The 54645-nt window shown below is 63.2% G+C and carries 60 protein-coding genes and 1 pseudogene (2 of these 61 cut by a window edge); 28 read left to right on the forward strand and 33 right to left on the reverse strand.

Annotated elements, in window-relative coordinates; genetic code table 11:
• The 14 genes and pseudogenes from madM to RHM60_RS14495 all read right to left on the reverse strand — a co-directional run.
• Positions 1-143, reverse strand: the start of a protein-coding gene (madM, locus tag RHM60_RS14430) for a malonate transporter subunit MadM (protein ID WP_057006546.1). Its footprint begins 622 nt before the window's first position; only the first 143 of its 765 coding nucleotides appear in the window; its start codon is at positions 141-143; its stop codon lies off the left edge, out of view.
• 1 nt (position 144) lies between these two features.
• The gene (madL, locus tag RHM60_RS14435) at positions 145-549 is read right to left on the reverse strand and encodes a malonate transporter subunit MadL (protein ID WP_124425307.1); all 405 of its coding nucleotides are present in this window, start codon (positions 547-549) and stop codon (positions 145-147) included.
• 68 nt (positions 550-617) lie between these two features.
• Positions 618-1517, reverse strand: coding sequence for a malonate decarboxylase subunit epsilon (gene mdcH / locus RHM60_RS14440; protein ID WP_231423477.1), 900 nt, complete (start codon positions 1515-1517; stop codon positions 618-620).
• A complete protein-coding gene (locus RHM60_RS14445) occupies positions 1514-2110 on the reverse strand; it encodes a malonate decarboxylase holo-ACP synthase (RefSeq protein WP_231423476.1) in 597 nt (198 codons plus the stop codon). Before RHM60_RS14445 ends, mdcH begins: the two co-directional genes overlap by 4 nt.
• The gene (gene mdcE / locus RHM60_RS14450; protein WP_209985879.1) at positions 2104-2874 is read right to left on the reverse strand and encodes a biotin-independent malonate decarboxylase subunit gamma; all 771 of its coding nucleotides are present in this window, start codon (positions 2872-2874) and stop codon (positions 2104-2106) included. The genes RHM60_RS14445 and mdcE overlap by 7 nt, the downstream gene beginning before the upstream one ends.
• A complete protein-coding gene (locus tag RHM60_RS14455; RefSeq protein WP_231423475.1) occupies positions 2871-3713 on the reverse strand; it encodes a biotin-independent malonate decarboxylase subunit beta in 843 nt (280 codons plus the stop codon). The genes mdcE and RHM60_RS14455 overlap by 4 nt, the downstream gene beginning before the upstream one ends.
• Complete coding sequence (locus RHM60_RS14460; protein WP_057006540.1) at positions 3706-4005, reverse strand: malonate decarboxylase subunit delta; 300 nt, start codon at positions 4003-4005, stop codon at positions 3706-3708. Before RHM60_RS14460 ends, RHM60_RS14455 begins: the two co-directional genes overlap by 8 nt.
• Complete coding sequence (locus RHM60_RS14465; protein ID WP_231423474.1) at positions 4005-4838, reverse strand: triphosphoribosyl-dephospho-CoA synthase; 834 nt, start codon at positions 4836-4838, stop codon at positions 4005-4007. The genes RHM60_RS14460 and RHM60_RS14465 overlap by 1 nt, the downstream gene beginning before the upstream one ends.
• A complete protein-coding gene (gene mdcA, locus RHM60_RS14470; protein WP_231423473.1) occupies positions 4839-6509 on the reverse strand; it encodes a malonate decarboxylase subunit alpha in 1671 nt (556 codons plus the stop codon).
• A 273-nt stretch (positions 6510-6782) separates the two neighbouring features.
• Positions 6783-7228: pseudogene (locus RHM60_RS14475) on the reverse strand (hypothetical protein).
• Positions 7191-7820, reverse strand: coding sequence for a nucleotidyltransferase domain-containing protein (locus RHM60_RS14480; RefSeq protein ID WP_057006536.1), 630 nt, complete (start codon positions 7818-7820; stop codon positions 7191-7193). Before RHM60_RS14480 ends, RHM60_RS14475 begins: the two are co-directional and overlap by 38 nt.
• 173 nt (positions 7821-7993) lie before the next feature.
• Positions 7994-8230: a DUF6124 family protein gene (locus RHM60_RS14485; protein WP_231423472.1), complete on the reverse strand. Its 237-nt coding sequence runs from the start codon at positions 8228-8230 to the stop codon at positions 7994-7996.
• 332 nt (positions 8231-8562) lie between these two features.
• Entirely contained in the window at positions 8563-8982 is a 420-nt protein-coding gene (locus RHM60_RS14490) for a hypothetical protein (protein WP_231422726.1), read from the reverse strand.
• Positions 8960-9343: a polymorphic toxin type 44 domain-containing protein gene (locus tag RHM60_RS14495; RefSeq protein ID WP_231422727.1), complete on the reverse strand. Its 384-nt coding sequence runs from the start codon at positions 9341-9343 to the stop codon at positions 8960-8962. Before RHM60_RS14495 ends, RHM60_RS14490 begins: the two co-directional genes overlap by 23 nt.
• A 211-nt stretch (positions 9344-9554) precedes the next feature.
• On the opposite strand from RHM60_RS14495, the gene RHM60_RS14500 reads away from it, so the two are divergent.
• The gene (locus tag RHM60_RS14500; RefSeq protein WP_231422798.1) at positions 9555-9842 is read left to right on the forward strand and encodes a HigA family addiction module antitoxin; all 288 of its coding nucleotides are present in this window, start codon (positions 9555-9557) and stop codon (positions 9840-9842) included.
• A 136-nt stretch (positions 9843-9978) separates the two neighbouring features.
• Here RHM60_RS14500 and RHM60_RS14505 read toward each other — a convergent pair whose 3' ends face one another.
• The 6 genes from RHM60_RS14505 to pilG all read right to left on the reverse strand — a co-directional run bounded on the left by RHM60_RS14505 (position 9979) and on the right by pilG (position 19819).
• Positions 9979-10434, reverse strand: coding sequence for a chemotaxis protein CheW (locus RHM60_RS14505; RefSeq protein WP_209985903.1), 456 nt, complete (start codon positions 10432-10434; stop codon positions 9979-9981).
• The gene (locus tag RHM60_RS14510; RefSeq protein WP_322212110.1) at positions 10427-16246 is read right to left on the reverse strand and encodes an Hpt domain-containing protein; all 5820 of its coding nucleotides are present in this window, start codon (positions 16244-16246) and stop codon (positions 10427-10429) included. The genes RHM60_RS14505 and RHM60_RS14510 overlap by 8 nt, the downstream gene beginning before the upstream one ends.
• 169 nt (positions 16247-16415) lie before the next feature.
• Positions 16416-18467: a methyl-accepting chemotaxis protein gene (locus RHM60_RS14515; RefSeq protein WP_322212111.1), complete on the reverse strand. Its 2052-nt coding sequence runs from the start codon at positions 18465-18467 to the stop codon at positions 16416-16418.
• Positions 18464-18988, reverse strand: a complete 525-nt coding sequence (locus RHM60_RS14520; RefSeq protein WP_209985911.1) for a chemotaxis protein CheW — start codon at positions 18986-18988, stop codon at positions 18464-18466. The genes RHM60_RS14515 and RHM60_RS14520 overlap by 4 nt, the downstream gene beginning before the upstream one ends.
• 12 nt (positions 18989-19000) lie before the next feature.
• Complete coding sequence (pilH, locus tag RHM60_RS14525; RefSeq protein WP_003234583.1) at positions 19001-19366, reverse strand: twitching motility response regulator PilH; 366 nt, start codon at positions 19364-19366, stop codon at positions 19001-19003.
• A gap of 45 nt (positions 19367-19411) precedes the next feature.
• Complete coding sequence (gene pilG, locus RHM60_RS14530) at positions 19412-19819, reverse strand: twitching motility response regulator PilG (protein WP_003234584.1); 408 nt, start codon at positions 19817-19819, stop codon at positions 19412-19414.
• A 237-nt stretch (positions 19820-20056) separates the two neighbouring features.
• On the opposite strand from pilG, the gene gshB reads away from it, so the two are divergent.
• From gshB to RHM60_RS14565, 7 genes are all read left to right on the forward strand, one after another.
• The gene (gshB, locus tag RHM60_RS14535) at positions 20057-21010 is read left to right on the forward strand and encodes a glutathione synthase (RefSeq protein ID WP_057006529.1); all 954 of its coding nucleotides are present in this window, start codon (positions 20057-20059) and stop codon (positions 21008-21010) included.
• Positions 21011-21086: 76 nt separating this feature from the next.
• Entirely contained in the window at positions 21087-21992 is a 906-nt protein-coding gene (locus tag RHM60_RS14540) for an energy transducer TonB (protein ID WP_209985913.1), read from the forward strand.
• Positions 21993-22059: 67 nt separating this feature from the next.
• A complete protein-coding gene (locus RHM60_RS14545) occupies positions 22060-22629 on the forward strand; it encodes a YqgE/AlgH family protein (RefSeq protein ID WP_231422799.1) in 570 nt (189 codons plus the stop codon).
• Positions 22629-23066: a Holliday junction resolvase RuvX gene (gene ruvX / locus RHM60_RS14550; protein WP_003234589.1), complete on the forward strand. Its 438-nt coding sequence runs from the start codon at positions 22629-22631 to the stop codon at positions 23064-23066. Before RHM60_RS14545 ends, ruvX begins: the two co-directional genes overlap by 1 nt.
• A gap of 73 nt (positions 23067-23139) precedes the next feature.
• Complete coding sequence (gene pyrR / locus RHM60_RS14555) at positions 23140-23646, forward strand: bifunctional pyr operon transcriptional regulator/uracil phosphoribosyltransferase PyrR (protein ID WP_209985916.1); 507 nt, start codon at positions 23140-23142, stop codon at positions 23644-23646.
• Between the two features lie 24 nt (positions 23647-23670).
• Entirely contained in the window at positions 23671-24675 is a 1005-nt protein-coding gene (locus tag RHM60_RS14560) for an aspartate carbamoyltransferase catalytic subunit (RefSeq protein WP_209985919.1), read from the forward strand.
• Positions 24672-25943 (forward strand): dihydroorotase, encoded by a 1272-nt coding sequence (locus RHM60_RS14565; RefSeq protein ID WP_209985920.1) that lies wholly within the window; start codon positions 24672-24674, stop codon positions 25941-25943. The genes RHM60_RS14560 and RHM60_RS14565 overlap by 4 nt, the downstream gene beginning before the upstream one ends.
• Positions 25944-26101: 158 nt before the next feature.
• On the opposite strand, the gene RHM60_RS14570 is transcribed toward RHM60_RS14565, so the two are convergent.
• Complete coding sequence (locus RHM60_RS14570) at positions 26102-26512, reverse strand: NINE protein (RefSeq protein WP_169793778.1); 411 nt, start codon at positions 26510-26512, stop codon at positions 26102-26104.
• 268 nt (positions 26513-26780) lie between these two features.
• Between RHM60_RS14570 and RHM60_RS14575 the strand changes: the two genes are divergently transcribed.
• The gene (locus RHM60_RS14575; protein ID WP_209990544.1) at positions 26781-27419 is read left to right on the forward strand and encodes a C40 family peptidase; all 639 of its coding nucleotides are present in this window, start codon (positions 26781-26783) and stop codon (positions 27417-27419) included.
• Between the two features lie 137 nt (positions 27420-27556).
• On the opposite strand, the gene RHM60_RS14580 is transcribed toward RHM60_RS14575, so the two are convergent.
• Entirely contained in the window at positions 27557-28591 is a 1035-nt protein-coding gene (locus RHM60_RS14580; RefSeq protein WP_231422731.1) for a type IV pilus twitching motility protein PilT, read from the reverse strand.
• Positions 28592-28648: 57 nt separating this feature from the next.
• Between RHM60_RS14580 and RHM60_RS14585 the strand changes: the two genes are divergently transcribed.
• The 9 genes from RHM60_RS14585 to RHM60_RS14625 all read left to right on the forward strand — a co-directional run bounded on the left by RHM60_RS14585 (position 28649) and on the right by RHM60_RS14625 (position 35350).
• Positions 28649-29344, forward strand: coding sequence for a YggS family pyridoxal phosphate-dependent enzyme (locus RHM60_RS14585; protein ID WP_231422732.1), 696 nt, complete (start codon positions 28649-28651; stop codon positions 29342-29344).
• 24 nt (positions 29345-29368) lie between these two features.
• Positions 29369-30187 (forward strand): pyrroline-5-carboxylate reductase, encoded by an 819-nt coding sequence (gene proC, locus RHM60_RS14590; RefSeq protein WP_322212112.1) that lies wholly within the window; start codon positions 29369-29371, stop codon positions 30185-30187.
• Positions 30188-30212: 25 nt separating this feature from the next.
• On the forward strand, positions 30213-30800 hold the full coding sequence (locus tag RHM60_RS14595) for a YggT family protein (RefSeq protein WP_057006518.1): 588 nt from the start codon (positions 30213-30215) through the stop codon (positions 30798-30800).
• A 191-nt stretch (positions 30801-30991) separates the two neighbouring features.
• Entirely contained in the window at positions 30992-32131 is a 1140-nt protein-coding gene (metX, locus tag RHM60_RS14600; RefSeq protein WP_322212113.1) for a homoserine O-succinyltransferase MetX, read from the forward strand.
• Between the two features lie 7 nt (positions 32132-32138).
• On the forward strand, positions 32139-32759 hold the full coding sequence (metW, locus tag RHM60_RS14605) for a methionine biosynthesis protein MetW (RefSeq protein WP_003234603.1): 621 nt from the start codon (positions 32139-32141) through the stop codon (positions 32757-32759).
• Between the two features lie 21 nt (positions 32760-32780).
• Complete coding sequence (locus RHM60_RS14610; protein ID WP_209985931.1) at positions 32781-33215, forward strand: DUF4426 domain-containing protein; 435 nt, start codon at positions 32781-32783, stop codon at positions 33213-33215.
• Positions 33212-33808: an RdgB/HAM1 family non-canonical purine NTP pyrophosphatase gene (gene rdgB, locus RHM60_RS14615; RefSeq protein ID WP_209985933.1), complete on the forward strand. Its 597-nt coding sequence runs from the start codon at positions 33212-33214 to the stop codon at positions 33806-33808. The genes RHM60_RS14610 and rdgB overlap by 4 nt, the downstream gene beginning before the upstream one ends.
• On the forward strand, positions 33805-35007 hold the full coding sequence (hemW, locus tag RHM60_RS14620) for a radical SAM family heme chaperone HemW (RefSeq protein WP_322212114.1): 1203 nt from the start codon (positions 33805-33807) through the stop codon (positions 35005-35007). Before rdgB ends, hemW begins: the two co-directional genes overlap by 4 nt.
• Before the next feature lie 19 nt (positions 35008-35026).
• Complete coding sequence (locus RHM60_RS14625) at positions 35027-35350, forward strand: DUF3392 domain-containing protein (RefSeq protein ID WP_057006512.1); 324 nt, start codon at positions 35027-35029, stop codon at positions 35348-35350.
• A 144-nt stretch (positions 35351-35494) separates the two neighbouring features.
• Here the strand turns inward: RHM60_RS14625 and trmB are convergent, their stop codons facing one another.
• The 4 genes from trmB to RHM60_RS14645 all read right to left on the reverse strand — a co-directional run bounded on the left by trmB (position 35495) and on the right by RHM60_RS14645 (position 37722).
• Complete coding sequence (gene trmB, locus RHM60_RS14630; RefSeq protein ID WP_209985936.1) at positions 35495-36220, reverse strand: tRNA (guanosine(46)-N7)-methyltransferase TrmB; 726 nt, start codon at positions 36218-36220, stop codon at positions 35495-35497.
• Positions 36221-36229: 9 nt separating this feature from the next.
• Positions 36230-37024, reverse strand: coding sequence for a thiazole synthase (locus RHM60_RS14635; protein WP_209985938.1), 795 nt, complete (start codon positions 37022-37024; stop codon positions 36230-36232).
• A gap of 48 nt (positions 37025-37072) precedes the next feature.
• Entirely contained in the window at positions 37073-37273 is a 201-nt protein-coding gene (thiS, locus tag RHM60_RS14640) for a sulfur carrier protein ThiS (RefSeq protein WP_057006510.1), read from the reverse strand.
• Positions 37274-37344: 71 nt separating this feature from the next.
• Complete coding sequence (locus tag RHM60_RS14645) at positions 37345-37722, reverse strand: DUF423 domain-containing protein (RefSeq protein WP_209985941.1); 378 nt, start codon at positions 37720-37722, stop codon at positions 37345-37347.
• A 74-nt stretch (positions 37723-37796) separates the two neighbouring features.
• On the opposite strand from RHM60_RS14645, the gene mtgA reads away from it, so the two are divergent.
• Complete coding sequence (mtgA, locus tag RHM60_RS14650; RefSeq protein WP_231422736.1) at positions 37797-38519, forward strand: monofunctional biosynthetic peptidoglycan transglycosylase; 723 nt, start codon at positions 37797-37799, stop codon at positions 38517-38519.
• Positions 38520-38628: 109 nt separating this feature from the next.
• Here mtgA and rpoH read toward each other — a convergent pair whose 3' ends face one another.
• From rpoH to ftsY, 4 genes are all read right to left on the reverse strand, one after another.
• Positions 38629-39483: an RNA polymerase sigma factor RpoH gene (rpoH, locus tag RHM60_RS14655; RefSeq protein WP_003234621.1), complete on the reverse strand. Its 855-nt coding sequence runs from the start codon at positions 39481-39483 to the stop codon at positions 38629-38631.
• Between the two features lie 130 nt (positions 39484-39613).
• Positions 39614-40636: a permease-like cell division protein FtsX gene (ftsX, locus tag RHM60_RS14660; protein WP_209985947.1), complete on the reverse strand. Its 1023-nt coding sequence runs from the start codon at positions 40634-40636 to the stop codon at positions 39614-39616.
• Complete coding sequence (gene ftsE / locus RHM60_RS14665; protein ID WP_003176700.1) at positions 40633-41304, reverse strand: cell division ATP-binding protein FtsE; 672 nt, start codon at positions 41302-41304, stop codon at positions 40633-40635. Before ftsE ends, ftsX begins: the two co-directional genes overlap by 4 nt.
• Positions 41301-42665: a signal recognition particle-docking protein FtsY gene (gene ftsY / locus RHM60_RS14670; protein WP_209985951.1), complete on the reverse strand. Its 1365-nt coding sequence runs from the start codon at positions 42663-42665 to the stop codon at positions 41301-41303. The genes ftsE and ftsY overlap by 4 nt, the downstream gene beginning before the upstream one ends.
• A 232-nt stretch (positions 42666-42897) precedes the next feature.
• Between ftsY and RHM60_RS14675 the strand changes: the two genes are divergently transcribed.
• The 4 genes from RHM60_RS14675 (at position 42898) to RHM60_RS14690 (ending at position 47574) form a co-directional block, all read left to right on the forward strand.
• Positions 42898-44253: a M16 family metallopeptidase gene (locus RHM60_RS14675; RefSeq protein ID WP_209985953.1), complete on the forward strand. Its 1356-nt coding sequence runs from the start codon at positions 42898-42900 to the stop codon at positions 44251-44253.
• Positions 44246-45730 carry a pitrilysin family protein gene (locus RHM60_RS14680; protein WP_322212115.1) on the forward strand — a complete coding sequence of 495 codons (1485 nt, stop codon included), beginning with the start codon at positions 44246-44248 and terminating at the stop codon, positions 45728-45730. Before RHM60_RS14675 ends, RHM60_RS14680 begins: the two co-directional genes overlap by 8 nt.
• Entirely contained in the window at positions 45730-46347 is a 618-nt protein-coding gene (rsmD, locus tag RHM60_RS14685; protein ID WP_322212116.1) for a 16S rRNA (guanine(966)-N(2))-methyltransferase RsmD, read from the forward strand. Before RHM60_RS14680 ends, rsmD begins: the two co-directional genes overlap by 1 nt.
• 231 nt (positions 46348-46578) lie before the next feature.
• The gene (locus RHM60_RS14690; RefSeq protein ID WP_322212117.1) at positions 46579-47574 is read left to right on the forward strand and encodes a hydrolase; all 996 of its coding nucleotides are present in this window, start codon (positions 46579-46581) and stop codon (positions 47572-47574) included.
• A 58-nt stretch (positions 47575-47632) separates the two neighbouring features.
• On the opposite strand, the gene RHM60_RS14695 is transcribed toward RHM60_RS14690, so the two are convergent.
• A complete protein-coding gene (locus tag RHM60_RS14695) occupies positions 47633-48487 on the reverse strand; it encodes a sulfurtransferase (protein WP_322212118.1) in 855 nt (284 codons plus the stop codon).
• 33 nt (positions 48488-48520) lie between these two features.
• A complete protein-coding gene (locus RHM60_RS14700) occupies positions 48521-49192 on the reverse strand; it encodes a TetR/AcrR family transcriptional regulator (RefSeq protein ID WP_322212119.1) in 672 nt (223 codons plus the stop codon).
• 145 nt (positions 49193-49337) lie between these two features.
• Here RHM60_RS14700 and RHM60_RS14705 point away from each other — a divergent pair, with 145 nt between their 5' ends.
• From RHM60_RS14705 to RHM60_RS14725, 5 genes are all read left to right on the forward strand, one after another.
• Positions 49338-50765, forward strand: coding sequence for a coniferyl aldehyde dehydrogenase (locus RHM60_RS14705; RefSeq protein ID WP_322212120.1), 1428 nt, complete (start codon positions 49338-49340; stop codon positions 50763-50765).
• 28 nt (positions 50766-50793) lie between these two features.
• Positions 50794-51339: a twin-arginine translocation pathway signal protein gene (locus RHM60_RS14710; RefSeq protein WP_209985977.1), complete on the forward strand. Its 546-nt coding sequence runs from the start codon at positions 50794-50796 to the stop codon at positions 51337-51339.
• A 43-nt stretch (positions 51340-51382) separates the two neighbouring features.
• A complete protein-coding gene (locus RHM60_RS14715) occupies positions 51383-52978 on the forward strand; it encodes a GMC family oxidoreductase (protein WP_322212121.1) in 1596 nt (531 codons plus the stop codon).
• A gap of 103 nt (positions 52979-53081) precedes the next feature.
• Complete coding sequence (gene coaD / locus RHM60_RS14720; RefSeq protein WP_003234650.1) at positions 53082-53561, forward strand: pantetheine-phosphate adenylyltransferase; 480 nt, start codon at positions 53082-53084, stop codon at positions 53559-53561.
• Between the two features lie 128 nt (positions 53562-53689).
• Positions 53690-53941 (forward strand): YfhL family 4Fe-4S dicluster ferredoxin, encoded by a 252-nt coding sequence (locus tag RHM60_RS14725; protein WP_003213796.1) that lies wholly within the window; start codon positions 53690-53692, stop codon positions 53939-53941.
• Positions 53942-54064: 123 nt separating this feature from the next.
• On the opposite strand, the gene mutM is transcribed toward RHM60_RS14725, so the two are convergent.
• Positions 54065-54645 carry the 3' portion of a bifunctional DNA-formamidopyrimidine glycosylase/DNA-(apurinic or apyrimidinic site) lyase gene (gene mutM, locus RHM60_RS14730; RefSeq protein ID WP_209985983.1) on the reverse strand. Its footprint extends 232 nt past the window's final position, so only the last 581 of its 813 coding nucleotides appear in the window; its start codon lies beyond the right edge, outside the window — the gene reads right to left on this strand; its stop codon occupies positions 54065-54067.

The raw sequence follows: 54645 nt of genomic DNA on the forward strand, positions 1-54645 counted from the left end.
ACGATAGCAATCGCCGAACCATGAATGCGCCCGAACGTGAGGCGTTTGGACAGCACCACGGAAATCCACATCACCACGCCGACAAAGGCAAACGCGGTAATCAGACCGTTGTGTTCCAGGCCTTTCTCGATGAGGTCCCACATGTCAGCGACCTCCCGCAGCGAGGATCAACGGCTCTTCGGGCGGCAACGGCTCGCCCTTGTGCGTGCGGCTGATCAGGGCGATGGTGCATCCGCACACCACCACGGAACCGATGGCCGCGAGCACCGCCACCGGCCCGCCATGCAGGGCGGTGACCACGTTCTGCTGCGCTGCCATCGCCACCACCACGGGGATGTACATGGCGCCCCAGAAACCCACGCCCATCTCGCAATCCTTGGTCATGCCGCCGCGCTTTTGCATCCACAAACGCGCGCAGATCAGCAGGATCATCGCGATCCCCACTCCGCCCACATTGGATTTGACGCCCAGCAACACGCCCAGCATGTCGCCCATGATCACGCCCGCCAGCGTGCAGATCGCCAGCAATGCCACACCGTAGATAATCATTGTTGTTGTCCTCAAAGTGCTCGTTCGAAAGTTTTTGTTGTTGTGCTTCGAAAGCCTTGGGTAGTGCTTTATCGGTGGCGGCGTTCCTCCTCTTGCAGCAGGGCCTGCAAGGTGTCCAGGCGCGCGCCTTCGCAGGCGATCACCGTGCCCTGGTCAAACAGGCGGCGTGACAGGCCGGTGAGCACGGCGCCGGGGGGCAGTTCGATCTGCAGGCGCACGCCGCGCTCGTAGGCGCTTTGCACGGTGCCGCGCCAGTCGACGATGCGGCACATGTTGAAAGCCAGGTCGTCGCGCAACTGCTCGGGGTTGTGGATCGGCCGCGCGCGGGTGCTGCTCAGGTAGGTAATGCGCGGTCTGTTCAGTGGCACGAACGCCTGCGCCAGCGCCTGGGCCGGTTGTTCAAGCAGCGCGCAGTGGGACGGCACGCTGACGGCCAGGCGCCTGGCCACGCCGTTGCCCCTGATGCGCTGGGCGACGCGCTGCATGGCCTCGTCACTGCCGGCGATGACGGTCTGGTTATCGGCATTGATATTGGCCAGGTACACCGGTGTTTCGGCGCTGTGAATCTCCGCCAGCAGGGTTTCGACGGTGGATAACTCGGGGCCGATCAGCGCGGTCATGCCGTAGCCCTGTGGATAAGCGTTCTGCATCAGTTCGCCGCGCAGGGCCACCAGCCTGAGCGCATCGGCAAAGTCCAGCGCCCCGGCGATCACCGCTGCCGGGTAGGCGCCAATGGACAGGCCCGCCACGTAATCCGGCGTGTGCTGCAACCGCCGTGCGTGGGCGACGCCAGCGATCAACAGGCACAGCTGAACGGCGCGGGTCGACGCCAGGGCCTGCGCAGAATCGAGTTGGCGCACCTCTTCACCCAGGGCGGCGCTGGCCTCGTCCAGCACAGCGGCGGGCAGTTGCTCAAGCATGCGTGGCCGTTGCGCGCCCTGCCCCGGAAACACCAGCAGGCTGCTCATGCCACGGCCTGCCAGGGGTCTGTAACCAGCTGCGCACCGCCACTGGTTTTGAGCAGCACGCGGCGCGATCCGCCGGCCCATTCGCGCAGGGCCACCGCGCCGAACGGGGTTTGCAGTTGCAGGTCCACGGCACATACCGCCGTGTCGAGGACGGCCAGCAGGCCCTGCGCATCGCCGCGCTCAAACCGCTCGGGGCTGCGCAGAATCAAATCCAGATCGCTGTGGGCATGCAGCGCTTCAATGCCGGTCGCCAATTCAAATCCGGCGCTGCCGGCGACGCCCCACGCGTGCTGACCCAACAGTGGGCGCAGGTGCTCGAGCGCACGCAGCGCGGGGAGATCCCGCGGCGAAACCACGGCGCCGAGCGCTTCCGGCACCACCCGCCGGGTCACCTGCGCAAGGGGCATCACCGTGGCAAAACGCTGCTCACGCAAACGCCCGCGCACCCCGACCGCCACATGGCCCGGCGCGACGAGCGCGCGGCGCACCACCACCGGATGGCCGGCGCTGATGGCTTCCACCGCCCAGGTCGGGGCGTCCGCGGGCAACTGCGCCGGGGTCATGCCCCAGAGCAGGTCGTGGGCGTTCACCATTGCTCCCGCAGCAACTGGCGCACATGGCTGGAAGCGGCGCGATTGCTGGCGCCCAGACGACCGCTCAAGTCACGGCCGTCTACATCCCGGATGGCCTTGAGCAGGCAGTCGCCGACCCGCGCCACATCGTCCGCCGTGGGCTGTTCGATCTGGCTGACCGACAGGGTCTCCCACAGCAAGCCAAGGCTGGCGAAGCTGTCGATGTCGTAAGCCATGGGCGGCACACTGGCGGCCAGGGCTTCGAGTTCTTCGACGCTGCGCAACGTCACTCGCGCGGCCGAGGCCTTGCCCATCGCATGCACCATCACGCCCGGATCGCGCAGGGCAATCAGCCGGTTGGCCTGGTAGCCGTGGGCGAGAAACGCGCCGGACATGGCGTTGCCCACCAGCAGCCCGATCACCGGGTGCCCGGCCAGGCGTGCGCGGGCATAACTGTCGGCGGCGGCGGCCAGGGCCTGGTGAATGCCGAGGGCTTCTTCGCGGCGGCCATAGGCCTGGCTCGGCACATCGACGATGGCGATGATCGGGCGCTGGTCACCACGGGCGATGGCATCGTCCACCGCCTTGGCCAGGCCCCAGCCTTCCAGCAGGCCGACCTCGCCATTGCGTGCACGGGGGAAGCGGTTATCCGGGTCGGTGACCACGGCAATAAAGCGCACCGGCTGTCCACCCAATACGCCGTCAGCGACTTTCAGCGAGGCCGGCAAGCCTTCGACCACTGTTGCGCCCGTGCTCAGTGCGTTAAACCATTGCAACCCTCTCATGAGCGCTCTCCCTGATACAGCGCGCGAACCGTCGCCGGCTCGATTTGCGGGGTGGCGTCCAGCGCGTCCAAGCGCGCCAGGTAATGCTCGGCCTGTCGGCTGCGTTGTTGCGCGGGCACGCCTTGCTGCAACAGCGCGGTGACGGTCTGCTGGATCTGCGCCACATCGTCGGCCACATAACGGTCGGCCAGGCCGCTGTTGAAACGCTGCTCGCCGCCGGTCAGGCTCCAGATAAACGGGCGGTCGCGGGAATCGTATTCCTCCAGGCCCGCTTCCTGTTCGATCACTTGCGGGCCATTCAGGCCCAGGCGTGCTTCGCGGGTGACTACCAGGTAGCTGCACAACCCGGCCGCGATGGACATGCCGCCGAAACAGCCGACACTGCCCGCCACCACGCCGATCACCGGCTGGTACTGGCGCAGGTCGACAATCGCCGCGTGAATATCGGCAATCGCGGCAAGGCCCAGGTTGGCTTCCTGCAGACGCACGCCGCCGGTTTCCAGCAGTAATACGGCACGGGTCTCGATGCCCATGCGGTTGTCTTCAGCCGCCAGCTCCAGCGCCCCGGCGATTTTGGCCCCGCCCACTTCACCGAGGCTGCCGCCCTGAAAATTGCCTTCAATGGCGGCGATCACCACCGGCAGACCGGCGATGCTGCCCTTGGCGATCACCACGCCGTCATCGGCCTGGGGCACCACGCCCTGCCGGCTGAGCCACGGGGACATGACGCGCTGAAACGGATCGATCAGTTCTCGGAACGTGCCGCTGTCGAGCAGCGCCCTGGCGCGCTGCCGGGCACCGAGTTCGACGAAGCTGTGCTTGTTGAGCAAGTCAGTCATGGCCGATCTCCTCGAAGCCCTGCTCCAGGCGCAGGCGCACCACGCCCGGGGTGGCGCCGAAATCGTGGATATCGATGTTCAACGCCGGCGGCGTGTGTTCCTGAAAGATGCGTTCGAACAGGTGCTGCCAACGCAGCTGCGCGCCGTTCACCGAGGTCTGCACCTGGATGTTCAGCGTGCCGGGCGTGCCCGGTTCCAGCAGCACTTCCAGATCGCCAGAGCCGACGCAGCCCACCAGTGCACGGCCTTTGGGCGGCTGCCCGGCGGGGAATTCAAAGGACAAGGTTTCCATCACAGTGCTCCGTCGAGGCGGTCGATAAACAGGCAGGCGGCCAGCAGGTCGGCGGCGCCGCCGGGGGAGGCGTTCAGCGCCAGCAGTTGCTGGTCGAGTGCGTGCAACTGGCGGCGCCCGGCGAGGCTGGCGCTGCCGCCGGCGTCGAGCACGGCCTGGGCGCCCTGCTGCATCGCCTGCAGGCCTTCAAGGCCGGCGCGGTAGAGCACGCAGGTGTCGCCAAGGTCCGTCATGATCGCGAGCAAGGCATCCAGGCGCGCGTTCTGTTCGCCGGTGTTCTGCTGGCGGCTTTTGCGCAGTTGCGGCAGGCCGCGTTGCATCACCGAGGGGAAGCCGAGCTGGGCTTCTTCACGGGCGCCGCGTGCGCCGTAGCGCTGAGCAACCAAGGCGCCGTGGCTTGCGGTGTGCGGCGCGTAGCGGTCGTTGAGCAGGGCCAGTCGGGCGGCGTTCAGCGTGAGGGCGCGTGGCTCCAGCGCGGCGGCAGCGGTGAGCAGGCCGAGCGCCCAGATCGCCCCGCGATGGGTGTTCACGCCATCGGTGGTGACGAGCATCGCCTGCTCGCCTTCGCGGCCGATACGGCCGAGGGCTTCGCGCAGCGGCACGCCGACCTCGCCGCATTCCAGCGCCGCTTCAGCCATGGCCTTGAACATCGGCCACAGCGACAACGCCGAAGCATGCATCAGGCCCAGGTGCAGATCGCGGTGAGCGCCGTTGCCACGACGGTCCACCAGTGCGGGTTTGGGCGACAGGTCGGCTTCATCGATCAGCGCATCGACGGCCAGATCGGCCAGGCGATCGGCCAGGCTCAGTTCATGCAGTTTGAGGGCGCGCATTTACCAGCTCCTGAATTTGGCGGGCGGGTTGTACAGGCCACCGGACCAGTCCACCAGGTCGGCCACGCTCTTGGCGGCCAACAGCTCGCGGGTGGCGTCGGTGCGGCGGATACCGAGGTCTTCGGGCAACGCGATCAAGCCTTCGCGGCGCATGCGCGCGGTGTCTTTGGGGTTATGGCGCAGGCCGATGGCGGTGACCCCGGCAACGGCAGCGATCATCGCCTGGCGCTCTTCGAGGGAGCGCGCCTTGTACAGGTAGGCGATGCCTTCTTCGGTGAGCAAGTGGGTGACGTCATCGCCGTAGATCATGATTGGCGCCAGGGGCATGCCGCTTTTGCGCGCCACGTCCACCGCATCGAGGGTGTCGACGAAGGTGGGTTTGCCGCCTTCCTGAAAGGTCTCGACCATTTGCACCACGAGTTTTTTGCCGCGTTCCAGCAACGCTTCGGGCGCGTCGCCGTGGCGCATGTCCAGCCACGCCGGAGTGCCGTGGCGACGACCGCGCGGGTCGTGGCCCATGTTCGGCGCACCACCGAAACCGGCGAGGCGGCCACGGGTGACGGTGCTGGAATGGCCGTCGCCGTCCACTTGCAGGGTGGCGCCGATGAACAGGTCCACCGCGTATTGGCCGGCAAGCTGGCTGAACATCCGGTTGGAGCGCATCGAGCCGTCGCGGCCGGTGAAGAACACATCCGGGCGGGCGGCGATGTAGTTTTCCATGCCCAGCTCGGTGCCGAAGCAGTGCACACTTTCCACCCAGCCGCTTTCGATGGCGGGTATCAGCGTGGGGTGCGGGTTGAGGGTCCAGTTGCGGCAGATTTTGCCCTTCAGGCCCAGGGATTCACCGTAGGTGGGCAGGATCAACTCAATAGCGGCGGTGTTGAAACCGATGCCGTGGTTGAGCGACTGCACGTTGTGTTTTTCGTAAATGCCACGGATCGCCATCATCGCCATCAGCACATGCACCGGCTTGATGTGGCGCGGGTCGCGGGTGAACAGCGGTTCGATGTAGAACGGTTTGTCGGCCACCACCACGAAATCCACCCAACTGGCGGGGATGTCGACACGGGGCAGATCGGTGACGTCATCCACCAACTGATTGACCTGCACGATGACGATGCCATCGCTGAACGCGGCGGGCTCGATCAGCGCCGGGGTGTCTTCGGTGCTGGCGCCGGTGTAGATGTTGCCGGCGCGGTCGGCCATGAACCCGGCCGATAGCACCACGTTGGGGATCAGGTCCACCACCAGGCGCGCGTAGAGTTCGATGTAGGTGTGGATCGCGCCGATTTCCAGCAGGCCGTCTTCGAGCAACTGGCTGATGCGCAGGGACTGGGTGCCGGCGAAGGAGAAGTCCAACGTGCGGGCGATGCCTTTTTCGAAGAGGTCCAGGTGCTCGGAACGGCCGACACTGGGCATGATCATGTGCAAATCGTGGAGCTTGGCGGGGTCGGCCTTGGCCAGCGAGCGGGAGAGGAAATCGGCTTGCTTCTGGTTATTGCCCTCCAGCACCACGCGGTCGCCGGGCAGGATCAGTGCTTCGAGTGCTTCGACGATCCTGTCGCCGGGCAACACAGCCCCGTCTGCGTAGTGCGAAACCAGCCCGAGCCGCCGCTGTTTCTCGTCGCGACGCCGCGTCCAGCGCGCGTTCGGGGTGCTTGTTGTTGTCATGGTTGCTCCACGGGTTTGCTGTCGTGGGCTTACCTTAGGAGTGAATGGGGGGGCTATCAATCAAGTTGGACGGCGGATCGTTACGGCTGGAGTAATGGAGTATGAGCAAATGCTGAGTTGGGCTGAGTGAAGAACAACATGTGAGAGGGGGTTTGCTCCCGATAGCGGTGCCTCAGTTGATAAATAGGCAACTGACCCACCGCTATCGGGAGCAAGCCCCCTCCCACATTTGCTCGGTGGTGTTCAGTGGATCACGGTCGCAGGAAAGGCGCGTTATCCCCATTTATGACCAGCAAGAAGCTCTTCCACTTTCTTCAACAGCGCCATTGCGGCGCTCATCAATTGACTTAGCAGCGCCTCGTCTTCATCCATGTAGCCCTCATATTCCGCCAGATTTCGGCGCTCATGGCACAGCACCAATAACCTCACCTCCACCTTGTTCGCTTCGGTGGTGTGTACCAGACATTGAAAGACCAGATAGCGTTTGTCGGAGCGATACCCTTGCAGACGCAAGGCTGTAAGCGCCATGGCATGAGCGGCGTTGTAGGCCAGGTCGAAACGACTGGCGAACGATAGCGGCGCGGTTGCGGCGCGGTTGCGGCGTCTTTCAACCGGTCACGGGCCGAGCGCATCAGCCCATCACATTCCTTGCGATCCGGCGGCTCGGCTTTCAAGCCACCACTACGTTGCAGATTCTCCAGGTTTGCCTTGCTGTCCATCCATGGATTCCAGGGGATTTCCCCCAATCAGATTGATCTTGTCCTGCTGTACGACCCGTTGCACAAAGCTGTTGCCGGCATTCCATTTGCCGATCCAGTCTTGAGGGGTGTAAAGCGTCGGGTTGATGGTGCGGCCCAGTTGCTCTTCCAGCGGTATGAGCTGTTCCATGACTTCACTGTAGTTGAGGCTTTTGCCGATCAGCATGAGATCTATGTCACTGGATGAGTGCGCCTCGCCCTTGGCGATGGAGCCGTAAACAAACGCCCAGGTGATCTGCGCGGCGAACGGTGCCAGTGCGTTGCGCAATGGCTCATCCAGGCCAAGCGTCTTGCGCACGATAGCCAGCATCTCCGAGTAGATCGGGCACAGAGGGTTGGCCTGGTAATGGGTCTGGTTGCCCTGGCGCGTTACGCTCAGGATGCCGGCCAGCTGCAAACGCGTCAGCTCGCGGGTGAGACTACCCTTACCCACCTGGGCCCAGCGCGCGATTTCATTGGTGAAGAAACTTTTCTCGGGCTTGCCGAACAGCAGGCCAAGCACTTTCTGCTGGGTGACGGTGAAAAGCGCGGAACTGAGCGATAAGGTTTGCATGGTGAAGGCCGGAGAGTCCCAATAAGGGAACGATAGGTCCCTTTATGGGAACGATCAAGCACAAAATGTGCGAGGGAGTCTGCTCCCGATAGCAGGCGGTCAGTTGATAAATAGGCAACTGACCCACCGCTATCGGGAGCAAACCCCCTCCCACATTTGCTCGGTGGCGTGGTTTAGATAGGCGAAGGACTGACTTGCTCCATTGCTCTGTCGACCAGCAATTGGCCGAGCTCGGCCAGCTGTTGAATGCCGAGCATGATCGCGCGCTGGGAAGCGTCCAGGTCGAAGGCCAGCGTGCAAGTGAGTGCGTTGAGGGAGGACAGGGTTTCGCTGGCATTGACCAGCAGGGTTTCGGTGGTTAGCTGGGGGGTTACGGTAAAGAGGAGTGGACTCGGGGTGGGTTTTACCATGATTTACAGCTCCGATATGTGATGGAGGCTGCGCCCTTTCCGCTTGCACGCGAATAAGGGTGGCAGCTGTGCGCAGGTGTGCAAGACCGGGCATATCGGACCCCGGCAGACCTCGAAAGATCTCCCGCGCGCAGCTGCCATAACAAGTACAGCAGGCATAAAAAACGCCCGCTGAATGGCTATGGGCGTTTATGCGCCGACATGTAACCGGACTTGCACGTCCGTGTCACCGTTTTTTGCGATGACGGGACGAAGACTAGGCGCGCGGGCCGTGCTCAACAAGTTCATGCTCAGCCCAAAATCCTGCAGGAAAATTCCGAGAGCCCGCCGCTCTACAATTTCATTTCTATGTTCAAAGCCCCCAAACCCTCAAGCGGGTAGCTGCGGTACTCATAAACCTCCCCGCGCACTATGAGGTGGGTGATTCCATCCACTTGACTCACTTGGACATCAGGCTCTTTGGTTTTCAAAAAGAAGGGTGCCGAAACCAGCGTTGTCAGTATTTCCTGATCGCTACCCAAGTTCTTGTGAACGTAGTACCTGTAGGAAAATCCCACTGTCGCGCCGCCCTGGCCGTCGCGTACCCCATAAATTGAGCTGCCGTTGCCCAAGGTGTATTTCAAAACCACTTCGTCCAGATCCGGGGTACCGGATGACATGATCCAATTGCCCCCTATGTAAATCAGGCAGGCCACCAGCAAGCAGTTTCGCAGGACCGGCAAGAGCCCCTTAATAGCCCTGAGAAATTGCATATTCAATACCTCTTTTTATCCAATATTGATCACGAGGGTCATCGCCAAAAGGGTCACCGCCCCACCATGATCCAAACTCAGGCCTGGTAGTTTTTGCGAATGTTTGAGCGACACCTGCTGCCCGTAACAGCACATGCTCGGGAATACCCAATACCGTACCTGTAGCACCGTAATTGAAATTACCAAAAGCTTCGTACTGACGCCCTCGCTTCTTGTAGTTCCATGGCCCGGCAGCCCTGACCTGGGAATAGAACCAGGAATAGGCGAATGCCGAGCCTGGCTGAAGATGAATACGCTTGCATTCGGATATCGCCATGTTTTCAAAAATTGAAACACCAGGCGGCATAAGTGGTACGGCCATTTGCGGGTCCTTGCTGGCAGTGAGGAGCGCAGAAATTAACCACTTCACTCACGCCTGAAAACCCAATAAATCAAAGTGCGGAACACGCCTACAGCAATGACATACTATTCTGACAAGACCTTCAGGTTGTTACTCGGAACCTGTCTCTCTAGTCTTTTTTCGTCCAAACCCATCACGGGCGAACATCATGAATCCGAACCCTAAACCCAATATTGGCATGCACAACCCACCTCACCCAGGCGAAATTTTGCTTGAGGATGTGATCCCTGCCGTAGGCATCACCATCACTGAAATGGCAAGGCGCCTGGGCTTCGCCCGTGAGACGTTTTCCAGGATCTTGCATGGCCATGCCCCAATCAGCCCGGACCTTGCAGTCAGGTTGGAGCGCGCCGGTGTGAGTACCGCACAGCTATGGTTATCGATGCAAAGCGCCTACGACCTGTGGCAGGCAGAACACCATGAGCAGCCGTTGATTGAGCGGTTTGCGCGGATCGATTGAAGGCTGAAGCCGAGCGCAATTCACTGTGGGAGGGGGCTTGCTCCCGATAGCAGGCGATCGGTTGATGAATAGGCAACTGACCCACCGCTATCGGGAGCGGCCCCCCTCCCACATGGAATCTTCACACGGCATGTCATCAGGCGAGGCCGGACTCGACCAGCAGCGCTTCAAGCCCCATCAAATCCGGCACTCTCGCCACATGCTCGCCCACCTGCACCGCCGCCAGCTCCAGCGGGCACAGCGGCACGTCGACGTAGCTCAATTCGCTGTCGAGTTTGTACGAGCGGGGAATGCCCTGGATCACCAGCGCAATGAACTTCAGCGTTGGCCGCCCGCCGAGGGCGTTCAGCACCACGATGCGCGAACGCTCGCCGGTCAGGCTGGCTTCGCCGCACACCGCTTCAAAGCTGATCAACGGAATCTGCCGATCACGCCAGGTCACTTGCCGCAGATACCACGGCGGCGCATCACTGGCCGGCTCTCCACGCTGAAAGTCGATCAACTCGGCAATGGCGACGTTAGGCAACACCAGGTGCCGATCAGCCAGGGGCAGCAGCAGGCCGGTGAGTTGGCTGGCGCGGTGGTCAAGCATGGGACTTGCTCCAATAGGCGATGCTTTCCAGCAGCACCGACTCCTGGTACGGCTTGCCCAGGTAGTCGTTGACGCCGATGGCCATGGCGCGGTCGCGGTGTTTCTGGCCGGTGCGCGAGGTGATCATGATGATCGGCAGGCGCATCAGCCGTGGGTCGTTGCGCACCTGGATCGCTACTTCGAAGCCGTCCATGCGCGGCATTTCGATGTCGAGCAGCATCAGGTCCGGGGTGTGCTCCTCAAGCACGGCCAGCGCGTCGATGCCGTCCTTGGCGGTGAGCACGTTCATGCCGTTGCGCTCCAGCAGGCGGCTGGTGACTTTGCGCACGGTGACCGAATCGTCCACCACCAGCACCAGCAGCGGACGCTTTTTCAGCGGGTCGTTGAGCACCAGCGGCACGTCCAGCGCCTGCGCCGGCAAGGCCGGTTGCCGCACGCGGATATGCGCCAGCAGGTCGATGATCAACACCACGCGGCCATCGCCCAGGATCGTTGCGCCGGACAGCCCCTGCACCCCGGCAAACTGCGGCCCCAAGCCCTTGACCACAATCTCGCGTGTGCCCGCCATGGCATCCACATGCACCGCCACGCGGCGCTCATTGCAGTGCACCAGCAACACCGGTACCGGTTGGTACTCGCCCAGCAGTTTCGGGCGGCCGACGGTGTGCAACAGGTCGCCCAGGTAGAACAGCTCATAGCGCTGGCCGGCGTATTCGTAACACGGCGGGTCCTGCTGATAATGCCCGGCCAGTTCATGGGGGGGCACGCGCACCAGGCCTTCAATGGTGTTGAGCGGGATCGCGTATTGATCGTCCGCGCACTGCACCATCAACGCCCGGTTGACCGACACGGTGAACGGCAGGCGAATGCGAAAGTGCACGCCCGCTCCCGAGGTCGAATCGATCACCATCGAGCCGCCCAGCTGGCGCACCTCTTCATGCACCACGTCCATGCCCACGCCACGCCCGGAAATCTGCGTGATTTTCTCGGCGGTAGAAAACCCCGGCTGCAGGATGAACTGCAACACGTCGCGGTCGCTCATCTCCTGATCGGGCTTGAGCAGCCCGCGCTTGATCGCCTTGCGCCGCACCGCGTCGAGGGGCACGCCGGCGCCGTCGTCGCGCATGTCGAACACGATGTCGCCGCCTTCGTGGGTCAGGTCCAGGGTGATGCGGCCCGTCTCGGGCTTGCCCGCCAACAGGCGCGCCTCACGCGATTCCAGGCCGTGGTCGACGGCGTTGCGCAGCATATGCTCGAGCGGCGCAACCATGCGCTCCAGCACGTTGCGGTCCATCTCGCCCTCGGCATTGCCGACCACGAACTCCACGTCCTTGCCCAACTCTTGCGCCACCTGGCGCACGATGCGCTTGAGGCGTGGCAGCATGCGTTCGAACGGCACCATGCGGGTGCGCATCAGGCCTTCCTGCAAGGCGGTGTTGATGCGCGCCTGTTGCTGCAACAGGTCATGGGCATCCTGGTTGCGGCGCTCAAGGGTTTCCTTGAGATCCAGCAGGTCGCTGGCCGACTCGGACAGCGCGCGGGACAACTGCTGCAACTGTGAATGGCGGTCCATTTCCAGCGGATCGAATTCTTCATAGCCCAGGCGCTCGGCCTCGGCCTGCTGGCGGCTGAGCAGGCGGCCCTGGGTTTCGATGTCGAGCCGGCGCAGTTGGTCGCGCATGCGCTCGATGGTGGTTTCCACCTCGCTCAACGCGGCGCGCGCGTCGTTGACCTGCTGTTCGATGCGGCCCCGGAAGATCGAGGTTTCGCCGGCCAAATTGACCAGATCGTCGAGCAGGTCGGCGGAGATCTTCACCATGTCGGCGTTGGGGTCGACGGCCGTTTCGGTCTTGCCCGCCGGCAACGCCACCGGCCCCAGCGGTTCCGCGCTGGGCTGCACCAGGCTTCTGATGCGCGTGATCAGTTTGTCCACCGAGCCCACCGGCAGGCCATCGGCGACCGCGTCGATCATCTGCGCCAGGCGGTCGTGGCAGCCTTGCAGCAAAGCGAACAGCTCGGCCGACGGCGCAAGCAACCCGGCCGACAGCCCTTCGTAGAGAAATTCCAGCTCATGGGCCAGGTCGCCAATCGGCGCGATCTCGACCATGCGCGCGCCGCCCTTGAGGGTGTGCAGGTCGCGCAGCAGGGTTTCCACTTCCTGGCGACCGCCCGGCTCGGCCTGCCAGCGCAGCAGCGCGGCGCCGGAACTGTCGAGGATATCGGCCGCTTCTTCGAGGAAGATATCCAGCAGCTCGGGGTCGGCACTGGCGGCCTGCGGTGCGGCAACCGGTGCAGCCGGCGTACTGCCCTGGCGAAACGCACGCAGCGTGTCGATCAGTTCGCGGCTGTCGCTCAACGGCTGATGGTCGTGCAGCTCCTCCAGTTGCAAGGCCAACTGCTCGTGACTGGCCATCAGCAGGCGCGACAGTTCGGCCGAGTAGCTGTAGCGGCGGTCCACCAGGCCTTCGTACAGGCACTCAAGTTCCTGGGCGAGGTCGCCCACCGGCTCGATTTCGGCCATGCGCGCGCCACCCTTGAGGGTGTGCAGGTCGCGTTGCAGGGAGGACAGCGGCGCGGCGTTTTCCGGGTCCAGCAGCCAGCGTTTAAGCGACTGGCCGGCACTGTCGAGAATGTCCACCGCCTCTTCGAGGAAGATCTCGACGATCTCGTCGTCCATCGCCGTTGCCTGCTCCAACTGCGCCGTGGCGGCGCCCAGTTCGGCGATGTTCGGGGCGTTGTGGCCGTCGCGGGTGATCAGCCCGGTGGCGGACGGGTCGAGTGCATCGTCAAGCAGCTCGCGCAGGGCCTGCAAACGGGCCGGTGCCGGGCTGATTTCCTGGCCGGCGGCCAACTGGTCGAGCATGTTGATCAATGCTTCGTGGGCCTGTTCGGCCTCATGAAAAAACCGCGCGCTGACCGCCAGGCTGCTTTCTTCCACCGCGCCATACAGGTCGAGCAAGGCTTCACACAGGGCATCGATGGGGTGCAGGTCAGCGAGGTGCGCGCCCTCCCCCAGGGTGGTCAATTCGTCCAGCAGCGCGCTCAGCTCCTGGCGCTCGCCGGGGTGCTGCTGCCAGCGGCGCAGCAGGCTTTCGGCATCCAGCAAAATGTCCATGCCCTGGGCCAGGAAGTTGCTGATCAACTGCGGGTCGCGCTTGATGCGCAGGCCCGTGCCGGGGGCGTCGAGCAAGGCTTGAAGCTGCTGGTCGAGCAGCGCCTGGGTGCGGTTGATCAGCGCTGCCGCGCCTTTGATCGGCGCCAGCGGGTCGCGGTGCAACTGGCGCAGGCCTTGCTGGAACAGGCCTTCGGCTTCCAGCAGCAATTCCACTTCGTCCAGGTCCAGCGGCAGGCGGTGGGCCTTGTATTCACGGGTCAGGTGATCGAGCGGACGCGCCAGTTCGGCGATGGGCAACACACCGGCCATGTAGGCGCTGCCCTTGAGGGTGTGCAGCGCGCGTTGCAGAGCGTCGCTGACGTGCAGCGGAACGTGCTCGGCGGCCTGGTGCAGAAAGTGATTGAGGCTCTCGAGGTGGCTCTGGGCTTCGTTGCGGAAAATCTCCAGCAGCATCGGGTCGTGGGGTTCGACCGCATGGGTCGGCGTGCCGCTGGCCAAGGCGTGGGCACGCGCAGCCAGGGCGTCGACTTCATCGCGCTGGCGCTGGTCGCCGCTGGCAAAATCGGCGATCAGTTCCGGCAGCAGGGCCACGGTTTCATCCAGCACCTCTTGCACGTCGGCGCCGAGGACCACGCTGCGCTCCAGCACGCGGTTGAGCAGGTTTTCCACCGCCCAGGCCAGCTCGGCCAGTACCAGCGCGCGCACCATGCGGCCGCTGCCCTTGAGGGTGTGAAAGGCGCGGCGCATTTCGGCCTGGGCGGTTTTGTCGGCACTGTTGGGCAGGTCACGGTGCAGCACCTCGAGGACTTCGTCGGTTTCTTCGAGGAAGACTTCGCGCAGTTCGTCGTCGATGGGGGCTTCGTCGGCCGGCGGCGGCAACAGGCTGCCGGGGCGTTGTCGGGCCGGCGGGTTCAGGCGTGAGGTGGGGCTGGCCAGGGCGTCGAACTGCGACTGGCTCGGCGCCTCATCGCTCGAAAGCGCACCCTCCGGCGCCACCAGCGCCTGGCGCCAGGGTTTGGCCGCAGGCAGGTAACCCAGCGCGGTCAGGCCCTGGGTGGCCATCTCCAGCACCCGTTCGCCGTCGGCGTCGGGGTCCTGGAGCATGCGTTCGAGGTAGTACTCCAGGCCGCTGATCACCTCGGCGAAATGCTCCAGCTGCACCTCGGACGGTGCGCCATCGTTGACCATCAGCTGTTCATTCACGTAGTCGGCGCAGCCGCGCATCAGGCTCGCCGCGCGGGGCAAAGGGATCATGGCCAGCGCGCCACGCACCTGGCTCAGCAGCTCCGGCAGCGACTCCAGGTGCTGGCGGTCCCAATCCGCTTCGAGGCAATCGATCACCAGCTCTCTGGCCTGCTTGAGGCACTGGCAGGATTCGCGGATCACCAACTGGTGAATCTGGGTCAGGTCGGTGGTGGGCAGGCGGCTCTCCTCGCGGCCCTGCGCCTCCACGGTGCCGACCATGCCCGCCAGCGTGGCTTCGACGTAGAGCAACGCGCCCGCCACGTCCATCAGCACCGGATCATTGGGCTCGCGCTGACCCTGGGCCAGGCTCTGCACCACGGCCAACTGGTCGATGATCACTTTGCGCGGCTGACCGAAGCCCAGTACCGCCAGGGTGTCGGCGATCTGTCGCAGCGGCGCCAGCAGCGCGTCGAGATCGCCGATGTGCTGGCGGTCGCTGCGCACGAACAGGTCCAGCCGCTCCTTGACCCGCACCAGCTCTTCACACAACGCACCGAGCACCGACCCCATGGCATTGCGGTCCGGCCCGGCCAGGCGCGCACGCTCGGCATCCACCAGCGCGCTGTCGGGCAAGGCGTCATCCAGGCCGTAGCGTTCCTTCAAACTCTGCATGCGCGGGGTTGGCCGGGTGACCTTGGCCACATAAAACAACAGGCTCTTGAGCAAGCCATCCGGTGCGGGCTGGTTGATGCCGCCAATGCCCTGGGCGAGCAGGCGCTTGAGTTGTTTGCCACTGGCCTTGAGCAGGCTGCGCAACGCTGGGCTGTTGGCGATCACGCCGGTGAGCATGCCCTCGACCAGCGCCGAGGTGACTTGCCACAAGGGCAACAGCGGCGCGCCCTGGCACAGCGCTTCGAGGCGCGCGAACACCCGCGCCATGTCTTCCAGGTTGCTCGGGCCGTGATCCTCGCGCAGCAACCCGGCCAGCGCCTGCTGCAACCATTGCTGCCACTGGCGCAATTGCTCGTGAAGCTCGGGCTGATCGCGCTGGGCCAGGGCGTCGTCGGGCAGCGGCGCAATCGACAGCAACTGCGGGCTGAACAGGCTGGTTTCCGACAGCAGGCTTTCGCCACGGGCGCTGCGCAGGTCGTTGAGCAACGGCAGCACCACCAGCGGCAAATCGCGGCGGGCGCTGTGCACACGGTCCAGGTACAGCGGCATCTGGCCGAGGGCCTGTTGCAGCAGGCGGAGGCTTTCGTCGCGCTGGCTGACGCGCTCGGCCTGCAGCGCCAGGGCCAGTTCCTCGATCTCTTCGGCGAGCAGCGCCGCGCCGTAGAACTCGACCATTTGCAGCGCGCCATGCACTTGATGGATGCACGCCAGGCACTCGCCCAGGGCGTCGGCGTCGCGGGTTTCGACAAACGCGTCCAGCGCCGAACGGGCCTGCTTCAGGGTTTCGGCAATGTCGCCCTTGACCCATTCGAGGGCCACGTAGTCGTGCCGATCAACCATAACTGCTCCGCTTAGAATTCATGGGTTGCTGGTGTTGCCAAGATCTCGACAGTAAAGGAGATCCCAGGTGGCAGGGGGCTTGCTCTCGATGGCGGTGGGTCAGGCACCTGATTCATTGACTGATGTACCGCTATCGGGAGCAAGCCCCCTCTCACCTTTGAATCGCATTTCAATCGTCGACCGGTTTGGGCGGCGGAAGAGTGAATCCCGACACCGAACGCCGCAACTGGCTGGCCATTTTTGCCAGGTTGCCGATGCTCTCGGCGGTCGCCGTCGAGCCCGAGGAGGTCTGGGTGGTGATCTGCTGAATCACGTTCATGGTCAGGGAGATCTGCCCCGCCGACGACGTCTGTTGCTGCGCCGCATTGGAAATACTCTGGATCAGCGCCGCCAGGGTCTTGGACACCCCTTCGATCTCCTCCAGCGCCACGCCGGCGTCCTGGGCCAATCGCGCGCCACGCACCACTTCGGTGGTGGTCTGCTCCATGGAAATCACGGCTTCGTTGGTGTCGGCCTGGATCGCCCGCACCAGGGTTTCAATCTGCCGGGTGGCCGCCGATGAGCGCTCGGCAAGGCGCTGCACTTCATCGGCTACCACGGCGAACCCGCGCCCGGCGTCACCGGCCATGCTCGCCTGGATCGCGGCGTTCAGGGCGAGGATGTTGGTCTGGTCGGCGATGTCGTCGATCAGGCTGACGATATCGCCGATTTCCTGGGACGACTCGCCCAGGCGCTTGATGCGCTTGGCGGTGTCCTGGATCTGTTCGCGAATGTTGTCCATGCCGTGGATGGTGTTGTGCACCACCTCGTTACCCTTGTTGGCGATCTCCACCGAGCGCTCGGCCACCGCCGAGGATTCGGCGGCGTTGGCCGAAACGTGGTCGATGGACTGGGCCATCTGGCTGATGGCGGTGGAGGCTTCGGCGATCTGCTGGGCCTGATGCTCCGAGGCCTGCGCCAGGTGCATGGCGGTGGCCTGGGTCTCTTGCACGGCACCGGCCACCTGGCCCGCCGTGAGGTTGATGGTGGCGACCAGATCGCGCAGTTGGTCCACGGAATAGTTGATCGAGTCGGCAATGGTGCCGGTGAAGTCCTCGGTCACCGAGGCCGTTACAGTGAGGTCGCCGTCGGCCAGGTCTTCGATTTCATCGAGCAGGCGCATGATCGCATTCTGATTGCGCTCGTTCTTCTCGGCGGTTTCACGCAGTTGGCGGTTGGTTTCGCGCACCATCACCAGGCCGATCAGGATGATCGAGGTCAGCGCCAGCAAGCCCAGCATGTAGCCGCCTAGGGTGTCGAAGCTGCGTCCGCTGGCGAGGTTTTCGAAACCGATGGCCAGGTGCGAGGCTTCATCGAGCAGGGTCTGCGACAGGTTGAAGATATTGCTCGCCGAGGCGCGCACCTGGAACAATTGCGGCGAGGTCTCGAGGATTTCATCCACCGAGCCGGACACGAACTCGAACAGCTCGGCGATTTCTGTCAGCCGCGCGCGGGCGTCACGGTCTTCGACCTGGGTGATGCGCAGCCCGGGATTGCCGTTGAGCATGCCATTGAGCACCACGCCAAAGCGGTTGGCGTCGCGGCCGAAGGCATCGGCGGCCTGCACGGCGGTTTCGTCGCCGGCAAGCACGGTGTTGACCGCACCCAGGATGCGTTCGGCCAGCAACGACTGACGCTGGGCCAGGGCCACCTGGCTGGCCGGGGCGCCGCGCTGCAGCAGGATGTCGACGACCTTCTCCGATTCCATCTGCAATTGCGGCACGGTTTCGGCCAGGGTCGCGGCCACCTGATGCAGGGACAGCACCGTCTGTTCGCTGGCGAGGATTGCGTCGGTGTTTTTCAGCAGCGCTTCCCAGTCGGTCTGCACCGCGCGCATTTCGTTGCGCACAGCGCTGGGCGCGGCGGGCAGGCCGGTGTCGCGGTCGCCTTTTTTCAGGTAGCCCCAGCGCTGCGCGAAGTCGTTGCGCGCTTCGGTGAGCAGCTTGAACGCCGCCGCCTTGCCGGCGGCGGCTTCGGTCGCGTTCTTGGCGATGCGCTGGGACAGCACGCGCAGCTCACCGGCGTGGCCGATGTACTGTTTGTCGTAGGTGGACTGGGTGTTGAGGTACGCGAAGTTGGCGAACAGCAGCATGATGAACACGATCAACGCGATGAACAGCACGATGATCTGTGAACGGCTGCGCGACGCGGCCTGGGGCCTGGGCGTGGTCGGGGTGGTCATGCGGCAACATCCATAAAGCCCGGGGCCTCGGCCAGGGCGAAGGGGCTGAACACCTGCCATTGCGGCTCGCCGTCGAAGCGGCCCTGGATATACGGCGCGTCGGGGCGGGCATCGCTCACCCGCGCGTCTTGTGCGAAATGCTGCATCCCCACCACCTCATCCACCAGCAGACCGACAAACAGCTCGTTGACCTCCACCACCAATACCCGCCGCTGCTTGCGCACCCTGGACAGCGGCAGGCCGAGGAACCCGCCCAGGTCCATCACCGGCAACAGTCGCCCGCGCAGGTTGGCCACGCCCTTGACCCAGGGTTTCACGCCGGGCATCAAGGTGCAGCGCGGTTCATGCAGCACCTCGGCGACTTCGCCGATGGGTGCCACGTACCAGTGCTGCCCCAGGCGAAAGCCGATGCCGCTCCAGCGTTGCAGGCGGGTTTCCTGGGACGGCAGGTCGGCGGCCAGCAGGCGACAGCGGCGGTCGATGTCCAGCAGCAGCTCGAAGGCAGTGTGCGACTCGGTCATGATGGCGTGCCGTCAGCCGGCCAGCACCTTGTTGAGGGTGGCAATCAGGGTGTCTTCGTCGACCGGCTTGGTCAGGTAATCCTTGGCGCCCTGGCGCGCGCCCCAAATCTTGTCGGTTTCCTGGTCTTTGGTGGTGATGATGATGATCGGGATGCCGTTGGTTTCCGGCTCCTTGGACAGTTGGCGCGTGGCCTGGAAGCCGTTGAGGCCAGGCATCACGATGTCCATCAGCACGGCGTCGGGTTTTTCCTGACGGGCCAGGGCCACGCCGTCCGCGCCGTTCTCGGCTTTCAGCACCTGATGGCCGTGCTTTTCCAGCATGCCGGTGAGTTTGTACATTTCGGTCGGCGAATCGTCGACGATCAGAACACGTGCCATGGTTTTCCCCACTACATTGGTCGGCGCCGGCCCACGGGGGCGGCGTCAGTGTGCTTGTTCTACTGCGGCGAACCCGGGCACGCAGGCCTTGATCGCGCCCAGCAGTTCTTCCTTGCTGAACGGCTTGGTCAAAAACTGATCGACCCCCACGATGCGCCCCTTGGCCTTGTCGAACAGACCGTCCTTGGACGACAGCATGATCACCGGGATCGCCTTGAACGCCGGGTTGTTCTTCACCAGCGCGCAGGTCTGGTAGCCATCCAGGCGCGGCATCATGATGTCGACGAAAATAATGTGCGGGTGATGATCGACAATCCGGGCCAGGGCATCGAAACCGTCGATGGCCGTGATCACGTCGCAGCCCACGTTCTTCAACAGGGTTTCGGCGGTGCGGCGGATCGTTTTCGAATCGTCGATCACCATCACTCTCAAGGCGTTGGAATGCTGTTCCATAGTTGCTCTACCATCGCCACAGCGAATCGGTTTTTCGTGCGTGCTGCCTGATGACGCACAGCATGAGCGCCGCAAGCCTTGGAATTCAAGGGCTGGTGCGCCGTGGCAGTCTTTTTAGCACAGTCTCGGGGTGCAATCTATCGAGGCACCCGCGCGGTGGTTTTTCCTTGACCCACAACAGCCGCAGCGCCACTCTGACGCCACTTTTTATGCGCCTATCTGCAGAGGAAATCCCCCATGAGCGTTCGCGTCGGCATTGTCATGGACCCTATCGCCAGCATCTCCTATAAAAAGGACAGCTCGCTGGCCATGCTGCTGGCCGCCCAGGCACGCGGCTGGACGCTGTTCTATATGGAGCAGCGCGACCTTTACCAGGGCGACGGCGAGGCCCGTGCGCGCATGCGCCCGCTGCAGGTGTTTGCCAACCCCGGGAAGTGGTTCGAGCTGCAAGACGAAATCGACAGCCCGCTGAGCGATCTGGACGTGATCCTGATGCGCAAGGACCCGCCGTTCGACATGGAATTCGTCTATTCCACCTACCTGCTGGAGCAGGCCGAGCGCGCCGGCGTGCTGATCGTCAACAAGCCGCAGAGCCTGCGCGACTGCAACGAAAAACTGTTTGCCACGCTGTTCCCGCAGTGCACGCCGCCCACCGTGGTCAGCCGTCGTGCCGATGTGCTGCGTGAATTTGCCGCCAAACATGGGGATGTGATTCTCAAGCCGCTGGACGGCATGGGCGGCACCTCGATTTTCCGTCACCGCGCCGGCGACCCCAACCTGTCGGTGATCCTGGAGACCCTGACCGTGCTGGGCACCCAGCAGATCATGGGCCAGGCCTACCTGCCGGCGATCAAGGACGGCGACAAGCGCATCCTGATGATCGACGGCGAGCCGGTGGATTACTGCCTGGCGCGGATTCCGGCGGCGGGCGAGACCCGCGGCAACCTGGCGGCGGGTGGCCGTGGTGAAGCGCGTCCGCTGTCGGACAAGGATCGCTGGATTGCAGAGCAGGTCGGCCCGACCCTGCGCGAGAAGGGCCTGCTGTTTGTCGGCCTGGACGTGATCGGTGAGAACCTCACCGAAATCAACGTGACCAGCCCGACCTGTATTCGCGAGATCGATAATGCATTTGGCACGAACATCGGCGAAATGCTGATGGCTGCGATTGAGCGCAAGCTGCAATCCAAGTGACATAGACAGCCGGACACACACCAACATTGCGTTATCATGCCCCACCTGTGAAACGCGCGATGTTGGTTTTTTTGTCATGACGCTCCCGCCCGAACTGCCCCCAGAACTCTCCCACAGCGGCGTGCGCCCGGCTGATCGGCTCGGCTTTACCCTGTTTATGGCAGCGTTGATTCACCTGGCATTGATCCTCGGTGTGGGCTTTACCATGGTCGAGCCCAGACAGATCACCCAGACGCTGGAAATCACCCTCGCCACGTTCAAGAGCGAAAAGGCGCCCGAGAAGGCCGATTTTCTCGCCCAGGAAAACCAGCAGGGCAGCGGCACGCTCGACAAGAAAGCCGTGCCCAAGACCACTGAAGTGGCGCCCTTCCAGGACAACAAGGTCAATAAGGTCTCCCCGCCGCCGGCGCCAAAGCCCGAGGTCAGGCAGGCCGCGCCCAAGCCTGCGGTGACTACCGTCGCGCCCAAACCGCAGAAAGCGCCGGTGCAGCGCGAAAAGACCAAAACCGACCCGCAGCCCGAACCGGCAAAGCCGGCACCGACGTTCGACAGCTCGACCCTGTCCGACGAGATTTCCAGCCTGGAAGCCGAACTGGCCCACGAACAACAGCTGTACGCCAAGCGCCCGCGTATCTACCGGCTCAACGCTGCTTCGACCATGCGCGACAAAGGTGCCTGGTATAAGGACGAGTGGCGCAAAAAGGTCGAGCGCATCGGCAACCTGAACTACCCGGAAGAAGCGCGGCGTCAGCAGATTTACGGGAATTTGCGCCTATTGGTGTCAATCAACCGTGATGGCACGCTGTATGAAGTGCAGGTGCTGGAGTCCTCCGGCCAGCCGCTGCTGGACCAGGCCGCCCAGCGCATCGTGCGCCTGGCCGCGCCTTTTGCGCCGTTTTCCGGCGACCTGAACGACGTGGACCGCCTGGAAATCATCCGCACCTGGAAATTCGCCAAGGGTGATCGGCTGTACAGCAACTGATGACAATTGCCTTGTGCAATTCATCCCCGGCTTGTCAGGTCGCCCCTCCACCGCCACACTACCGGACATGAAAAATGTCAGCCCGACCTACCTCAAGCACCACTTCCTGATCGCCATGCCCCACATGGCCGACCCGAACTTTGCGCAGACCTTGACCTACATCGTCGAGCACACCGCCAATGGTGCCATGGGGTTGGTGGTGAACCGCCCGCAGGAACTGAACCTGGCCGATATCCTTGAGCAACTGCGCCCGGACATCGACGCGCCCGCCCGTTGCCAGGACGTGCCGATCTACATCGGCGGGCCGGTGCAGACCGATCGCGGCTTCGTGCTGCATCCGACCGGGCCGACGTTCCAGGCCACGGTGGACCTGGACGGTGTGTCGCTGTCCACCTCCCAGGACGTGCTGTTCGCCATCGCCGACGGCGTGGGCCCGGAGCAAAGCGTGATCACCCTGGGCTACGCCGGCTGGGAAGCCGGGCAACTGGAGGCGGAGCTGGCGAGCAACGCCTGGCTGACCTGCCCGTTCGACGCCGACATCCTGTTCAACACCGCCAGCGAACTGCGCCTGGAAGCGGCCGCCGCCAAGCTGCGGGTCAACCTCAATCTGCTGACCAGCCAGGCGGGGCACGCCTGATGGCCTTGCGCTTGATCCTCGGGTTTGACTACGGCACCAAACAGATCGGCGTGGCCGTCGGCCAGGTGATCACCGGCCAGGCACGCGAGCTGTGCACCTTGAAGGCCCAGAACGGCGTACCGGACTGGAATCAGGTCGAAGCCCTGATCAATGAATGGAAGCCCGACGCGGTGGTGGTCGGCCTGCCCTTGAACATGGACGGCACCCCCAGCGAGATGTGCCTGCGCGCCGAAAAATTCGCGCGCCGCCTCAATGGTCGCTACAACCTGCCCTTCTATACCCACGATGAACGCCTGACCACCTTTGAAGCCAAGGGTGAACGCCGCGACCGTGGTGGGCAGAAGGGCAGCTACCGCGACAACCCGGTAGACGCCATCGCCGCCGCCCTGTTGTTGCAGGGCTGGCTGGATGAAAACACGGCTTTATTTGCATCCTGACTGACGCGGCATGCCGCGTCTTTTTACGTTTGAGCCCGGACCTTGCCTGCGCGAGGCCTACCAAGGAGCCCCCATGAGCCTGCCCAATCCCGCCGAACTGATCACCCAGATGGCGACATGCCTCACGGCCCACCTGGAACACCGTGGCATCAGCGAACCGCGCTTCATCGGCATTCGCACCGGCGGCGTGTGGGTGGCCCAGGCGTTGCTGACCGAGCTGGGCAGCGAGTCGCCGCTGGGCACTCTGGACGTGTCGTTCTACCGCGACGACTTCAGCCAGAACGGCCTGCACCCGCAAGTGCAACCTTCGGCGCTGCCGTTTGAGGTGGACGGCCAGCACCTGGTGCTGATCGACGACGTGCTGATGAGCGGCCGCACCATTCGCGCAGCCCTCAACGAGCTGTTCGACTACGGGCGCCCGGCCAGCGTGACGCTGGTGTGCCTGCTGGACCTGGACGCCGGCGAGTTGCCGATCAGCCCCGACGTGGTCGGCGCGACACTGTCTTTGGCTGCCCACCAGCGGGTAAAATTGTCCGGTCCCACGCCGCTCGAACTCGAACTGCAAGACCTCGCCCTTTAAACCGCCTTGTAAAGAGTCCCCGCGATGACGCCTCTAGATGCCAAGCGCCCGCTGCAGCTCAATGCTCAGGGCCAGTTGCAACATTTCTTGTCCCTCGACGGTTTGCCTCGCGAACTGCTCACCGAAATCCTCGACACCGCCGACTCGTTCCTCGAAGTCGGCGGGCGCGCGGTGAAGAAGGTCCCGCTGCTGCGCGGCAAGACCATCTGCAATGTGTTCTTCGAGAACTCCACGCGCACCCGCACCACCTTTGAACTGGCGGCCCAGCGCCTGTCGGCCGACGTGATCACGCTGAACGTGTCCACCTCGTCGGCGAGCAAGGGCGAAACCCTGCTCGACACCCTGCGCAACCTCGAAGCCATGGCCGCCGACATGTTCGTGGTGCGCCACGGCGACTCCGGCGCCGCGCACTTCATCGCCGAGCACGTGTGCCCGCAGGTGGCGATCATCAACGGCGGCGACGGCCGTCACGCCCACCCGACCCAGGGCATGCTCGACATGCTCACCATCCGGCGGCACAAGGGCAGCTTTGAAAACCTTTCGGTGGCCATCGTCGGCGACATCCTGCACTCGCGTGTGGCGCGCTCGAACATGCTGGCCCTCAAAGCCCTGGGCTGCCCGGATATCCGCGTGATTGCGCCCAAGACCCTGCTGCCGATCGGCATCGAGCAATACGGCGTCAAGGTCTACACCAACATGACCGAAGGCCTCAAGGACGTGGACGTGGTGATCATGCTGCGCCTGCAACGCGAACGCATGTCCGGTGGCCTGCTGCCGAGCGAGGGCGAGTTCTACCGCCTGTTCGGCCTGACCACCGCACGCCTGGCCGGCGCGAAACCGGATGCCATCGTGATGCACCCGGGCCCGATCAACCGGGGCGTGGAGATCGAGTCGGCGGTGGCCGACGGCAACCAGTCGGTGATTCTCAACCAGGTGACCTACGGCATCGCCGTGCGCATGGCGGTGATGTCCATGGCCATGAGCGGGCAAACCGCGCAACGTCAATTCGAGCAGGAGAACGCCCAGTGAAGCTCAGCATTCTTGGCGCGCGCGTAATCGACCCGGCCAGTGGCCGGGATCACGTCACCGATCTGCATCTGGAAGCCGGCAAGATCATTGCCATCGGCGCCGCCCCCGGCGGCTTCAGCCCCAGCCAAACCATCGACGCCAACGGCCTGGTAGCCGCGCCGGGCCTGGTGGACCTGAACGTCGCCCTGCGCGAGCCGGGCTACAGCCGCAAGGGCAGCATCGCCAGCGAAACCCGCGCCGCCGCTGCCGGCGGGGTGACCAGCCTGTGCTGCCCGCCGCACACCAAGCCAGTGCTGGACACCTCGGCGGTGACCGAGCTGATCCTCGACCGCGCCCGCGAGGCCGGCAATTGCAAGGTGTTCCCCATCGGCGCGCTGAGCAAAGGCCTGGACGGCGAGCAGCTTGCAGAGCTGATCGCCCTGCGCGACGCCGGTTGCGTGGCCTTCGGCAACGGCCTGGAGAGCTTTCGCAGCACCCGCACCCTGTGCCGTGCCCTGGAATACGCGGCCACGTTCGACCTGACGGTGATCTTCCATTCCCAGGACCGCGACCTGGCCGAAGGCGGCCTGGCCCATGAGGGCGCCGTGGCCAGCTTCCTCGGCCTGCCCGGCATCCCGGAAACCGCCGAGACCGTGGCCCTGGCGCGCGACTTGCTGCTGGTGGAACAAAGCGGCGTGCGCGCGCATTTCAGCCAGCTGACCAGCGCACGCGGGGTTGCCCTGATCGCCCAGGCCCAGGCCCGTGGCTTGCCGGTGACGGCGGACGTGGCGCTGTACCAGTTGATCCTCACGGATGAAGCGCTGATCGACTTCTCCAGCCTGTACCACGTGCAGCCGCCACTGCGCACATTGACCGACCGCGAGGGTTTGCGGGCGGCGGTCAAATCCGGCGTGGTCTCGGCGATTTCCAGCCATCACCAGCCCCACGAACGCGACGCCAAGCTGGCGCCATTTGGCGCGACCGAGCCGGGTATCAGCAGCGTTGAGCTGTTGCTGCCCCTGGCGATGACCCTGGTGGAAGACGGCTTGCTGGACTTGCCGACGTTACTGGCACGCCTGAGCAGCGGCCCGGCCGAGGCCTTACGCCTGCCGGCGGGCAAACTGGCAGTGGGTGCGGCGGCGGACCTGGTGCTCTTTGACCCGGCCAGCTCGACGATTGCCGGGGAGCATTGGTTGTCCAAGGGTGAGAATTGCCCGTTTATCGGGCATAGCCTGCCGGCGACGGTGCGTTATACCTTGGTCGACGGCCGCATCAGCTACCAGGCCTAAGCCTATCTACAGTGGGCACAGTAAATGTGGGAGGGGGCTTGCTCCCGATTGCAGTGGGTCAGCAACAGATGAGCTGACGGGTCCACCGCTATCGGGAGCAAGCCCCCTCCCACATTTGAGCTCCATCAGGCTTATGAGCGCCATCAGGGTTACGCGATTTATCGGCCGCTGTTGCGCTCGGCATTGCGGATCGAAATCTGCGTATTCAAGGTCCAGAAGTCATACAAAACCCCTACCAGGAACAACCCGCCGGTCAGCAGGTAGATCAGGCCGGTGATCCATTTGCCCTGGTACATGCGGTGCACACCGAACACGCCCAGAAACGCCAGCAGAATCCACGCAATGTTGTATTCGACAGGCCCGGCGGTAAAACGCAGGTCGGCTTCACGGTCCATGGCCGGGATCAGGAAGAAGTCGATCAGCCAGCCGATACCCAGTAAGCCCAGGGTGAAAAACCAGATCGTTCCGGTCACGGGTTTGCCGTAATAAAAGCGATGGGCGCCGGTAAAGCCGAAAATCCACAGCAGGTAACCGATCACCTTGCTGTGGGTGTCTTGCTGCTGGCCAATCTGTTGATAGGTGTTCATCGCGTACCTCATTTGCCTCGATAGATAAATTTTTTCACTTTCTTTGTGACTTTTTTACAGGCGCCCGACGTACGGCAAATGGTATCTTCCCTGCCCTGAAAGCCTTATGCCACCTGACTTGTGTCCGACAATGGCCGTCAATCGTCGCCGTTTTCCTGATTTTGCCGTCAAGGTCCAGTCGACAAACGGCCTGAGATCGACACAAAAAGCTGTTATAAAGTTGCGCGCTAACCCATATGAGCCACGCCGAATGCGACCTTTCTTCAAGACATGGCTAACCATCTGCCTATTAATGCCACTGGCCGCCCACGCCACCAATCGTGAGCAACGTCTTCCCAACGTTAACGGTTTCACCCCTAAAGTTCATAGCACCCCAGTCAACGCCAAATCAGCCAAGCTGACCGTCAAGCGCCCGACTCAACTGAGCAAGGCACACGGTAAAGCCACTCCAGCGCTGATGGCCGGCAACGCCAAACAGAGCAGCACCGTTCTCAGCCGCGCCGTGAATGTGCTCGGTACTCCTTATCGTTGGGGCGGCAGCAGCCCAAGTAAAGGGTTCGACTGCAGCGGCTTGGTGAAATATGCCTTCAATGACGTCAAGGCGGTGGATTTGCCGCGTACCTCCAACGCCATGGCCGCCGGCCACGGGCAGAAGGTTGACCGCAAGGACCTGAAGCCGGGCGACCTGCTGTTCTTCAAGCTGAAGAGCCGCCAGGTTAACCACGTTGCCATTTACCTGGGCAACGACCGCTTCATCCACGCACCACGCCGTGGCAAGTCGGTGAGCATCGACACGCTGAAAAAGCCGTTCTGGGACAAGAACTACGTGATCGCCAAGCGCGTGCTGCCCAAAGAGCAGAACAACAACCTGCGGATCGTGCAGCGCTGATTTTCCAGGCTCATAGGCAGTAAATGTGGGAGGGGGCTTGCTCCCGATGGCAGTGGGTCAGCTAAAGATGAGCTGACTGGTACACCGCTATCGGGGGCAAGCCCCGTCCCACATTTGGGTTTCATTGTCCTTGAGACCTATATATCCCCAGGCACCGTTGCCTTCTCGCGTGCGTCCTCCCGGCTGATCAGCCCCTCGCTCACCAGCGCCTTCAGGCTCATGTCCAGCGTCTTCATCCCCACCGCCCCGCCGGTCTGAATCGCCGAAACCATCTGCGCCACCTTGTCCTCGCGGATCAGATTACGAATGGCCGGCGTGCACAGCATGATTTCATGGGCCGCCACGCGCCCACCGCCAGGTTTCCTGACCAGCACCTGTGACACCACTGCCTGCAGCGATTCCGCCAGCATCGAGCGCACCATGGCCTTTTCCCCCGCCGGGAATACATCCACCAGCCGGTTCACGCTCTTGGCCGCCGAGGTGGTGTGCAGGGTGCCGAACACCAGGTGCCCGGTCTCCGCCGCCGTCAACGCCAGGCGAATGGTTTCCAGGTCGCGCAGTTCGCCGATCAGGATCACGTCCGGGTCTTCGCGCAGCGCCGAGCGCAGCGCCGTCGAGAAGCTGTGGGTATCGCGGTGCACCTGGCGCTGGCTGATCAAGGCCATGTTCGGCCGGTGGATAAACTCGATGGGGTCCTCCAGCGTAAGGATGTGCTGGCGCCGATGCCGATTGAGGTCATCGATCATCGCCGCCAGCGTGGTGGACTTGCCCGAGCCTGTGGGCCCGGTCACCAGCACCAGGCCGCGCGGCAAGCGGGCGATGCGCTGGAAGACTTCGCCCAGCCCCAAACTTTGCAGGCTCCGGACCTCGCAGGGAATGGTGCGAAACACCGCCCCCACGCCACGCGACTGCTGGAATACGTTTACCCGGAACCGCGCCACGCCCGGCAGCTCGAACGCAAAATCCGTTTCAAGAGATGTTTCGAAATCCTTTTGCTGGTGTTGATTGAGCAAAGGGCTCAACAAGTCCGCTACTTGCGGTGGTGAAAGCACCGGCCAATCCAATGGCCATACCTCGCCATCAATACGCAACATCGGCACCAGACCCGCCGACAGATGCAGGTCGGAGGCGCCACGGCGCACGCTGGCCGCCAGCAATTGAGTGATATCCATAGGGCTTTCCATTTCCAGTAGAATGCCGCGGACTCCATATCCACGGGTGCATCTTGAATGTCGACGATAGCAGACAACATCGGCCAGGTTAGCCAGCGCATCCGCGCCGCCGCCGAGGCCGTGCAACGTGACCCGAGCAGCATCCACCTGCTGGCCGTGAGCAAGACCAAACCCGCCGAGGCCGTGCGCGAGGCCTATGCCGCCGGGGTGCGCGACTTCGGCGAGAACTACCTGCAGGAAGCGCTGGGCAAACAGGCGCAATTGTCCGACCTGCCCTTGAGTTGGCACTTCATCGGCCCCATTCAATCGAACAAGACGCGCGCGATCGCCGAAAACTTCGCCTGGGTGCATTCCGTGGACCGCCTGAAAATTGCACAACGCCTGTCCGAACAACGCCCGGCTGACCTGCCGCCGCTCAATATCTGCATCCAGGTCAACGTCAGTGGCGAAGCCAGCAAGTCCGGCTGCACGCCCGCCGACCTGCCGGCCCTGGCGAACGCCATCAGCGCCCTGCCGCACCTGACGCTGCGAGGCCTGATGGCGATCCCTGAGCCGACTGAAGATCGCGCCGCACAGGACGCCGCGTTCGCCAGCGTGCGCGAGTTGCAAGCCAGCCTGAATCTGGCGCTGGACACACTTTCCATGGGCATGAGCCACGACCTCGCGTCGGCCATCGCCCAGGGCGCCACCTGGGTGCGGGTCGGTACCGCGCTGTTTGGCGCCCGCGACTACGGCCAGCCGTCACATGGCTGACGTTCATTTAGCTAAGGACCTGTCATGAAAGACACGCGTATTGCCTTTATCGGTGCCGGTAACATGGCGGCCAGCCTGATCGGCGGCCTGCGGGCCAAGGGCCTGGACGCCGCGCAGATCCGCGCCAGCGACCCGGGCGAAGAGACCCGCGCGCGCGTCAGCGCCGAGCACGGTATCGAGACCTTCGCCGACAATGCCGAGGCCATACAAGGCGTCGATGTCATCGTGCTGGCGGTCAAGCCACAGGCCATGAAGGCTGTGTGCGAAAGTCTGCGGCCAAGCCTGCAGCCGCATCAGCTTGTGGTATCGATTGCCGCCGGTATCACCTGTGCCAGCATGCACCACTGGCTCGGCGCCCAGCCGATCGTGCGTTGCATGCCCAATACCCCGTCGCTGCTGCGCCAGGGCGTGAGCGGCCTGTACGCCACCGCCGAAGTCAGCGCCACACAGCGCGACCAGGCCCAGGCGTTGCTGTCTGCCGTGGGCATCGCTGTATGGCTTGCGCAGGAGCAGCAACTGGATGCGGTCACCGCCGTGTCCGGCAGCGGCCCGGCGTACTTTTTCCTGCTGATCGAAGCCATGACCGCCGCCGGCGTCAAACTGGGCCTGCCCCATGACGTGGCAGAACAGCTGGCCGAGCAAACAGCGCTGGGCGCGGCAAAAATGGCTGTCGCCAGCGACGCGGACGCCGCCGAACTGCGCCGTCGCGTGACCTCGCCGGGCGGCACCACGCAAGCGGCCATCGAATCGTTCCAGGCCGGGGGCTTTGAAGCCCTGGTTGAAACAGCACTGAGTGCTGCGGCACATCGTTCGGCCGAGATGGCCGAGCAACTGGGCAAATAGTCGTCCCTTACCAAGGTAATCAAACATGCTCGGAATCAATGACGCTGCCATCTTCATCATCCAGACCCTGGGCAGCCTGTACCTGCTGATCGTGCTGATGCGCTTTATCCTGCAACTGGTGCGGGCGAACTTCTACAACCCGCTGTGCCAGTTTGTGGTCAAGGCCACGCAGCCGCTGCTCAAGCCACTGCGCCGGGTGATCCCGAGCCTCTTCGGCCTGGACATGTCGTCGCTGGTGCTTGCGCTGCTGCTGCAAATGCTGCTGTTCGTGGTGATCCTGATGCTCAGTGGCTATCAGGCCTTTACACCGCTGCTGTTGCCGTGGGCGCTGATCGGGGTGTTCTCGCTGTTTTTGAAGATCATTTTCTGGTCGATGATCATCAGCGTGATCCTCTCGTGGGTTGCACCGGGTAGTCGCAGCCCGGGCGCGGAGCTGGTGTATCAGATCACCGAGCCGGTGCTCGCGCCGTTCCGTCGCCTGATTCCCAACCTGGGCGGCCTGGATATTTCGCCGATCTTTGCGTTTATCGCCATCCAGCTGCTGCAAAGCTGGGTGATTCCGCGCCTGGCGTTTTATGCGTTCATGCCAAAAGAGCTGTTCGGTCTGATCTGACAATGCGGTAAAAAATGTGGGAGGGGCTTGCTCCCGATTGCGATGCATCAGTCAAATACATGCTGACTGACCCACCGCAATCGGGAGCAAGCCCCTCCCACATTTGTATCTGTGCACTGGCGCAGGCCTTTGCTTGCCGCTGGCCCCCCCGCTCTTTAGACTTACGCCTCATTTAAACGAGAGCAGGGTCGATGTCAGCTGCCTTCCCCCCCGATTCTGTTGGACTGGTCGTGCCCCAAGTGGCGCACTTCAGCGAACCGCTGGCCCTGGCCTGCGGCCGGTCGCTGCCGGCCTATGACCTGATCTATGAAACCTACGGCCAGCTGAATGCCACGGCGAGCAACGCCGTGCTGATCTGCCACGCCCTGTCCGGCCATCACCACGCCGCCGGCTTCCACAGCGCCGACGAGCGCAAGCCGGGCTGGTGGGACAGCTGCATCGGCCCCGGCAAGCCCATCGATACCCATAAGTTCTTCGTGGTGAGCCTCAACAACCTCGGCGGCTGCAACGGATCCACCGGCCCGAGCAGCCTCAACCCGGAAACCGGCAAGCCGTTCGGCGCCGACTTTCCGGTGCTCACCGTGGAAGACTGGGTGCACAGCCAGGCGCGCCTGGCCGATCTGCTCGGCATCAAGCAGTGGGCAGCGGTCATCGGCGGCAGCCTGGGCGGCATGCAGGCCCTGCAATGGACCATCACTTACCCGGATCGCGTGCGCCACTGCCTGGCTATCGCCTCGGCGCCAAAGCTGTCGGCGCAGAACATCGCCTTCAACGAAGTGGCACGCCAGGCGATCCTCACCGACCCCGAATTCCACGGTGGTTCGTTCCAGGAAGCCGGCGTGATTCCCAAACGCGGCCTGATGCTGGCGCGTATGGTCGGGCACATCACTTACCTGTCCGATGACTCCATGGGCGAGAAATTCGGCCGGGGCCTCAAGAGCGAAAAGCTCAACTACGACTTCCACAGCGTCGAGTTCCAGGTGGAAAGCTACCTGCGTTATCAGGGCGAGGAGTTCTCCGGACGCTTTGACGCCAACACCTACCTGCTGATGACCAAGGCCCTGGACTACTTCGACCCGGCGGCCAACCATGACGATGACCTGGCGAAAACCTTCGAGCACGTCACCGCCAGCTTCTGCGTGATGTCGTTCACCACCGACTGGCGCTTCTCGCCGGCACGCTCACGCGAACTGGTGGACGCCTTGATGGCCGCCAAAAAGAATGTCTGCTACCTGGAGATCGACGCACCGCAAGGCCATGACGCCTTCCTGATCCCGATCCCGCGTTACTTGCAGGCCTTCAGCAATTACATGAACCGCATCATTTTGTGAGAACGCCATGAGAGCCGACCTGGACATCATCCAAGACTGGATCCCCGCCGGCAGCCGCGTGCTCGACCTGGGCTGCGGCGATGGCGAACTGCTGAGCTGGCTGCGCGACCACAAGCAAGTCACCGGCTACGGCCTGGAAAACGACCCGGACAACATCGCCCAGTGCGTGGCCAAGGGCATCAACGTGATCGAGCAGGACCTGGACAAGGGCCTGGGCAACTTTGCCAGCAACAGCTTCGACATCGTGGTGATGACCCAGGCCCTGCAAGCGGTGCACTACCCGGACCGCATCCTCGACGAAATGCTGCGTGTCGGTCGCCAGTGCATCATCACCTTCCCCAACTTCGGCCACTGGCGCTGCCGCTGGTACCTGGCCACCAAGGGCCGCATGCCGGTCTCGGACTTCCTGCCCTACACCTGGTACAACACGCCGAACATCCACTTCTGCACCTTCGAAGACTTCGAAGCCCTGTGCGGCGAGCGTGAAGCCAAGGTGATCAACCGCCTTGCCGTCGATCAACAGCACCGCCACGGCTGGGCGAGCAAGCTATGGCCCAACCTGCTGGGCGAAATTGGTATCTACCGGGTCAGCAGTCCTGGCCTGACCGACCACAAGATTGCCGTCTAATCATTTTCAAGAGGAACGCTCATGAGTCGCCTGGCTGTTTTTCTATTGACCGCATGCCTGGGCGCCAGCGCCATGGCCGCCGACGTTATCGATCCCAACCGCACCAAGGAATTCGGCGATATCACCGTGCGTTACAACACCTTCACCTCCAGCTTCCTGCAACCTGAAACCGCCCAGGCCGTGGGTGTGGTACGCAGCAAGAACAAGGGTTTGATCAACGTGTCGGTGTTCAAGGGCGTGACCCCGGTGACGGCGCAGGTGACGGGCACCCTCAAGGACTTGAGCGGCAAGAGCGAAGTGCTGACGTTCAAGCAGATCACCGAAAAGGGCGCGACCAACTACCTCGCGCCCTACTCGGTGCCGCAACAGGAATACAAGACTTTCACGATCAACGTTGAAACCGGCGGCAAGGCCCACAGTTTCAACTTTGTCCAAGAACTTTTCCCGGCCGAATGATGAACCTCACCCAACTCGTACTGGCCAGCCATAACGCCGGCAAACTCAAAGAACTCCAGGCCATGCTCGGTGAATCCGTGCAACTGCGCTCGGTTGGCGAATTCAGTCAGGTTGAGCCGGAAGAGACCGGCCTGTCATTCGTCGAGAATGCCATCCTCAAGGCACGCAACGCAGCACGTCTCTCAGGCCTGCCGGCGCTGGCGGATGATTCGGGGCTGGCGGTGGATTTCCTCGGCGGCGCGCCGGGCATCTACTCGGCGCGCTATGCCGACGGCAAGGGCGACGCGGCCAACAACGCCAAGCTGCTGGACGCCCTCAAGGACGTGCCGGACGCGATGCGTGGCGCGCAGTTCGTCTGCGTGCTGGCGCTGGTGCGCCATGCCGATGACCCGTTGCCGATTCTGTGTGAAGGCCTGTGGCACGGGCGTATCCTGCACGCCGCCAGCGGTGAGCATGGTTTTGGTTATGACCCGCTGTTCTGGGTGCCGGAGCGCAATGTCTCCAGCGCCGAGCTGAGCCCGGCCGACAAGAACCAGATCAGCCATCGCGCCCGCGCCATGGTGTTGCTGCGTCAGCGCCTGGGCTTGAAATGACGCAGAACACCTCTGCGCAGCCGCTGATCCACGGCGGCACGCAAACACCCCGGGCGGCCTTGCCGGTGCTGCCGCCCCTGGCGCTGTACATCCATATTCCGTGGTGCGTGCGCAAATGCCCGTATTGCGATTTCAACTCCCACACCGCGAGCGCCGTGCTACCGGAAGAGGAGTACGTGGACGCGCTGCTGGCCGACCTCGACCAGGACCTGCACGCCGTTTACGGCCGGGAACTGAGTTCGATCTTCTTCGGTGGCGGCACGCCCAGCCTGTTCAGCGCGGCGGCGCTGGGACGCCTGCTCGAAGGCGTGCAGGCGCGCATCCCGTTTGCCAGCGATATCGAGATCACCCTGGAAGCCAACCCCGGCACGTTCGAGCAAGAGAAGTTCGTGGCGTACCGCAAACTGGGGATCAATCGCCTGTCCATCGGCATCCAGAGCTTCCAGCAGCAAAAACTCGAGGCCCTGGGCCGCATCCATAATGGCGACGAAGCGGTCCGCGCGGCGGGTATGGCGCGCCAGGCCGGGTTCGACAACTTCAACCTGGACCTGATGCACGGCCTGCCGGACCAGTCCCTGGACGATGCGTTGAGCGACCTGCGCCAGGCCATTGCGCTGAAGCCGACGCACCTGTCCTGGTACCAGTTGACCCTGGAACCCAACACCGTGTTCTGGAACCAGCCGCCCGCGTTGCCGGAAGACGACACGCTGTGGGATATCCAGGAAGCCGGTCAGGCGCTGCTTGCCGAACACGGTTATGCGCAATATGAAGTGTCGGCCTATGCCCAACCGGGCCGCCCGGCGCGGCATAACCTCAATTACTGGAGCTTTGGCGACTTTATCGGCATCGGTGCCGGCGCCCACGGCAAGCTCAGCCACCCGAACGGGCGCATCGTGCGCACCTGGAAAACCCGCACGCCGAAGGACTACCTCAACCCGGCCAAAAGCTTCCAGGCCGGGGCGAAAGAGCTGACTAACGACGAGCTGCCGTTCGAGTTCCTGATGAACGCCCTGCGCCTCACCGAAGGTGTCGACGCCCGGCTCTACGCCGAACGCACCGGCCTCGACCTGGCCAGCCTCGACGCGGCGCGCCGCGACGCAGAACAAAGTGGCTTAATGCAGGTCGAACCGTCACGCCTGGCGGCGACCGACCGCGGGCAACTCTTTCTCAATGACCTGCTGCAGAAATTTCTGAGCTGACGCTTCTTAAGGAAATCGAATGGATCTGGTACTCGACCTGCTCGCCACCGCATCCCGCTGGAGCCGCAGCAACCTGTCGGAAATCTCACTGGCCCTTGTGGGCTGCTTGCTGGTGCTGTTCGGCGCCGACATCAAAGGCTGGGTGGAAGGCCGCCTGGGCAGCATCGCCGGCGCCTTGCGCGTGCCCTTGATGGCGTTGCTGTGCCTGATCGGCAGCGGCGCCGCACTGATCTACGCCACGCCGTGGATTGTGCGCGGGCTGGGCCAGTTCAATAACTACAGCCTGGCGCCGGTGCTGGTGGTGGTGCTGGTGTTGATTGGGGTTGTGGCGGACCGTCGCTGACCTCCAACTCAGCACAAAGATACAAACGGGAGGGGGCTTGTTCCCGATAGCGGTACATCAGTCACTTCAATGTCGACTGACACTCTGCTATCGGGAGAAAGCCCCCTCCCACATTGGATTGCATTTCAAGTCAGGGCCGGCGGGTCAAGCCAGCTTTTCGAACTTCAAATCCCACACTCCATGCCCCAACCGCTCGCCGCGACGTTCGAACTTGGTGATCGGCCGCTCGGCCGGGCGGGGTACGCATTTGCCGTCTTCAGCGAGGTTGCGATAGCCCGGCGCGACGTTCATCACTTCCAGCATGTATTCGGCATAGGGCTCCCAGTCGGTGGCCATGTGCAGGATGCCGCCGACTTTCAGCTTGCTGCGCACCAGTTCCGCGAAAGAAGCCTGGACGATGCGGCGCTTGTGGTGACGGGCTTTGTGCCATGGGTCGGGGAAAAACAGCATCAGGCGGTCGAGGCTGTTGTCGGCGATGCAGCGGTTGAGCACTTCAATCGCGTCGCAGTCATAGACTCGCAGGTTGGTCAGGCCCTGGGTGAGCACGCCATTGAGCAGCGCGCCGACACCTGGGCGATGCACTTCCACACCGATGAAGTCCTGCTCCGGCGCGGCGGCGGCCATTTCCAGCAGGGAGTGACCCATGCCGAAGCCGATTTCCAGGGAACGCGGGGCCGAGCGGCCGAACACCTGGTCGTAGTCCACCGGCGCGTCGGCCAAGGGCAGCACGAACAAAGGCGTGCCCTGCTCCAGGCCCTTCTGCTGGCCTTCGGTCATGCGGCCGGCGCGCATCACGAAGCTCTTGATGCGGCGGTGTTTGGAGTCGTCGGCAGCGTCCACGGTGTTCGGCGTTTCGTTTGATTCAGTCATCAATGGCTCTTACTTGATCAGACCATCCAGCGGCGAAGAGGCGCTGGCGTAGAGTTTTTTCGGCATGCGCCCGGCGAGGTAAGCCAGACGGCCCGCGACGATGGCGTGTTTCATGGCTTCGGCCATCATGATCGGTTGCTGGGCATTGGCGATGGCCGAGTTCATCAGCACCGCTTCGCAGCCCAGCTCCATGGCGATGGTAGCGTCGGAGGCGGTGCCCACGCCGGCATCCACCAGCACCGGAATGTTCGCTTCTTCGAGGATGATCTGCAGGTTGTACGGATTGCAGATCCCCAGGCCCGTGCCGATCAGGCCGGCCAGCGGCATCACGGCGATGCAGCCGATTTCGGCGAGTTGGCGGGCGATGATCGGGTCGTCGCTGGTGTAGACCATCACGTCGAAGCCTTCCTTGACCAGGGTCTCGGCGGCCTTGAGGGTTTCGATCACGTTGGGAAACAGGGTTTTCTGGTCGGCCAGCACTTCCAGCTTCACCAGGTTGTGGCCGTCCAGCAGCTCGCGGGCCAGGCGGCAGGTGCGCACGGCTTCGATTGCGTCGTAGCAACCGGCGGTGTTGGGCAGGATGGTGTAGCGATCCGGCGGCAGGATATCCAGCAGGTTCGGTTCGCCCGGGTTCTGGCCGATATTGGTGCGGCGCACGGCAACAGTCACGATTTCGGCGCCCGAGGCTTCGATGGCCAGGCGGGTTTCTTCCATGTCGCGGTATTTGCCGGTGCCGACCAGCAGGCGGGACTGGTAGGTACGACCGGCCAGGACGAAGGGCTTGTCGCTACGAACGATGCTCATGGGAAATCCTCGTGATGGGGTGAGGTTCTGCAGAATGCGAGGTGGCGACTAGCCGCCGCCGATGGCGTGGACCACTTCGACCTGGTCACCGTCGGCGAGCGCAGTGGCGGCGTGCTGACTGCGCGGGACGATATCCTGATTGAGCTCCACTGCGACACGGCGCCCGGTCAGTTCCAGGCGGGTCAGCAGGGCCTCGACGGAGGCGCCGTCGGGCAGTTCAAAGGGGTCGCCGTTCAACTGAATGCGCATGCCAGGGGCCGCCATCGTTTTTAGGGGCCAGTATTCTAGCTTGATTGGCGTTGCCGGCCCAAGCCCCTCGGTCAGATCGCCTGCAAGCGCCACGCCGCCAGACCGAGGAAGAACCAGCCAAGCAGGAATGCCAGCCCGCCGAACGGGGTGATGATACCGAGCTTGCTGATGCCGGTCAGGGTCAGTGCGTACAGGCTGCCGGAAAACAGCAGGATGCCGACCACAAACGCGATGCCCGCCCAGGTCACCATGCGGCCGGGGATATGCGCGGCCAGCAGCGCCACGCCGAACAGCGCCAGGGCGTGCACCAGCTGGTAGGTCACGCCGGTCTGGAAAATCGCCAGGTACTCGGCGCTCAGGCGGTTTTTCAGGCCATGGGCGGCAAACGCTCCCAGGGCCACGCCGGTAAAGCCGAAAAAGGCAGCCAACATCAGAAAGCTACGCAGCATGTGGAACTCCAATCAGACGCATCGGGCAGGGTCTGTATAATGGCCCGCTCAACGGGTTCGGCCAAGCCATCTCTATGCTGCGTGTCCTCTTCAGTCGTTTTCTCAAAGTCGTGAAATGGTTTGCCATCGGCAGCGTTTTGCTGGTGCTGCTGCTGCGCGTCGTGCCGCCGCCGTTTACGGCGCTGATGGTGGAGCGCAAGGTCGAGTCGTGGTTCGACGGCGAACCCATTGACCTGCAACGCAGCTGGGCGCCGTGGGATGACATTTCCGACGACCTCAAGCTGGCGGTGATGGCCGGTGAAGACCAGCGCTTCCCGCAGCATTGGGGGTTCGATTTCGGCGCGATCCAGGCGGCCATCGTGCACAACGAGCGCGGTGGGTCGATTCGCGGTGCCAGCACGTTGAGCCAGCAGGTGTCGAAGAACCTGTTTCTGTGGTCTGGCCGCAGTTATCTGCGCAAGGGCCTGGAGGCCTGGTTTACCGGCCTGATCGAGGTGCTGTGGCCCAAGCAACGGATTCTTGAGGTGTACCTCAACAGCGTGGAATGGGATGACGGCGTGTTTGGCGCAGAGGCGGCGGCGCGGCATCATTTTGGGGTGAGTGCCAAGGGGCTTTCGCGGCAGCAGGCCAGCTATCTGGCGGCGGTGTTGCCCAACCCACGGGTGTGGAGCGCCAGCCATCCAACGGCGTATGTGGCGCGGCGGGCGGCGTGGATTCGTCAGCAGATGAATCAACTCGGTGGCGATGGCTACCTGCTTGAGCTGAACAACTCCCGCAAGGCACCCTGGTCCGACTGACACAACACCTGAACCAATGTGAGAGGGGGCTTGCTCCCGATAGCGGTGGATCAGTCAGCTTATCTGTAGCTGACCCACCGCAACCGGGAGCAAGCCCCCTCCCACCTATTTAAGCGGCGATCGACAGCTTCAGCTTGTTCATCGCGCTTTTCTCAAGCTGACGAATCCGCTCAGCCGACACGTTGTACTTCTGCGCCAGGTCGTGCAGCGTGGCTTTTTCTTCCGCCAGCCAGCGCTGGTAGAGGATGTCACGGCTGCGGTCGTCCAGCACTTCCAGCGCTTCGTGCAGGTTGTGATTGGCGTTGTCGCTCCAGTCGGCGTCTTCCAGTTGACGCGCCGGGTCGTACCGGTGGTCTTCCAGGTAGTTGGCCGGCGATTGAAAAGCGCTGTCGTCGTCCGCTTCCGCGGCCGGGTCGAAGGCCATGTCATGGCCTGTCAGGCGGCTTTCCATCTCGCGCACTTCACGGGGCTCCACACCAAGGCTTTCAGCCACGCGGTGGACTTCCTCGTTGTTCAGCCACGCCAGGCGCTTTTTCTGGCTGCGCAGGTTGAAGAACAGCTTGCGCTGGGCCTTGGTGGTCGCGACTTTCACGATGCGCCAGTTGCGCAGGATGAACTCGTGGATTTCCGCCTTGATCCAGTGCACGGCAAACGACACCAGGCGCACACCCATTTCGGGGTTGAAACGCTTGACCGCCTTCATCAGGCCCACATTGCCTTCCTGAATCAGGTCAGCCTGGGCCAGCCCGTAGCCGCTATAGCTACGGGCGATATGTACGACAAAACGCAGGTGGGCGAGCACCATCTGCCGAGCCGCCCCCAAATCCTGCTCATAGTAGAGACTCTCGGCCAGTTCACGCTCCTGCTCAGGCGTCAGCAATGGAATGCTGTTGACCGTGTGCACATAGGCTTCCAGGTTTCCACCCGGAACCAGGGCATACGCAGGTTGCAAAGAAGTGGTCATACGAAAAAACCTCCGACTCACATAACTCGTGCAGTTCAGCACTGCGAAAATTGACCGGGGAACCGTAGGACAAGTTCCCTAAACCGCTGATACGGTCAATAGAAACGAAACCACATTAATCCGGCATTAACTACTTGGGCGCCAGCTCACGTAAATGCCGCGCCACGGCAATCCAGGCACCGATATAACCCAACAATACCGCGCCAAGCAAGAGCGAGAGACCATCGGCCACCGGCACCCCGGCCAGGGCAAAATCACTGCCGTACAAGCCGGCAAGCCCTGTTACCGCGTCATTCAGCCAGTCCAGGCCAAAAGCCAGCACGCCCCAGGACAAAAACCCGGCACCCAGGCCATAAAGCGCGCCCATGTACAGAAAAGGACGACGCACATAGCTGTCTGTGCCGCCGACCAGTTTAATCACTTCTATCTCGGTGCGACGGTTTTCAATATGAAGACGAATGGTATTGCCTATCACCAAAAGTAATGCAGACACCAACAACACCGTCAACCCGAACACAAAGCGGTCACCCAGCTTGAGAATCGCGGCCAGCCGCTCTACCCAGACCAGATCAAGTTGCGCCTGTTGCACCTTGGGCATCTGCGCCAGTTTCTGGCGCAGGGCCTCCAGGGTCGGCTTGTCGACTTCATCGGGCGTCACCAGCACCACGCCCGGCAGCGGGTTCTGCGGCAGCTCCTTGAGCGCCTCGCCCAGGCCGGACTGCTGCTGGAATTCTTCAAGGGCCTGGTCGCGGCTGACGTACTCGGCATCCGCTACGCCCGGCATATTCTTGATTTCATCGCGCAACGCTTCACCCTGCTGGGTGCTGGCATCCAGATTCAGGTACAGCGAAATCTGCGCCGCACGCTGCCACGAACCGCCCAGGCGCTCCACGTTATTGAGCAGCAGCGACAAGCCCATCGGCAGGCTGAGGGCCACGGCCATCACCAGGCAGGTAAAAAAGCTGCCAACCGGCTGCTTGCCCAGCCGGCGCAAGCTGTCGAGCAGGCTGGCGCGATGGCTTTCGATCCAGGCGTGCAGCAGGGTGCTGAAGTCCGGGCCGTCATCGTCGTCGCGTTTTTTCTTGCTCGGTTGCGGATCGGCCGGTTTCGGCGCCACGCGTTCGGATACTTTTGGACTGCGTGTAGCACTCATACGCCTGCCTCCCCATCACCAATCAGGCGACCGCGCTGCAACGTAAGCATGCGGTGGCGCATGCGCGCGATCAGCGCCAGGTCGTGGCTGGCGATCAGCACGCTGGTGCCCAGGCGGTTGATGTCTTCGAACACGCCCATGATCTCGGCCGCCAGGCGCGGGTCGAGGTTACCGGTAGGTTCGTCCGCCAGCAGCAGGGCCGGACGGTGCACGATGGCGCGGGCGATGCCGACGCGCTGTTGCTGACCGGTGGAGAGGTCACCGGGGTACAGGTCGGTCTTGTCCGACAGCGCCACACGCTCCAGGGCCGAATCCACGCGTTTGATGATCTCGGCCTTGGACAGCCCGAGAATCTGCAATGGCAGGGCAACGTTGTTGAACACCGTGCGATCGAACAGCAACTGGTGATTCTGGAACACTACGCCGATCTGGCGGCGCAGAAACGGGATCTGCGCATTGCTGATGGTGGCCAGGTCCTGGCCGGCCAGCAGCAGTTTGCCGGTGGTCGGGCGCTCCATGGCCAGCAGCAGACGCAATAACGTACTTTTACCGGCACCGGAGTGACCGGTGACGAAAAGAAACTCGCCGCGCCGCACCCGAAAGCTCAGCTCATGCAAGCCCACATGCCCGTTGGCATAGCGTTTACCGACTTGCTCGAATCGAATCATGAACGCTCCCGCTCGGCAAACAGTGCCTGTACAAAGGGTTCGGCTTCAAAGGTGCGCAGGTCGTCGATGCCCTCACCGACGCCGATATAACGAATCGGCAACCCGAACTGCTTGGCCAGGGCAAAAATCACACCGCCCTTGGCCGTGCCGTCGAGCTTGGTCAGGGCCAGGCCGGTCAGTTGCACCGTCTGATTGAATTGCTTGGCCTGGCTGATGGCGTTCTGACCGGTCCCGGCGTCGAGCACCAGCAGCACTTCATGGGGGGCGTCGGCATCCAGCTTGCCGATCACGCGGCGCACCTTCTTCAGCTCTTCCATCAGGTTGTCTTTGGTGTGCAGGCGACCGGCGGTGTCGGCGATCAACACGTCGATATTGCGCGCCTTGGCGGCCTGCACAGCGTCGAAAATCACCGAGGCGGAATCGGCGCCGGTGTGCTGGGCAATCACCGGGATCTTGTTGCGCTCGCCCCACACCTGCAACTGCTCCACCGCAGCGGCACGGAAGGTGTCGCCAGCGGCCAACATGACTTTCTTGCCTTCGAGCTGCAGCTTTTTGGCCAGCTTGCCGATGGTGGTGGTCTTGCCGGCGCCGTTGACGCCCACCACGAGGATCACGAACGGTTTGTTCGGGGTGATCACCAGCGGCGCTTCCACGGGCTTGAGCATCGCGGCCAGTTCGGCCTGCAAGGACTTGTACAGCGCGTCGGCGTCGGTAAGTTGCTTGCGCGCGACCTTCTGGGTCAGGCTCTGGATGATTACCGCTGTGGCTTCAACGCCCACGTCGGCGGTGAGCAGACGGGTTTCGATGTCTTCCAGCAGTTCGTCATCGATGGTCTTGCGACCCAGGAACAGGCTGGCCATGCCTTCGCCGATGCTGGCGCTGGTCTTGCTCAGGCCTTGCTTGAGGCGGGCGAAAAAGCCGGTCTTGCCGGCTTCGACGGCAACGGGTTCCGGCGCGATGACTGCAGGCACGGCGGCGTCGAAGACGGGCGCGGGCTCAGGTACCGGTTCAGCCACCACGGGAATCGGCGGCGCAACGTGCTCAGCAAGCACGTCTTCAACCAGCGCCACGGGCTCTTCGGCCACGGGCAGTTCGGGCCACGGCTCGGGTTCGGGTTCCGGCTCGGGTTCCGGCGCCACCTCGGCCACCGGCTGCAACACCGGCTCAACGATAGGCAACACCACCGGCGCCGGCGTCTGGGCAACCGGCTCGGCTTCTACTATAGGTTCGGGGATCGGTTCAGCGTGAACCTGCGGCTGCGGTTCGACGGTATCCTGCGGTTTCTTACGCAGCCAGCCGAACAGGCCTTTCTTCTCGCCAGCCGCAGCTGGGGTCTTCTTGTCGTCGTTGGAACCAAACATGGAGACGGCTATCTCAAGGTAGCGATGCGCCAGGGGGCACGTCGGTAAATAAAATTCGATGCGTAACAGACTGTTTTTCAGCCAGCTCGTTCATGCGCAACATTTTGTAAGGCCTAAATAGGGCCTTAACGGTACCGCCGCAGTGGCCGTCCGCAAATCCGACCAGTATCCTAGCACCTCCTCGCCCGCCGACGCTAAGACCAAGCGGGTAGCCCAACAGGTTTAAAAACGAATGAATGCTCTAGCCCGCCGCGCCGCAGGCCTGCTGTTCGGTACAGTTTGTCTGCCTCTTTCAGCTTTGGCTGCCGATCCACAACCCACCCATGAATTCACCCTCGACAACGGCCTCAAAGTGGTCGTGCGCGAAGACCATCGCGCGCCGGTGGTGGTTTCCCAGGTCTGGTACAAGGTTGGCTCGAGCTACGAAACCCCCGGCCAGACAGGTTTGTCCCACGCCCTGGAGCACATGATGTTCAAGGGCAGTGCCAAAGTGGGCCCGGGCGAAGCTTCGCTGATCCTGCGCGACCTGGGCGCTGAAGAAAATGCGTTCACCAGCGATGACTACACCGCGTATTACCAGGTGCTGGCCCGCGACCGCCTGGGCGTCGCCTTCGAGCTGGAGGCCGACCGCATGGCCAGCCTGCGCCTGCCGGCCGACGAGTTCAGCCGCGAGATCGAGGTCATCAAGGAGGAACGCCGCCTGCGCACCGACGACAACCCCATGTCCAAGGCCTTCGAGCGCTTCAAGGCCATGGCTTTTCCGGCCAGCGGCTACCACACGCCGACCATCGGCTGGATGGCCGACCTGGACCGCATGAAGGTCGAGGAGCTGCGCCACTGGTACCAATCCTGGTACGTGCCCAACAACGCCACCCTGGTGGTGGTCGGCGACGTGACCCCGGACGAGGTGAAGACCCTGGCCCAGCGCTACTTCGGCCCGATCCCCAAGCGTGACGTACCACCTGCCAAAATCCCGCTGGAGCTGGCTGAACCCGGCGAGCGCCTGCTGACCCTGCGCGTGCAGACCCAACTGCCGAGCGTGATCCTCGGTTTTAACGTGCCTGGCCTTGCCACTGCCGAAGACAAGCGCTCCGTGCAAGCCCTGCGCCTGATCTCGGCCCTGCTCGACGGCGGCTACAGCGCGCGTATCTCGGAACAACTGGAGCGTGGTGAAGAGCTGGTGTCCGCCGCCTCCACCCGCTACGACGCCTACAGCCGTGGCGACACCCTGTTCATCCTGTCGGCCACGCCCAACCAGCAGAAGAAAAAGACCATTGCCCAAGCCGAAGCCGGCCTGTGGCGGCTGCTGGAAGACTTGAAAGCCAAGCCACCGACCGCCGAAGAGCTGGAGCGAATTCGCGCCCAGGTCATCGCCGGCCTGGTGTACCAGCGTGACTCCATCACCAGCCAGGCCACGGCCATTGGTTCCCTGGAAACCGTGGGCCTGTCCTGGCAGCTCATGGACACTGAGCTTGCCGACCTGCAAAGCGTGACCCCGGAAGATATCCAGAAGGCTGCACGTACCTATTTCACCCGCGGACGTCTGAGCGTCGCCCATGTTCTGCCTGAGGAGACCGCTCATGAGTGATCGCAAAAGCCTGATCCTGCCCGGCCTGATCGCCGTCACCCTGATGGCGGCCACTGCCGTGTACTTCCTGCGCCCGAGTGAATCGGTGGCCAGCCCTGCGCTGGAAAAAGCCCAGTCCGCCAACAAGCTGCAGTCGCTGGCCGAGCTGGACGGCAAGGCGCCGACCAACCGCAAGCTGGACGTGCAAAGCTGGACCACCGCCGAAGGCGCCAAGGCGCTGTTCGTCGAAGCCCATGAGCTGCCGATGTTCGACATGCGCATCCTGTTCGCCGCCGGCAGCAGCCAGGACGGCGACGTGCCGGGCCTGGCGCTGATGACCAACGCCATGCTCAACGAAGGCGTGCCGGGCAAGGACGTCAGCCAGATCGCCAGCGGTTTTGAAGGCCTGGGCGCCGGCTTTGGCAATGGCACCTACCGCGACATGGCGCTGGTGTCCCTGCGCAGCCTGAGCGCCAGCGACAAGCGCGATGCAGCGCTGGCGCTGTTCGACGACGTGATCGGCAAGCCGACCTTCCCCGCCGATTCCCTGGCGCGGATCAAGAACCAGATCCTCGCCGGCTTCGAATACGAGAAGCAGAATCCCGCCAAACTGGCGAGTCTTGAGCTGTTCAAGCGCCTGTATGGTGACCACCCTTACGCGCATCCGAGCGAAGGCAACGCCGACAGCGTGCCAAAGATCAGCCAGGCGCAATTGCAGGCGTTCCATGCCAAGGCCTATGCGGCGGGCAACGCAGTGATTGCAGTGGTGGGCGACATGACCCGTGCCGAAGCCGAGGCCATGACCGCCAAGGTGTCTGCCTCGCTGCCCAAGGGCCCGGCGCTGGCGAAGATCGCCCAGCCGACCGAACCGAAGGCGGGCCTGAGCCATATCGAGTTTCCGTCCAAGCAGACGCACCTGCTGTTCGCCCAATTGGGCATCGACCGGGCCGACCCGGACTACGCGGCCTTGTCTCTGGGCAACCAGATCCTTGGGGGCGGTGGCTTTGGCACTCGCCTGATGAGCGAAGTACGCGAGAAACGCGGCCTCACTTACGGCGTGTACTCGGGCTTCTCGCCGATGCAGGTGCGCGGTCCGTTCATGATCAACCTGCAGACCCGCGCCGAAATGAGCGGCGGCACCCTGCGCCTGGTCGAGCAAGTGCTGGCTGATTACCTCAAGACCGGCCCGACGCAAAAGGAGCTCGATGACGCCAAGCGCCAACTGGCCGGCAGCTTCCCGCTGTCCACCGCGAGCAACCTCGATATCGTCGGCCAGCTGGGCGCTATGGGTTTCTACAACCTGCCGCTGAGCTATCTGGAAGATTTCATGAAACAATCCCAGGCCCTGACCGTAGAGCAGGTCAAGGCGGCCATGAACAAACACTTGAGCGCCGACAAGATGGTCATCGTGACCGCCGGCCCGACGATTGCGCAAAAGCCACTACCGCCCCCCACTGATAAACCCGCCGAGCAGCCGCTCGGGGTTCCGGAGCACTAATGGCCAGTTCATCTCGCCCGAAAAAGCCTGTCCACAACGTGCATAACGGTGTGGGTCAACTGCGCATCATTGGCGGTGAATGGGGCAGCCGCAAGCTGAGCTTCCCCGACGTCGTGGGACTGCGCCCGACGCCTGACCGCGTGCGTGAAACCCTGTTCAACTGGCTTGCGCCGTACATCGCGGGCGCCAGGGTGCTGGACCCGTTTGCCGGCAGCGGCGCGCTGTTTCTGGAGGCGCTGTCCCGTGGCGCGTCCCAGGCCCAGGCGCTGGACGCGAGCAACGTGGCGGTCTCCAGCCTCAAGGAACACCTGGGCACCCTGCGCTGCACCAACGGCCAGGTGCAGACCGCCGATGCGCTGCGCTACCTGGAAACCCAGGTGGCCAGCGCATACGACGTGGTGTTCCTCGACCCGCCGTTCAACCAGAACCTGCTGCCGACGGTGTGCACGCTGCTCGAAGATCGCCAATGGCTGGCGCCGGATGCGTGGATCTACACCGAGAGTGAAACCGCACCGTCCACCCTCGGCCTGCCGGGCAGTTGGCGCCTGCACCGGGAGCAGAAGTCCGGCCGGGTGTATTACGCGTTGTGGCATCGTTTGGTCGATAGCGCGGTCTGAGCCGGCGGTTTCTGTTTGTGGCTGGTGGGCGTGCCCTGACGAGCGGGCTGTTGTGGCGAGCGGGCTTGCCCCGCGTTGGGCTGCGCAGCAGCCCCAGTCACTAACACCGCGGTTATTCTGTCAAAACACTGTTGCAGGTTTTGGGGCCGCTTCGCAGCCCAACGCGGGGCAAGCCCGCTCGCCACAGTAAGCCTGCTCGCCACAACAGGCTTGTACGCCAAAGAGAGTGCAATGACTCCCTCCACCGACCTGTTCAAACCCGCTTTCGGCCTCGGCAACCCCCACCTGCAAACCTTGTGGGGACCGCTGTGGCGCCCCACTACGCACCTCGAACGCCAACGCGAACGCCTGTGGCTGGACGACGGTGATTTTCTCGATATTGACTGGCACGGACCTCACGACGCCAAGGCACCGCTGGTGCTGGTATTGCACGGGCTCACCGGTTCGTCCAACTCGCCCTACGTCGCCGGCCTGCAAAAGGTCCTCGCCGCCCAGGGCTGGGCCAGTGCCGCGCTGAACTGGCGCGGCTGTTCCGGCGAGCCGAACCTGTTGGCGCGCAGCTATCACTCCGGGGCCAGCGAGGATCTGGCGGCAGCGATTGCCCATCTGCAGGCCAAGCGGCCGTTGGCGCCGCTGTACGCGGTGGGCTATTCGCTGGGCGGCAATGTGCTGCTCAAGCATCTGGGGGAAACCGGCGCGGCGTCAGGGTTGCAAGGCGCCGCGGCGGTGTCGGTGCCGTTTCGCCTGGACCAGTGCGCCGACCGCATCGGCCTGGGTTTTTCGCGGGTCTATCAGAAGCACTTCATGCGCGAAATGCTGGCGTATATCCGCGTCAAGCAAAGCCGCTTCACGCAGGATGGCCGCACGGACGGCCTGAAAACCCTGGAAGCCCTTGGTTCCCTGGAAAAGATGCGCACGTTCTGGGACTTCGATGGACGGGTGACTGCGCCGCTGCATGGTTTCATCAGCGCCGAGGATTACTACCGCAAGGCGTCGAGTCGCTATTACCTGGGCGGTATCCGAACGCCGACCCTGATTATCCAGGCGGCGGACGATCCGTTCGTGTTTGCCCATAGCCTGCCCGAGGCCAGCGAGTTATCGGATTGCACCGAGTTCGAATTGCTGGCCAAGGGCGGGCATGTGGGCTTCGTGGACGGTTCGCTCAAGCGCCCGACCTATTACCTCGAACGCCGCATCCCCCAATGGCTGCTGACACAACAGCAATAAAAATGTGGGAGGGGGCTTGCTCCCTCCCACAATTGCTTGCGTTTACAGGCCAGGCCGCTCAGTCGCCCGTGGCAATGGCCCGCGCGGGATCCGTGATCCACTCACTCCACGACCCCGCATATAACTGGCCCAACTGGTAACCCGCCAAACCCAGGGCGAACAGGTTATGGCAGGCGGTGACGCCGGAACCGCAATACGCCACCAGTTCCTTGGGCGACCGCCCCTGCAACTGCGCGGCAAACCGCTGCTTGAGCTGCTCGACCGGCAGAAACCGCCCATCACTGCCCAGGTTCTCGTTGAATGCCGCGCACTGCGCCCCGGGAATGTGCCCGGCAATCGGGTCGATGGGCTCAACGTCGCCACGAAACCGCGCCGGGGCCCGCGCATCAATCAGGGTCAGGCCCGGCTGGCCCAGGCGTTTTTGCAGATGCTCGGCATCCAGCACCAGGCCATGATCGGGCGTGCCGGTAAAGTCGCCCGGCTCGATCACCGGCGCGTCCAGGCTCAAGGGGAAGCCGGCGGCATGCCAGGCCTTCAAGCCACCGTCCAGGATAAACACGCCGTCCCGCTTGCCCAGCCACACCAGCAACCACCAGGCGCGGGCGGCAAAGGCGCCAGGGCCGTCGTCATACAGCACCACCTCGGTATCGGCACTGATGCCCCACGCGCGCAGTTGTTCAGCGAGGGTCTGCGCCTGCGGCAGTGGGTGACGCCCGGTCACGCCTTTGGTCACCGGGCCGCTGAGATGGCGTTCAAGGTCAGCATATTGCGCGCCTTCGATATGCCCTTCGGCATAGCTGCAACGCCCGTAATCCGGGTCTTCCAGGGCAAAACGGCAATCGAGGATTACCAACGCGCCACGCGTTTGGCGCTCGGCCAGGTGCTGGGGGCTGATCAGTTGGGCAAGCGGCATGACAGACTCCTGTAAACAGATTCGGGAAAGGTCCTATTTCACTTCATCCAGCGCCTGATTCAACGGCACGTAAAACTCCTTGAACAGCCCATCCACCGCTTCTTTGGCCTGGGGCGTGACAAACCCCGCCTCCAGCACCAGCACCTGATACACCCCGCGCTTGATCGCTTCGGCACTCAAATGGGTGGCGTTTTCGTTGGTGGTGCACAAAAAGCGCACCCAAGAGGTGAGGATGATCCAGGCGTTGAGGGTCAGGGCTTCGGTCTGGATCGGGTCCATATTGAGGATGCCGGCATCGACAAACCCCTGATAGATGGCCCCGCCCTGGGTCAGGCAGCGCTGGGAAAATCGCCGGTAGCCGGTGGCCATTTCGGGGTCGCTTTCCAGCAGGTGTTCGAGGTCGCGGTGCAGGAAACGGTAGCGCCACATGCCGGCCAGCACGGCCTGCAGGTAAAAGCGCTTATCTTCCACACGCATCGCGCGGCCCTGGGGCGGGCGCAGGAAACTGTCCACCAGCGCTTCGTATTCGCGGAACAGCACGGCGATGATCGCCTGCTTGTTGGGGAAGTGGTAGTACAGGTTGCCCGGCGAAATTTCCATATGGGCGGCGATGTGGTTGGTGCTGACACTGCGCTCGCCCTGCTGATTAAAAAGCTCCAGGCTGGTGTGCACAATGCGTTCGCTGGTCTTTACTCGTGGTGCCATGGGGGATCAGCTTCCATACACGGAATGGGGCATCTTACGGCCTAACCGTGCCGGGATAAATCCGCATAGGGCTGCAATGTTATTTGACAATTTAGAGCAATGACTCTAAAAATCCAGGCAGACCAATAACAATCGGGGCTGCACCATGTCTGCCACTGTTGCCTACCTGCAGGACTCCCAGGCGCTGGACCAGCTTCAGCCGCTGTTCGACGCCCAGCGCCGCGCCTACGCCGCCAACCCGATGCCGCCTGCTGCGCAGCGCCAGCAATGGCTCAAGGCCTTGCGCGAATTGCTCAGCGATGAACGCCAGGCGTTGATCCGCGCGATCAGCGAGGATTTCAGCCACCGCAGCGCAGACGAAACCCTGTTCGCCGAGCTGATGCCCAGCCTGCATGGCATCCACTACGCCAGCAAACACCTCAAGGGCTGGATGAAACCGTCGCGCCGCGCCGTAGGCATTGCCTTCCAGCCCGCGTCAGCCAAAGTCATCTACCAACCGCTCGGCGTGGTCGGGGTGATCGTGCCCTGGAATTACCCGCTGTACCTGGCCATCGGCCCGCTGGTCGGAGCGCTGGCGGCCGGTAATCGGGTGATGTTGAAGCTCAGCGAGTCCACCCCCGCCACCGGCGAGCTGCTCAAAACGCTGCTGGCGAAGATCTTCCCCGAAGACCTGGTGTGCGTGGTGCTGGGCGAAGCCGATGTGGGCGTGGCGTTTTCCAGGCTGCGCTTCGACCACCTGCTGTTCACCGGCGCCACCAGCATTGGCAAGCATGTGATGCGCGCTGCCGCCGAGCACCTCACGCCAGTCACGTTGGAGCTGGGCGGCAAGTCGCCGGCGATTGTCTCCGCCGATGTGCCGCTCAAGGATGCCGCCGAGCGCATCGCTTTCGGCAAAGCCTTGAATGCCGGACAAACCTGTGTGGCGCCGGACTACGTGCTGGTGCCGGAACACCGCGTGGACGCTTTCGTGGAGGCCTACCGCAAGGCGGTTCGCGGGTTCTATCCGACGCTGGTCGACAACCCGGACTACACCGCGATCATCAACGAACGACAGTTGGCGCGGCTCACTGCCTATGTAAAGGACGCCACCGACAAGGGCGCCACGCTGGTCCCGCTGTATGACCAGAGCCAGGCACGGCGCATGGCCCACAGCCTGCTGCTGAATGTCAGCGACGACATGACGGTGATGCAGGACGAAATCTTCGGCCCGGTATTGCCCGTCGTGCCCTATCGCGACATCGACCAGGCCTTTGCCTACATCAACCAACGCCCTCGCCCGCTGGCGCTGTATTACTTCGGCTACAACAAGCGCGAACAAGACCGAGTGCTGCACGAAACCCATTCGGGCGGCGTCTGCCTGAACGACACCCTGCTGCACGTGGCCCAGGACGACCTGCCGTTTGGCGGCATCGGCCCATCGGGCATGGGCCACTATCACGGCCACGAAGGCTTTCTCACCTTCAGCAAAGCCAAGGGTGTGTTGGTCAAGCAACGCCTGAACGCGGCGAAACTCATCTACCCGCCCTACGGCAAATCGATCCAGAAGCTGATTCAGAAGCTGTTTGTTCGCTGATTCCGCCACCCACGGGACAACAATAACAATGAACCCCAGCCTGACTGATTCCCCCGCGCTGTCACGGCGCGGCATCCTGAAAATCGGCCTGTGCGCCAGTGCTTTCCTGGCTACCGCCGGGCTAGGCGCCAGCCTCAGCGGCTGCTCCGCCAGCACCCCGGCCAGCGGCTTTGCGATGCTGCGCAGCAGCGACCTGCCATTTTTGCGGGCGGTGATGCCGGTGTTGCTCGATGGTGTTGCCAGCGTTCAGGAGGTCGCCGCCGGGATTGAAGACGCGCTCAAAAAGCTCGATTACAGCCTGCAATACCTGTCGCCGGAGATGTTCAAGCTCACCCAGCAGTTGTTCGACGTCCTCGCCATGGGCATTACCCGCGGCCCGCTGACCGGCATCTGGGGCAGTTGGGAAAACGCCAGCAGCGAGCAGATCCGTCACTTCCTGCTGCGCTGGGAGAACAGCTACCTCAACCTGCTGCGCATGGGCCAGGGCTCGTTGCTCAAGCTGGTGATCATGGCCTGGTATTTCCGGCCGGCGTCCTGGGCCCATTGCGGCTACCCCGGCCCGCCTCACCTCTGACAGTGACCGCAATTTCGCACAACAAAAACAAGAGTGCCCACCTATGCCCGTACCCGATCTGTTCCGCGACGGCCTGGCCCGTGGCTGGAAAACCCACAACGGCGCCGCCCTCGACCGCGACCTGAGCCTGGAAGCCGACGTCGCGATCATCGGCAGCGGCGCCGGTGGCGGCACCACCGCCGAGATCCTCAGCGCCGCAGGCTACAAGGTGCTGCTGATCGAGGAAGGCCCACTCAAGACCAGCAGCGACTTCAAGCTGCTGGAGGACGAGGCCTACGCCAACCTGTATCAGGAGGGCATCGGACGCATGAGCAAGGACGGCGCCATCACCATCCTGCAAGGCCGGGCCGTGGGCGGGACCACGCTGATCAATTGGACCTCCAGCTTTCGCACGCCGGACGCCACCCTCGCCCACTGGGCCAGCGAATACTCGGTGACGGGCCACAGCAGCAGCGAGATGGCGCCCTGGTTCGAAAAAATGGAGCAGCGCCTGGGCATTGCGCCCTGGGCACTGCCGCCGAACGCCAACAACGATGTGATCCGCAAGGGCTGTGAAAAACTCGGCTACAGCTGGCATGTGATCCCGCGCAACGTGCGTGGTTGTTTCAACCTGGGCTACTGCGGCATGGGCTGCCCGGTGAATGCCAAGCAGTCGATGCTGGTGACCACCATTCCCTCCACCCTGGAGCAAGGCGGCGAGCTGCTCTACCTCGCTCGCGCCGAGCAGTTCAACTACAGCGGCGATGCCATCAGCAGCCTGGAATGCGTGGCCATGGACGAGCGTTGCGTGGCGCCGACCGGGCGCAGGATCACGGTGAAAGCCAGGCATTACGTGCTGTCGGGCGGCGGCATCAACAGCCCGGCGCTGCTGATGCGCTCCAACGCGCCGGACCCGCATTCGCGGCTCGGCAAGCGCACCTTTCTGCACCTGGTGAACTTCTCTGCGGGGCTATTTGATGAGGTGATCAACCCGTTCTACGGCGCGCCGCAGTCGATTTATTCCGACCATTTCCAATGGCAGGACGGCGTTACCGGGAAAATGTCCTACAAACTGGAAGCACCGCCCCTGCACCCCGGATTGGCCAGCACGCTGTTTGGCGGCTACGGCAGCGCGAACGCGCTGGACATGGGCCAGTTACCCAACACCCACGCCATGCTTGCGCTGTTGCGCGACGGGTTTCACCCCGACAGCCCGGGAGGCACCGTCGGTTTACGCGGTGATGGCACGCCGGTGCTCGACTATCAGGTCTCGCCCTACGCCTGGGACGGCCTGCGCCGCGCGTTTCACAGCATGGCCGAGATTCAGTTCGCGGCGGGCGCCAGGTCGGTCAAGCCGCTGCACCATGACGCGCGCTATGTGAACAGCCTGGCCGACGCCCGCCGCATGATTGACGAACTGAGCCTGGAACTGCACCGGACCACCCTGGGCAGCGCCCATGTGATGGGCGGGTGTGCCATGGGCGAAGACCCTAAAAACGCGGTGGCCGACAGCCTTGGACGCCATCACCAGTTGCGCAATCTGTCGATCCACGATGGCTCGCTGTTCCCCACCAGCATTGGCGCCAACCCGCAATTATCGGTGTACGGCTTAAGCGCCAAACTGGCGACGGCGTTGGCCGAACGTCTGAAAACGGCATGAAAAAACCGCCGATCAGCGGCATGTATCTACATAAGTTGACTTTCCCGACCGGGATGGCTGCGATACCATCCGGTTCCCCAACGGACTCCGCCAGGACGACGCGATGAACCGAGTGTTGTATCCAGGAACCTTCGACCCGATTACCAAAGGCCATGGCGATCTGGTCGAGCGCGCCTCTCGCCTGTTCGACCATGTGATCATCGCGGTCGCTGCCAGCCCCAAGAAAAACCCGCTGTTTCCCCTGGAGCAGCGCGTGGAACTGGCGCGTGAGGTCACCCGGCACCTGCCCAACGTCGAAGTGGTGGGCTTTTCGACGTTACTGGCGCATTTCGCCAAGGAGCAGAACGCCAATGTGTTCCTGCGAGGCCTGCGCGCGGTGTCGGATTTCGAATACGAATTCCAGCTGGCCAACATGAACCGCCAACTGGCACCGGACGTTGAGAGCCTGTTCCTCACGCCTTCGGAGCGTTACTCGTTCATTTCGTCGACGCTGGTGCGGGAAATCGCCGCGCTGGGCGGAGATATCACCAAGTTCGTTCACCCCGCCGTGGCGGATGCGCTGACACTGCGCTTCAAGAAGTAGGGGCTGCCAGGCGTCTCTCGCCTATTGCCGCAGGTCATGTGCGCTCGCACTGCGGGCGCCAATGCGGCACAATTGCGCGCATTAGTCGTTTTCAGTTGCCTTGGCTGACAGCCCTGGCAGGAGTTTCCATGTCCCTGATCATCACCGACGATTGCATCAATTGCGACGTCTGCGAACCCGAGTGCCCGAACGCTGCGATTTCCCAGGGCGAAGAGATCTACGTGATCGACCCCAACCTGTGCACCCAGTGCGTCGGCCACTACGACGAACCGCAGTGCCAGCAGGTGTGCCCGGTGGATTGCATTCCGCTGGATGAGGCCCACCCTGAAACTGAAGAGCAGTTGATGGAGAAGTACCGGTTGATTACCGGCAAGGCCTGAACAGTTAGGTTGCCCTGCTGGGCCTCATCGGGAGCAAGCAGCCTCCCACACTGGACCGAGTTGAAGGCGACCCAATGTGGGAGGGGCTTGCTCCCGATGGCAATCTCAGCCATCACCCGGCAATCAGCGCTGACACCTGGGGCAAAACACACTCGCCCGCTGCCCCAGCAGCACATTGCGCAACTCGGTCCCGCACACCTTGCACGCCTCGCCGCCCCGGCCGTAGGCGAACAGCTCCTGCTGGAAATACCCCGGCTGCCCGTCACCGCCAATAAAGTCGCGCAACGTGGTGCCGCCGCGCTCGATGGCAGCCGCCAGCACCCGCTTGATCTCGATCGCCAGCTTCAAATAACGCGCCCGCGAAATACCGCCCGCCGCCCGACGCGGATCGATCCCGGCCGCAAACAGCGCTTCGGTCGCATAGATATTGCCCACGCCCACCACCACCGCGTTGTCCATAATGAACGGTTTGATCGCCATCGACCGCCCACGGGACATCTGGAACAGCCGCTCGCCGTCAAACAGGTCGGTCAACGGCTCCGGCCCCAGGCTCAGCAGCAACGCGTGGTTGTGCGGGTCCTGGCTCCAGAGCATGGCGCCGAAACGGCGCGGGTCGGTGTAGCGCAGCGCCAGGCCCGATTCCAGCTCGATATCCACATGCTCATGCTTGGCCGCCGGCAGCCCGATTTCAACCATGCGCAGGT

The sequence above is a fragment of the Pseudomonas sp. MH9.3 genome, assembly GCF_034354675.1.
Lineage (GTDB): Bacteria > Pseudomonadota > Gammaproteobacteria > Pseudomonadales > Pseudomonadaceae > Aquipseudomonas.

Bases quoted from the DNA above. Each gene is read 5' to 3' on its own strand.
- madL (WP_124425307.1), bottom strand. From the start codon at position 549: ATGATTATCTACGGTGTGGCATTGCTGGCGATCTGCACGCTGGCGGGC.
- mdcH (WP_231423477.1), bottom strand. From the start codon at position 1,517: ATGAGCAGCCTGCTGGTGTTTCCGGGGCAGGGCGCGCAACGGCCACGC.
- RHM60_RS14445 (WP_231423476.1), bottom strand. From the start codon at position 2,110: ATGGTGAACGCCCACGACCTGCTCTGGGGCATGACCCCGGCGCAGTTG.
- mdcE (WP_209985879.1), bottom strand. From the start codon at position 2,874: ATGAGAGGGTTGCAATGGTTTAACGCACTGAGCACGGGCGCAACAGTG.
- RHM60_RS14455 (WP_231423475.1), bottom strand. From the start codon at position 3,713: ATGACTGACTTGCTCAACAAGCACAGCTTCGTCGAACTCGGTGCCCGG.
- RHM60_RS14460 (WP_057006540.1), bottom strand. From the start codon at position 4,005: ATGGAAACCTTGTCCTTTGAATTCCCCGCCGGGCAGCCGCCCAAAGGC.
- RHM60_RS14465 (WP_231423474.1), bottom strand. From the start codon at position 4,838: ATGCGCGCCCTCAAACTGCATGAACTGAGCCTGGCCGATCGCCTGGCC.
- mdcA (WP_231423473.1), bottom strand. From the start codon at position 6,509: ATGACAACAACAAGCACCCCGAACGCGCGCTGGACGCGGCGTCGCGAC.
- RHM60_RS14480 (WP_057006536.1), bottom strand. From the start codon at position 7,820: ATGCAAACCTTATCGCTCAGTTCCGCGCTTTTCACCGTCACCCAGCAG.
- RHM60_RS14485 (WP_231423472.1), bottom strand. From the start codon at position 8,230: ATGGTAAAACCCACCCCGAGTCCACTCCTCTTTACCGTAACCCCCCAG.
- RHM60_RS14490 (WP_231422726.1), bottom strand. From the start codon at position 8,982: ATGCAATTTCTCAGGGCTATTAAGGGGCTCTTGCCGGTCCTGCGAAAC.
- RHM60_RS14495 (WP_231422727.1), bottom strand. From the start codon at position 9,343: ATGGCCGTACCACTTATGCCGCCTGGTGTTTCAATTTTTGAAAACATG.
- RHM60_RS14505 (WP_209985903.1), bottom strand. From the start codon at position 10,434: ATGCTTGACCACCGCGCCAGCCAACTCACCGGCCTGCTGCTGCCCCTG.
- RHM60_RS14510 (WP_322212110.1), bottom strand. From the start codon at position 16,246: ATGGTTGATCGGCACGACTACGTGGCCCTCGAATGGGTCAAGGGCGAC.
- RHM60_RS14515 (WP_322212111.1), bottom strand. From the start codon at position 18,467: ATGACCACCCCGACCACGCCCAGGCCCCAGGCCGCGTCGCGCAGCCGT.
- RHM60_RS14520 (WP_209985911.1), bottom strand. From the start codon at position 18,988: ATGACCGAGTCGCACACTGCCTTCGAGCTGCTGCTGGACATCGACCGC.
- pilH (WP_003234583.1), bottom strand. From the start codon at position 19,366: ATGGCACGTGTTCTGATCGTCGACGATTCGCCGACCGAAATGTACAAA.
- pilG (WP_003234584.1), bottom strand. From the start codon at position 19,819: ATGGAACAGCATTCCAACGCCTTGAGAGTGATGGTGATCGACGATTCG.
- gshB (WP_057006529.1), top strand. From the start codon at position 20,057: ATGAGCGTTCGCGTCGGCATTGTCATGGACCCTATCGCCAGCATCTCC.
- RHM60_RS14540 (WP_209985913.1), top strand. From the start codon at position 21,087: ATGACGCTCCCGCCCGAACTGCCCCCAGAACTCTCCCACAGCGGCGTG.
- RHM60_RS14545 (WP_231422799.1), top strand. From the start codon at position 22,060: ATGAAAAATGTCAGCCCGACCTACCTCAAGCACCACTTCCTGATCGCC.
- ruvX (WP_003234589.1), top strand. From the start codon at position 22,629: ATGGCCTTGCGCTTGATCCTCGGGTTTGACTACGGCACCAAACAGATC.
- pyrR (WP_209985916.1), top strand. From the start codon at position 23,140: ATGAGCCTGCCCAATCCCGCCGAACTGATCACCCAGATGGCGACATGC.
- RHM60_RS14560 (WP_209985919.1), top strand. From the start codon at position 23,671: ATGACGCCTCTAGATGCCAAGCGCCCGCTGCAGCTCAATGCTCAGGGC.
- RHM60_RS14575 (WP_209990544.1), top strand. From the start codon at position 26,781: ATGCGACCTTTCTTCAAGACATGGCTAACCATCTGCCTATTAATGCCA.
- RHM60_RS14580 (WP_231422731.1), bottom strand. From the start codon at position 28,591: ATGGATATCACTCAATTGCTGGCGGCCAGCGTGCGCCGTGGCGCCTCC.
- RHM60_RS14585 (WP_231422732.1), top strand. From the start codon at position 28,649: ATGTCGACGATAGCAGACAACATCGGCCAGGTTAGCCAGCGCATCCGC.
- proC (WP_322212112.1), top strand. From the start codon at position 29,369: ATGAAAGACACGCGTATTGCCTTTATCGGTGCCGGTAACATGGCGGCC.
- RHM60_RS14595 (WP_057006518.1), top strand. From the start codon at position 30,213: ATGCTCGGAATCAATGACGCTGCCATCTTCATCATCCAGACCCTGGGC.
- metX (WP_322212113.1), top strand. From the start codon at position 30,992: ATGTCAGCTGCCTTCCCCCCCGATTCTGTTGGACTGGTCGTGCCCCAA.
- metW (WP_003234603.1), top strand. From the start codon at position 32,139: ATGAGAGCCGACCTGGACATCATCCAAGACTGGATCCCCGCCGGCAGC.
- RHM60_RS14610 (WP_209985931.1), top strand. From the start codon at position 32,781: ATGAGTCGCCTGGCTGTTTTTCTATTGACCGCATGCCTGGGCGCCAGC.
- rdgB (WP_209985933.1), top strand. From the start codon at position 33,212: ATGATGAACCTCACCCAACTCGTACTGGCCAGCCATAACGCCGGCAAA.
- hemW (WP_322212114.1), top strand. From the start codon at position 33,805: ATGACGCAGAACACCTCTGCGCAGCCGCTGATCCACGGCGGCACGCAA.
- RHM60_RS14625 (WP_057006512.1), top strand. From the start codon at position 35,027: ATGGATCTGGTACTCGACCTGCTCGCCACCGCATCCCGCTGGAGCCGC.
- trmB (WP_209985936.1), bottom strand. From the start codon at position 36,220: ATGACTGAATCAAACGAAACGCCGAACACCGTGGACGCTGCCGACGAC.
- RHM60_RS14635 (WP_209985938.1), bottom strand. From the start codon at position 37,024: ATGAGCATCGTTCGTAGCGACAAGCCCTTCGTCCTGGCCGGTCGTACC.
- thiS (WP_057006510.1), bottom strand. From the start codon at position 37,273: ATGCGCATTCAGTTGAACGGCGACCCCTTTGAACTGCCCGACGGCGCC.
- RHM60_RS14645 (WP_209985941.1), bottom strand. From the start codon at position 37,722: ATGCTGCGTAGCTTTCTGATGTTGGCTGCCTTTTTCGGCTTTACCGGC.
- mtgA (WP_231422736.1), top strand. From the start codon at position 37,797: ATGCTGCGTGTCCTCTTCAGTCGTTTTCTCAAAGTCGTGAAATGGTTT.
- rpoH (WP_003234621.1), bottom strand. From the start codon at position 39,483: ATGACCACTTCTTTGCAACCTGCGTATGCCCTGGTTCCGGGTGGAAAC.
- ftsX (WP_209985947.1), bottom strand. From the start codon at position 40,636: ATGAGTGCTACACGCAGTCCAAAAGTATCCGAACGCGTGGCGCCGAAA.
- ftsE (WP_003176700.1), bottom strand. From the start codon at position 41,304: ATGATTCGATTCGAGCAAGTCGGTAAACGCTATGCCAACGGGCATGTG.
- ftsY (WP_209985951.1), bottom strand. From the start codon at position 42,665: ATGTTTGGTTCCAACGACGACAAGAAGACCCCAGCTGCGGCTGGCGAG.
- RHM60_RS14675 (WP_209985953.1), top strand. From the start codon at position 42,898: ATGAATGCTCTAGCCCGCCGCGCCGCAGGCCTGCTGTTCGGTACAGTT.
- RHM60_RS14680 (WP_322212115.1), top strand. From the start codon at position 44,246: ATGAGTGATCGCAAAAGCCTGATCCTGCCCGGCCTGATCGCCGTCACC.
- rsmD (WP_322212116.1), top strand. From the start codon at position 45,730: ATGGCCAGTTCATCTCGCCCGAAAAAGCCTGTCCACAACGTGCATAAC.
- RHM60_RS14690 (WP_322212117.1), top strand. From the start codon at position 46,579: ATGACTCCCTCCACCGACCTGTTCAAACCCGCTTTCGGCCTCGGCAAC.
- RHM60_RS14695 (WP_322212118.1), bottom strand. From the start codon at position 48,487: ATGCCGCTTGCCCAACTGATCAGCCCCCAGCACCTGGCCGAGCGCCAA.
- RHM60_RS14700 (WP_322212119.1), bottom strand. From the start codon at position 49,192: ATGGCACCACGAGTAAAGACCAGCGAACGCATTGTGCACACCAGCCTG.
- RHM60_RS14705 (WP_322212120.1), top strand. From the start codon at position 49,338: ATGTCTGCCACTGTTGCCTACCTGCAGGACTCCCAGGCGCTGGACCAG.
- RHM60_RS14710 (WP_209985977.1), top strand. From the start codon at position 50,794: ATGAACCCCAGCCTGACTGATTCCCCCGCGCTGTCACGGCGCGGCATC.
- RHM60_RS14715 (WP_322212121.1), top strand. From the start codon at position 51,383: ATGCCCGTACCCGATCTGTTCCGCGACGGCCTGGCCCGTGGCTGGAAA.
- coaD (WP_003234650.1), top strand. From the start codon at position 53,082: ATGAACCGAGTGTTGTATCCAGGAACCTTCGACCCGATTACCAAAGGC.
- RHM60_RS14725 (WP_003213796.1), top strand. From the start codon at position 53,690: ATGTCCCTGATCATCACCGACGATTGCATCAATTGCGACGTCTGCGAA.